This window comes from Pseudomonas sp. PH1b (assembly GCF_000633395.1).
Lineage (GTDB): Bacteria > Pseudomonadota > Gammaproteobacteria > Pseudomonadales > Pseudomonadaceae > Aquipseudomonas.
Map to the genome: position 1 here is coordinate 115,344 of NZ_AYMU01000013.1, position 48,026 is coordinate 163,369.

Genomic DNA, 48,026 nt, shown 5'->3' on the forward strand with positions numbered 1-48,026 from the left:
GCCAACAGCTGTACCTGTTGCTGGCTGGCCTGCTCACGGCTGTGGCTCAGCAGTTCGGCCACTTGCAGCGGCAGTTGCATGTCGAAGGCGTTGCCGCCGGTGCGGGCCCGCAGCAGCACCCAGTGCTGGCCGTCGGCCTCGGCCACCAGGGCGCCGCTGCCGATGTCCAGCTGTACCGCGCCGTGTTGCGGCTGGCTGTTCTGGATGCGCCCGGTCAGGCCCAGCCAGTCATCCTGGCTGGGCACCAGGGTAAAGCCGGCGAAGGGGTCGAACAGGCTCTGCACCCGTTGCTGGATAAACGCCTGGGGCTGCTGGACCAGTTGCTCGCGGTCCTTGGCCCCAAGCATCGCCAGGCGGCCTTGCAGCAGTTGCTTGCGCAGGGCCGGCAGGTCGGCCTGGAGGTTCCACTGGACCTTCTCGAACAGCCCGCTGGCCTGCCATTGCTCGGCCAGTTGGCGAGCCATGGCCACCGCCTGCTGGCGCTCGGCATGGCCCACCAGCACCAGGATTTCCCGGTTCAGCGGTTCCTGCATGCGTTGCTCGGCCTGCAGCTCCAGGGCATCCGGCGCGGTGCCGGGCACCAGTTCCATGAGGTTGGCCGACAACGGTGCGCCATGGCGCCATTGCCAGGCACCCAGGGCCAGGACCAGGGCCAGCAGGATCAGGAACAACCGCGGCAGCCAGCGTTCACTCGGCAAAGTCATGTTGCTCCGTCTCGCTGAGCGGCTGGGCGCTGCTGCTGTCCTGCATGCTCAGCACGGTGCGGTCGCCCTGGGCTTCCAGCAGTTCGATGCGTTGCACCAGCTCGCCGCCGTCGATATTGATCTGGGTGAAGATCTGTTGCAGCAGCAGGGACCGGGGCAGCAGTTGCAACTGCCAGTGCTGCGCACTGCCTTGCAGCTTGAGTTCGAAGTCCCGCTGCAGGCCGCTGCTGTCGCCCTGCAGCACGGCGAGGAACAGGCGGTTCTGTTCGGCCCCGGCGCTCTTGCCCGGGAGCATCTGCCAGCCGCCGCCATCGCGCCGGGCGATGCCCTGGGCGGTGATGCGGTAGTCCTGTTGCAGCGGGGTCTGCAGCAGCCACAGCAGGCCGTGGTTTTTCGCCAGCACGAAGTGGCCCTTGCTGGTCAGCGGCTGGGGCAGGGCCCGCAGGTGTTTTTCCTGGATGAAACGGCCGTGGATCACCTCCGGCCGCGACAGCTGCTCGCTCAACTGCTGCAGATCGAATGCCTGGGCCAGCCCCGGCACCAGCAGCAACACCAATACCCTAGGAGCGAGCTTGCTCGCGAACCGCCGCACCACCGTGCTCAGCGCCGTGTACAGGGCAGCCAGACCGACCCTCTTCGCGAGCAAGCTCGCTCCTACGGTCATGGCAAGGCCCTCGCGACGGCATCGGTGAAGACCTTGGGCGAGGCCAGTTGCATCTCGCGGCTGGCGATCTCCACCGCCACTTGCACCGAGCTGGCGCGGGTCATGCGCTCGCCCGTGGCCTGGTCGGTGATCAGGTAGTTGATCTTCAGCCGGCTTTCCCACTCCACCAGGCTGGCGCGCACGTTCAGGGTCTGGCCGAACACCGCGCCGCGCACGTAGCGCAGTTGCAGGTCGATCACCGGCCAGGCGTAGCCGGATTCGAGCATCTGGTTGTAGTTGTGGCCGAGCTTGTCCAGCAGGGCGCAGCGGGCGACCTCCAGGTACTTGACGTAATGCCCGTGCCAGACGACGTGCATGGTGTCGACGTCGAAGAACGGCACCTGGACCTGGGTGTCGGCGTGAATCACTCCCTTGCTACGCATGCAGCCTCCAGTGTTGTTCGCCGATGCGCTGCAGGCACAGGCGCAGTTCGCGCTCCAGGGCGCGGTCTTCGATCACCGGCGCAAAATCCTCGGCCAGTTGCCGGTGCATGGCATCCAGGGCCGGTGGCAGTGGCCGGGCATCGGCCTCCTGGCTGCGCAGCCAGACGCCCTGGTTGGCGGCGAGCAAGGTGGCCGCGGCCACTTGCTCGGTAAGCTCGAGCACGCGGATGGCGTCGCGGGCGGCGATGGTGCCCATGCTTACCTTGTCCTGGTTGTGGCACTCGGTGGAGCGCGAGAACACGCTGGCCGGCATGGTGTTCTTCAGGGCTTCGGCGGTCCAGGCGCTGGCGCCGATCTGCACCGCCTTGAAGCCGTGGTTGAGCATGGCGCGCTCGGCGCTGGCGCCGGACAGGTTGCTCGGCAGGCCGTGGTTGTAGCGCACGTCCACCAGCAGCGCCAGCTGCCGGTCCAGCAGGTCGGCGACGTTGGCCACCAGGTTCTTCAGGCTGTCCATGGCGAAGGCGATGTGCCCACCGTAGAAGTGCCCGCCGTGCAGCACGCGCTCGGCCTCGGCGTCGATGATCGGGTTGTCGTTGGCACTGTTGAGTTCGGTTTCGATAAAGCTGCGCAGCCAGTTCAGGCTGTCGGCCAGCACCCCCAGCACATGGGGCGCGCAGCGCAGCGAGTAGCGGTCCTGCAGGCGGTGCAGGGGCGCGGTGGGGGCGTCGATCGCCAGGTCCTGGCGCAGCCAGGCGGCCACTTGCATCTGCCCGGGGTGCGGCTTGGCGGCGAACAGGCGCTCGTCGAAGTGCTCCGGGTTGCCTTGCAGGGCCACCACGTTGAGGGCAGTGATGCGGGTCGCCAGGCGCAGCAGGTAGTCGGCCCGGGCAAAGGCCAGGCAGGCCAGCCCGGTCATCACCGCGGTGCCGTTCATCAGCGCCAGGGCTTCCTTGGGCCGCAGCACCAGGGGTTCCCAGCCCAGCTCACGGTGTACGTCGGCGGCTTCACGGCGCTCGCCACGGAACATCACCTCACGCTCGCCGGACAGGGTCGCGGCCACATAGGACAGTGGCGTCAGGTCGCCGCTGGCGCCCACCGAGCCTTCCTCGGGGATCAGCGGCAGGATGTCCTGGTCGAGGAACGCCTGCAGGCGCTCCAGCAGTTCCACGCGGACCCCGGAAACCCCGTGGCACAGCGACTGCAAGCGCGCCGCCAGCACCGCGCGGGTGGCCTGGGCGTCCAGCAGCTTGCCCAGGCCGCAACCGTGGAAGGTGTACAGATGGCGCGGCAGGGCCTCGACGTGCTGCAGTGGTACCGCCACCACGCAGGAGTCGCCGTAGCCGGTGGTCACGCCGTAGATCACCCCTTCCTTGTCCAGCAGGGAGTCGAGGAACTGCGCGCCCTTGGCAATCCGCTGGCGCCAGGCGGCGTCGCCTTGCAGGCGCGTCGGCACCTGGCGGTTGGCCAGGGCCAGCACGTCTTCGATGTGCAGGGGGTGTTCGCCGAAGGTTACCGGCTCATGGGTCGAGGTCGTCATCGGTCTTCCAGAATGGGTAAAAGTTGAACCATTGTTGCGGGGCTTGCAGGCAGTACTGGCCCAGGCGCTCGGCGTAGCGGGCGGTCCACTGGGCGATCACCTGCTGGCGGTCGCTGCGCTTCCACTGCACGGCCTCGGCGAAGGGTTCGAGGATCACCTGGTAGCGGCCCTGCTGTTTCAGGCACAGCAGCAGGTTGACCGGGCACTTGAGCAGCCCGGCCAGCAGCCAGGGGCCCTGGGGGAAGGCCGCCTGGTGGCCGAGAAAGTCCACCCGCACGTTGCGCCCGCCGTGCAGCGGCACGCGGTCGCCGGCAATCGCCAGCCACTCGCCGCGATCCAGGCGCTGGCTCAGTTGCAGCATGATCGCCGGGTCCAGCTCGCTGACCTGGATCAGCCGCAGGTGGCTGGCTCCGGCTTCGCCCAGCAGGCGGTTGAAGCGTTCGGCGTGCTTGGTGTGCACCAGCACGTTCATGGTCACCTGCTCCCCCAGCTCGGCCAGGGCCCGGCACACTTCCAGGTTGCCCAGGTGCGCACCCACCAGCATCTGCCCGCGTTCGCCGCGCAGCTGATGGCGCAGCTGCGCCGGGTCGACGATCTCGATCTGCTCGATGCGCAGCTTGCCGTTCCACACGTCGAGCTTGTCCAGCAGAGCATCGGCGAAGGCCATGAACTGGCCGAACACCCGCCCCTGGCTGGGGCGCAACTCATCGCGCCCGCTCCAGGTCGCCAGGCGCTCCTGGTACTGCCAGATGCTGCGCCGGGCGCGGCGGCCGAACAGGAAGAAGTAGAACACGATGGCGTACAGCACCGGGCTCAGCAGCCGGCGCCCCAGCACCCGCACGCCGAAGGCGGTGAGCTTCATCAGCCAGAAGCTGCCGCGCTCCTGATGGCTGGCCCAGTGTTCGTTGCCGGGCTCCTTGGGTTGCTCCTGGCTCATGGACGCCACCGCCGCCAGAGGATCAGCGGCAGGCGCGCCAACATGCCGAAGAACAGCTTGGCGTGCATCTTCGAGATCAGGGCGTTGTCGTGGAACAGGCGAAAATGCGACAGGCCGTCCTGGGGATAGTGCACCCGGGTCGGCAGCCAGTGCATGGCCTGATTGCGCCAGGACAGGCGCACCAGGATCTCCGGGTCGAAATCCATGCGCCGGCCCAGTTGCACCGAATCGATCAGGGCCAGGGTCGCCGGCAGCGGATAGACCCGGAAGCCGCACATGGAATCCGGGATCTGCAGCGACAGGCTGTTGATCCAGACCCAGACATGGGTCAGGTAGCGTGCATACAGGCGGCCCTTGGGCACGCTGGCGTCGTACTGTGGATAACCGCAGATCAGCGCCTCGGGGCGGGCCTGGGAGTGGTGGATGAAGTTATCCACATCCGCCAGGTCATGCTGGCCGTCGGCGTCCACTTGCAAGGCATGGCTGAAACCCAGCTGCACCGCTTCGCGCAGGCCGGCCATGACCGCGCCGCCCTTGCCCTGGTTGAGGGCCAGGCGGATCAGGAACACCTGCTCCAGCTCGGCCATCTGTTCCAGCACCGCCGCGCAGGCGGGGCTGCTGGCGTCGTCCACCAGCACGCAGGGCAGGCCCCGGGCCAGGAGCGCGTCGACCACGGCGGGCACGGCGGTTTCGTGGTTGTAGACCGGGATGACGGCGCAGGGCCTGTGGCTCGGGGTTGGCCCCTTCGCTGGCAAGCCAGCTCCTACAGCCGTGAAGCCGGAAGAGTTATCCACAGCTGGCCTCCAGGACGATCCGCCCGCTGGAGCAGGGGGCGCCATCGTTGAGGTAGGCGAAATACAGTTTCTGGCGCTGGGCATCGAAGCGCAGATTGAACTGGATCCGGTCGCCGGGGCGTACCAGTTGCTGGAACTTCAGCACTTCCATGCCGGCGAAGCGGCCCGGCAGCTGGAGCAGTTGCTGGCCCAGGGCCAGGGCCCAGTCCACTTGCACCACCCCCGGCAGCACCGGGGTGGCGGGGAAGTGCCCGCTGAAATACGCCAGGTCTGGCGGGATCGCCAGTCGCAGCTGCCACTCTTCCTCGTGCTGCACCTGCTCCAGCACCTCTGGCGCTTGCGGGCGCGGCGCCAGGAGCAGGGCCTGGACCTCGGCCTGGGGCAGTTTGCCCTGGTTGTTCAGGGGCATTTGCCGCAGCAGGCGCCAGCGCCGGGGCAGGGCCAGGGCTTCGCAGTGCCGGGACAGGTGCTGGCGCAGGGCCTGGGTCAGGTGGCGTCGGCCCTGGTTGCGCAGGGCATGCAGGCCGGACTCGCTGAGCACCAGCAGGGCACCAAGGTAGGCGCGGTTGTCTTCGATCACCCCCAGGCGTGCTTCCGCCACCCAGTCGTGCTGCTCCAGGGCCTGTTCCAGCATGGGCAGGGAAATGCGCTTTTCTTCCAGCTTGACGATGCGGTCCAGGCGGCCCAGCAGTTCGAAGCGCCCGTCGGCGGCAATCCGTGCGGCGTCGGCGCTGTGTTCCACATGCCCGGCGGGCAGATAGGGTGAGGCGATCAACAGCGCGCCGTCGGCATCCTGGCTCAGCCGTACATCGGCGAAGGGCTGCCACAGGGTCGGGCCCTGGCGCCAGGCGATACCGCCGGTTTCCGAGCTGCCGAGGATTTCCGTCGGCCATTGCTGCAGGCGCTGTTGCAGCCCGCTGGCGGCCTCGGCAGGCAAGGCGCCACCGGAGGAGAACACCCGTCGCACCGGGCTCAGGGCCGACCAGTCGAGGTTGTCACCCATGCGCTTGAGCAGTGCGGGGCTGGCCACCCAGGCGAATACCGGGCATTCGCGGCTGGCCCGTTGCAGGTCTTCGGGGAAGGGCAATTGTCGGCGCACGAACGGGCGTGCGGCGCACAGTGGCCAGAGCACGCGGAACAGCAGGCCATAGATATGCTGGGTGGCGACGCTGCCGATGATCCAGGCCGGGCCCAGGTCTGCGCCCCACAGCTGCTCCAGGGCCTGGACCTCATTGGCCAGCTGGCGCAGGTTTTTTTCGATGCGTTTGGGTTCGCCGCTGGAGCCTGAGGTGCACAGGCTCAGCCGGCAGGCGTCCAGGTCCAGTTCGGCCGGCTCCAGAGGCGCAGCCGGCAGCGGCTGCAAGGGCGGGTCCTGGTCGGTCAGCCACAGGTCGACGTCCGCCGCCCAGCGCTGGCGGGTCTGGGCCTGCAGGTCGGCGGGGAGCAACACGCTGACCCCGGCGCGCCAGGCGCCCAGCAGCGCCACGGCCAGTTCGACGGCGTCCTCCAGGTGCACGGCCAGGCGCTGCACGCCCCGGGCCTGCAGCGCCGCGGCCAGGCTCAGGGCCTGTTGCTGCAGCTGTTCCAGGTCGATGCCGGGATGGGCGCTGACCACCCGTGATGCGTGCGTCTTGAGCAACAACCGCTCAAGGGGAATCCAGTTCATCTACGGCCTCGTACCCTTTGTCGTAAAAGCCATTCAATGGCAAACAGCAAACCCATCAGCCCGTAGGCGATCAGGCCGTTGTACAACGTCCACCAGCTCAGCGGCGCCCACAGGGTCAGGGCTGCGGCGAGCACTCCGTTACAGAGGAAAAACACACTCCAGGCAATGGTCACCTGGCGGGTATAACGTATGGCCTTTTCCGGCAGGTCCGGCTCGCTGATGCGGGCCAGGCGCTCGGCCACCGGCGGGCCGTACTTCAGGCTCAGGCCGAACAGACCGAGCATGCAGCTGCTGATCAGCACCGGGTACCAGCGCAGCAGCGCCGGCTGGTCGAACCAGGCCAGCAGCAGGCAGAAGACGATCGCCGCCGCGGCCATCCACAGGCTGCCGGGCCGGCGCTCGCCGGTCAGCGCCCGGGCCAGCCACAGGCCGCCCAGCAGCAGGCCGAACTGCCACGGCGCGAAGTGCTCCATGCCGAAGTACACCGCAAAGGGGTAAAGCAGGCCGGCCAGCAACAGGCCGAGGCCGATCAGTCGGCTCATGCGGCCGGCTGGACCAGGCGGTAGACCGCCTCGACCACGTCATTGACGGTGCGCACCGACTTGAACTCTTCGGCGGCGATCTTCTTGCCGGTCTGACGTTTGATGTGGTCGATCAGGTCGACCGCATCGATGCTGTCGATTTCCAGGTCCTGATACAGGTTGGCGTCCAGGCTGATGCGCTCGGGCTCCAGCTCGAAGAGTTCGACCAGGGCATTGCGCAGGGTGTTGAAGATATCGTCACGGGTTTGCATGGTCGGGTCTCAAGCTGCCTTTTTTGCAATGACGAACGCCGCAAGGCTCGCCACGTTACTGAAGTGGTTGCGGGTGTCCTTGGCGTCGGCGTCGATCTTGATGCCGTATTTTTTCTGGATCGCCAGGCCCAGTTCCAGGGCGTCTACCGAATCCAGGCCGAGGCCGTCACCAAACAGTGTCTGATCGTTGCCGATGTCCTGGGCACTGATGTCTTCGAGGCCCAGGGCGTCGATGATCAGCAGCTTGATCTCAAGAATCAGGTCCGGGTGTGTATCGCTCATCTCTGGCGAGCTCCTTGATGAAATAGTGGTGCAAGTGCTCATTGAGCTTGCGCGAAGCCTGGGGCGCCGGGCCCTGGGCTGCAAAGGTTTGTGGGTCTATATCGGCACCGACGTGAAAACTGAAGTGCACACGGCGTTGCGGGATGCGGTACCAGGGCTCGGCCTTGGTCAGGGTAGTGGGGCTGACCTTGATCACCACCGGGGTGATGATCTTCGCACCGCGCAGGGCGATTGCCGCGGCCCCCCGATGAAAGGCGGGCGCACTGCCGGGTTGGGTGCGCGTGCCTTCGGGGAAGACGATCAGCGTCTGGCCTTCCTGCAGCGCCTGGGACGCGGCATCGAGCATGTCCAGGCTGCCGTCGTTGCTGATGTACTGGGTAGCGCGCACCGGCCCACGGGTGAAGGGGTTGTCCCACAGGCTGCGTTTCACCACGCAGTTGGCGTCGCGCACCAGGCCGATCAGGAACACCACGTCGATCAGCGACGGGTGATTGGCGATGATCATCTGCCCCGGGCGCCCGAGCCGCTCGCTGCCCTGGACTTCGTAGGTGAGCACGCCGCTGCGGGCCATGAAGCGGATGAACCGCCAGAACAATCGGCTGACGGTCTGGCGTGCCCGCAGGCGCCGGCTCCGGGCATCGCCCGGCAGGCAGGCGAGCAGGGGGAAGACCACCAGGCGCAGGCACAAACCACCTATTCCGAACAGTGCAAAGCTCAGGGCGGTGGCCAGCAGGCGCCAATAGTAGGCATGGCGGCCCTTGGCGTTCAGGGGTTGCGTTGCCAGGTCCATAGGCGATTCATCCAGGCATGTTGGCAAAAGGGCTGAGCGCCGAGCAGGCTACGCAACAGGTTCAGGGCATGGGGCCACTGGGGCTTGGGAACTTCGCCAGCATGGCTGTCCAGGGTCAGTTGCCAGTCGTCGCCAGGGGTCAGCAGCAGGCCCAGGGCATAGGGGAAGGGCACGTCGTCGATCCAGCTGGCGTAGGCCTCGGGTGGCTGTTCTTCGGTGATCACCAGGAGTACGTGGGGGGCGCCGTCGGCCAGCAGGGTAGCGGCCTCCAGCAGGCCATGCTCCAGGCCGTCGCCGGCAGCGGCCAGGGCGGTCATTTCACTGGTTTCGCCACGCATGATCGACCACAGGCCGATCACCGCATTGTGCACCGAGAGGCTGAACTGAGTGGGCGACAGCGGCTGTTCGGCGGCCAGGTCGCTGAGGATGTCGAAGGTGCGTGGGGTTTCGCCGTGACGGGAGATGAACACCAGCGGCAGGTGCTCAAGGCCTTCGGCCAAGGGCCAGCCAACGCTGAAGGCCATGCGTGCCAGGCGACTGAGGCGACGGCGCTGCATGGCGGGAAGGAAGGACACATCGGGGACGGCATCGCAGCTTTCAGGCAGGGCCGGCCGTTGGCTCCAGGCCTGCCAGGCGTCCACGCTTTCGAGCCCAGGGGCCCACGCACGCCATTGAGCGATGTTGAACTTGATCACTTGGTTTCATCCCGCCCCTGCGGGCTTCCTTGACGCGGCATATCGCTTCGATCGGCGACTGGCCTGGGTGACGCAAAGGCGTCAGTGGCGCGCATTATCCCGGTGCGACTGGCTTGTAGCAAATGCTGGTTGGGCTGTTGGTCGCAAAAGCGACGATTCTGACGGGATTTTGGATGTCTAGTTGCCACTATCGGTTTTGCCTGCCTGGATTCCTTTCCGCCGCGCCGTTGCGAGGTGGCCTGCCCAGCGGCGCGGCCGCGCAAACTCGTGCACGCCCGAGGTAGCTAAGAAACGGGGCGGGCTACTACACTCGGTGATCTTTGATACACGGAGGTTTAGACATGCGGCGCGTGGTGTTCAATCAGAAAGGTGGCGTTGGCAAGTCCAGCATTGCCTGCAACCTGGCGGCGGTCAGCGCCAGCGAGGGCTATCGCACCTTGCTGGTGGACCTGGATGCCCAGGCCAACTCGACCCAGTACCTCACCGGCCTGACCGGCGAGGACATTCCCATGGGCATCGCCGACTTCTTCAAGCAGACCCTGTCATCCGGCCCGTTCTCGAAAAAGAATCAGGTGGATATCTACGAGACCCCGTTCGACAACCTGCACGTGGTCACGGCCACCGCCGAGCTGGCGGATCTGCAGCCCAAGCTTGAGGCCAAGCACAAGATCAACAAGCTGCGTAAGTTGCTGGACGAGCTGGCCGAGGATTATGACCGGATCTACCTGGATACGCCGCCGGCCTTGAATTTCTATGCGGTATCGGCGCTGATCGCCGCTGATCGCGTGTTGATCCCCTTCGACTGCGACAGCTTTTCCCGCCAGGCGCTGTACGGCCTGCTGGCGGAGATCGAAGAGTTGAAGGAGGACCACAACGAAGGCCTGCAGGTCGAGGGCATCGTGGTCAACCAGTTCCAGGCCCGGGCCAGCCTGCCGCAACAGATGCTCGACGAGCTGATCAGCGAAGGCTTGCCGGTGCTGCCGGTGTACCTGGGCAGCTCGGTGCGCATGCGTGAATCCCACCAGGCCAGCATGCCGCTGATCCATCTCGACCCACGGCACAAGCTGACCCAGCAATTCGTCGACCTGCACAACCTGCTGGAAAACGCCTGACCCTCAAGCTGCCGTGAGCGCAGGTTATGCCTGCGGCTCATGGCGGCGGGTCAAATCCCCTGGCTGCGCAACCAGCTCAACAGCTGCGGCAGCGGCAAGGCGCCGCTTTGCCGGGCCACTTCCCGACCGTTCCTGAACAGGATCAGGCTGGGAATCGAGCGAATGCCCAATTGCCCCGACAACTGCGGGTTGGCTTCGCTGTCCAGCTTGGCCAGGCGGCATTTGCCACTCAATTGCGCGGCGGCCTGCGCAAAGACCGGTGCAAAGGATTTGCACGGCCCGCACCAGTCGGCCCAGACATCCACCAGCAACGGCAGGTCGCCCTTGATCTGGCTGGCGTAGTTGCCCTGTTTCAAGTCAAAGGGTTTGTTCAGCAACACCTCGGCCTTGCAGCGCCCGCACTTGGGGTGGTCCCCCAGGCGTTCGGCGGGGATGCGGTTGAGGCCGTTGCAGTGCGGGCAGGGGATCAGCAGTGGCTCGGTCATGGTTGGGTTCCGCAAACAGGGTAGAGCGCCTTAAATGGCGGTGCCCGGGGTGAATATCAAGTCGCCGCTGCCGGGCGGGCGTCGCCCTGGCTTCAGCTGCTGGGCGGGGCCTGTTCGACGCTGACCAGGCGGTCCATGGAGCGGCCGATGTAAAAGGTAAAGGGGCGGCCCAGGTCCATGGCCATACCCTCGCACCGGCCCATGAAGCCTATGTGTTGCAACGGAGAAATCTCCCCATCCTCGTGGTACTGCAAGCCGAGGGAACCGACACTGAAGCCGACGCGGTCGGCCCGGCGATCCGCTCGCGTGCCCCAGGAGGTCTTGATCGCGGACAGTTGGATGCGGTTGTCGAACAGCATCTGGTTGAGCGTGGGGTTGGCGAACCTGATGTTGCCGAACAAGAACTGCGCCGGTTCGCGCTTGTTGTCCTTCCATTCCAGGTAAACGTTGTAATCCCCAGCTCCGCTCCCGGCCTTGCTGCCCATCTGGCTGAACGGCATGCCCGGCGCCTGGAGGGTGGCCTGGTATTGGCAAAACGCCTCGTTGGGCGTGCCGGTGGCCGAGAGCTTGCCGCTGATCAACTCCTCCATCGAGTAATGAAACAGCACATCGGCGTATTTCACCGGCTCCAGTGCCAGCGAGATACGCCGCGGCAAGGCCATGGCCCTCTTGCGGTACTCGGGGCTGGTGTATTTCCCGGTTTCCGGGGCGATCTCCAGCACCGCCTCGAAGGTGCCGGCTGCGCGAGCCTCGACTATTTCGCTGAACAGTTGCCGCAGACGTTGGCGCTGGGTTTCCGGCACGCTGCTGTCCAGGCTGAGGTGCAGGGTCCTGTCGTCCTTGCGGTCCATCTCCAGGCCGATGTGGTCAGGCTCGATGCCGATCCCCACGGCCATCTGAGTGATGGTTTCTGCAAAGTACGGCACGATCCGGGCCTGTTTGGGGTCACCCACTTCTTCCTGGAAATGCAGGGTGAGGTAGGTCTGCTTGCAGCCGCAGAGCAGCATCAGCAGCAGGGCGGTGGCGTAGAGGCGGCGGTTCAATGGCAATCCTTGGCGTGCACGGGGTGTTAGCGGTAGTCGACGCTGGTCAAGCGATCCAGGGTCCGACCCATTTGAAAGGTAAAGGGCCGACCCAGGGTCTGCATCTTCTGCTCGCACAGCGCTTGCAGTTCGTCCTTGCGGGTGTCGAAGGGCAGGGCTGCGGTCAGGGTCTGGACGCCGATGGAGCCGATGACGATGGCGAACTCATCAAGGGGCACCGGGGCGGGGTGGGTGATTTGCGAACTCGATGGCCAGGCCTGGATGGTTTTCTGTTGCAGGTGCCGGTTCAGGTCCGGGTCGGCGAAATGCACCTTGAGCGCCACCTTGGCAATGTTGCCGCTGCGGGTCAGCAAGGAGATCAGGCCACGCTCGCTGTTGTCCTGTTCCAGGGCTTCGTAGGCGATCAGTTTCAAGCGCGCGGGCATTGCCAGGTGCGCGGTGATCTTGCAACTGACCGGGCCTTCGATTTCGCTCTCGTTGACAATGGCGCGCATGCTGTCGTCGTAGCTGCGGTCCAGCAGCATGCCGAACTCCGGGTCGAACTCCAGGGTGGCGTCAATGCTGTCCGGCAAGTCGCTGGTGCCGGACGGGGTGACCTTGGCATGGGCATTGTCCAGCTCCAGGTGCAGGTTCATCGAGCTGGCCTGGCGTGCAGCGGTGACCTGTTCGAAGAGGGCCTTGAGGCTGCCCCGCTGTTCCGGGCTCAGGGAGTAGTCCACCAGGCGCAGGTGGATCACCTTGTCATCCTCCTTGTCGCGCTCCAGGGCAATGGCGTCCGGGTCCAGGCCCTGGGCAGCGATTGCGGTGTAGATGCTCTGCTTGTACGCCTCGTGCACCAACTGGTCGGAGTATTGCGGGCCGGCCTTGGGGTCGGAACGCACCGAGTCCTGGAAGTGCAGGGTGGCGAAATCTTCCTTGCACCCGGTCAGGGCAAGCAGCAGGGGCAACAGCGATAGGTAGCGAGGTTTCATGATGGACTCTTGCTGGGGGCGACGAGGGCAGGGTTGGCGACAGGGGCGGGCGGTGAGGATGGCTGCCGCTGCGTCACTGGGCCAGGCGATGCCCGTTGAGGCCGATGACTACGGCGAACTTCTTGGCGATGACCACTTCGGCCAGGTTGCTGGCGGCCAGGAAGCTTTCCATCGGGTAGGGGAATTCCACCGGGATGTCGCCGATCGACAGGTGCTGCAGCGCCTGGGCCGGCAGTTCCAGCCCGTCGCTCGCGCTGCCGCCACGAATCAGATAGACGCTCTCGCTGAGCGGCTGGTAGGACATGCCGCCGCTGCCCTGGATGCGTTGCAGGCTGGCGGTCTGCTGGGCAAGCGCGTCCAGTTCGGCCTGGGTGATGGTGCGGTGCGGTTGCCCGTGCAGGCGCAGGTCCTGCAGGTTCATCCGGTACTTGGCGCGCCGGCTCAGGTAGATGACCGCCGACACCAGGCTGATGACGCCGCAAGCCAGGGTGACGAGGTTGAGGAACAGGTTCATGCGCATCCTTGCAGGTACTGGACATCAGGGGCGCGCATTATCCCTGTCCGTCAGTGGCGGGTCCATGTGCAATCGCAGCTCGCGCCAGTGCCGAGTGGCAAGCAGGCGTTCAACCTGCGGCACGTCCGCAGGCTGGCCGAGGGCTTCCTGGGCTCGATGGATAGCGCCGTCCGGCTCAGGACGAACAGCTGATTTCCAGGTGCTTGCCCCACTCCGGTGGGCGCTCGGCATAGCTGCCCATGCCGGCCTGTTCCTCGAAAGGCCGGCTCAGCACCTGATGCAGGCGGCGCACTTCGCTGTAGTCCCCCGCTTCTGCGGCATCGATGGCTTTCTGCGCCAAATAGTTGCGTAGGATGTACAGCGGATTGACCGCGTGCATGCGTTCCCGGCGCAGGTCCTGGCCCTGGATCGGATCCCGGGCGACCCGGGCCTGGTACAGCCCGGCCCAGGCATCGAAACCGTCGCGGTCGACGAAGTCGTCCCGCAGCCGGGCCAGCGCCTGTTCTGGAGCCTCTTCCCCCAGGCGGCGGAAGAACAGGCTGTAGTCGACGCCGCTGTTCTGCATCAGTTGCAGCAGGCGTTCCACCAGCTTCTGGTCGTCGTCCTCGGCCTGGGTGAGGCCCAGGCGCCGGCGCATCAGGTCCAGGTAGTGGGCCTGGTACAGCGGCAGGAACAGGCCCAGGGTTTCGCGCAGCGCCTCGACACTGATGAACGGCGTCAGGGCCTGGGCCAGGGCGCTGAGGTTCCACTGGCCGATGGGCACCTGGTTGCTGAAGGAGTAGCGGCCCTGGTCATCGGAATGGTTGCAGATGAAGTGGGCGTCGAAGTCGTCGAGGAAGGCGAAGGGCCCGAAGTCGAAGGTGATGCCCAGGATCGACATGTTGTCGGTGTTCATCACCCCGTGGCAGAAGCCATAGGCCTGCCATTTGGCGATCAGCTCGGCGTTGCGCTCGACGATCTCGCGAAACATCGCCAGGTAGGGCTCGGGTTGTTCCAGGCACTCGGGGAAGTGCAGGGCCAGCACGTGCTCGCCCAGTTGTTTCTGCTGCTCGGGTTTCTTGGTGTAGTAGAAATATTCGAAATGGCCGAAGCGGATATGGCTGGGTGCCAGGCGCAGGACCATCGCCCCGCGTTCCTGCTTCTCGCGCCAGACCGGGGTGTCCGAGCCGATCACGCACAGCGCCCGGGAGCTGGGGATGCCCAGGGCGTGCAGGGCCTCGGAGGCGAGGAACTCGCGGATCGACGAGCGCAGCACCGCGCGGCCGTCGCCCATGCGCGAGTAGGGTGTCTGCCCTGCGCCCTTGAGGTGCAGGTCCCAATGTTCACCCGCCTGGTTGTAGACCTCGCCCAGCAATAGCCCGCGGCCGTCGCCCAGTTGCGGGTTGTAGGAACCGAACTGATGCCCGGAATAGACCATTGCCCGGGGCTCGGCCTCGGCCCACAGCTTGTGTCCGCCGAACAGTTCGGCGAATACCGGGCTTTGCGCCACGGCCGGGTCCAGGTCCAGCAGCGCCATGGCGGCGGGGCTGGCCGCCACCAGCCTGGGGTGGTCGAGGGGTTCGGGCAGTACGTGGGTCGAGAAGGCGTCGCCCAGGCGGGCGAAGCGGTTGTCGAAGGTCAGTTCGTCGAGGGCTTTCAACGGCCATCTCCCAGCAGAATGTCCGAGCATTCTGCTAGGGATAGAGGCCTTAGTCGAGTTTGCTCGGCGGCGGTTCCTGCAGCGGCTTGCCCTCGGGCGCCGGGACTATGGTCTTGGCCTCCGGCTCGATGGGCACCATCTTGTACTCCTGGCCGTGGAGGTTTTTCAGGTAGACCTCCATCTGCCGGAACGAGATGTTGATGTGCTGCTTCTTGAACTCGCGGTTGATGAAGCGGTTGACCTCGTCCACCACCGGGTTACGGTCCCCCAGTTCGCGCACGTGCATGCGCAGCTCGTGGTCCAGGGTGCTTTCGCCGAAGTTCAGGAAGTACACATGGGGCTCGGGTTCCTTGAGTACCCGCGGGTTGTCCCGGGCGGCCTTGAGCAGCAGCTCCTTCACCAGGTCCAGGTCCGAGCCGTAGTCGACGCCGAGCTTCAGGGTGACCCGGGTGATGGTGTCGGTCAGCGACCAGTTGATCAACTGCCCGGTGATGAAGGTCTGGTTGGGGACGATGATGTCCTTGCGGTCGAAGTCGGTGATGGTGGTGGCGCGGATGCGGATCTTGCTCACCGTGCCCGAGAGGTTGCCGATGGTGATGGTGTCGCCGATGCGCACCGGTCGCTCGAACAGGATGATGATGCCGGAGATGAAGTTGGCGAAGATCGCCTGCATGCCGAAACCCAGGCCCACCGACAAGGCGGCGACCAGCCATTGCAGCTTGTCCCAACTGACCCCGAGGGTCGACAGGGTGGCCACGAAGCCGATCCCGGCGATGGCGTAGGACAGCAGGGTGGTGGTGGCGTAGGCGCTGCCCTGAGCCAGGTCGAGCTTGGACAGCACCAGCACTTCCAGGAGCCCCGGCAGGTTGCGCGCCAGGGCGAAGGTGATGCCGACGATGATCAGCGCGCCGAGCATGTCGCCGATGCTGATGGGCACCATGCTCATGTTGGCGCCGGTGCCGCTGGTGTATTCGTACAGGGTCACGTTGTCGAGGTAGGAGAACACCGTGATCAGGTCCGACCAGACCCAGTACAGCGCGGCCATGAAGCCGCCCAGCAGCGCCAGGCGGATCAGGCGCAGGGACTGCTCGTTGACCTTCTCGATGTCCATGGTCGGTTCTTCGACCACGGCCTCGCCGCTTTCCCCGGCTTCCTTGGCGGCCTGGCGCTTGCTCAGCGCTCGCTGATAGGCCAGGCGCCGCGCGGCGACGCTGAGGCCGCGCACGAAGGTGGCCTCGATCACCAGCCAGAACATCAGCAGGTACAGGGTGTTGATCAGGCGGTCGCTGAGTTTCAGGGCGGTGTAGTAGTAGCCGAAGCACACTGCGATGAACAAGGCGATCGGCAGCAGGGTGAACAGCAATCCCACCGCCTTGCGAAACAACGAGGCGTTCTCGTGGGTCGGGCTGCTCAGCAGCAGGCGGCTCAGCAACCAGGCCATCAGCCCGTAGCAGGTCAGCACCACGGCGATGCCCAGGACGTCATCGGCCAGGGCTGCCGGCTGGTGCTCGGCCACCGCCACCACGGCCACCAGTGCCAGGACCACCAGCCCGAGCCGACGGACCCAGCCCTGGAGGAATTCGACCTGGGGTTTCTCCCAGCGAAAATGCAGCTCGGCCACACCGCCTGGGGCGAGGATCCGGTAGGCGGTGTAGAACACCAGCCAGGCCTGGGCGATCTGCAGCAGCGCCGCGCCGAGGTTGACGTTCTGCCCCCGGGCGTCGGTCTGCAGGGCATAACCGCACAGGGCCAGGGCCAGGCTCACCGGCATCGCCAGCAGAATGTTCACCAGGATCGCCAGCGGTGTGTGCCACTGGCTGTCGCGTTTGAAGTGACCGATGTCCTTGTGCACCTTGTTCAGGCGCGAATAGAGGTTCTTGCGCCGCCACAGCAGGGCACCGAGCAACAGCAGCAGCGGCAGGAACAGCAGCGGCCTTTGCGCCAGGCCATCGGTCAGCTCGCTGAGGCTGGAGGCCCAGGGCAGCGTGGTGATCTGTTTCTGCAGGCGCTCGGGGACTTCCTGCAGCCATTCGGCGTCCAGGGGCTTGTTGCTGGGGATCCAGAACATCTGCTCGTCGAGGGTTGCCCGCAGGTTCTGCGAGGTGCTCAGCAGTTGCTTCTGGTTCAGTTGCAGGGTGATGGATTCGTTGAGCAGCGCGCTCAGCTCGCGGTTCAGGCGTTCCAGCAGGTCGGCGCGGGTGAGTGCCAGGTCGATCAGGGTCCGGCGCAGCTGTGGCGTGACCTGCTCCGGTGGCTGGGTCTTGAGCAGGTTGTCGACGTAGCCGCTGGGGCTGCTGAGCAGTTCGCGCTGCTGGTTGATCTCGAACTGGTAGAGGCGGATGTCGGCGATTTCGTCCGCCAGGTCCCGGTCCAGTTTCAGGCGCGGCAGGGCCTGCTTCTGCTTGTAGAGGATCTTCGACAGCAGCAGGCTGCCCTTGAGCACGTTGATCTGTTCGTCCAGGGCGGCGTCGCTCTGGCTCACGCTGTCCAGTTGCTGCTTGGTCTGCAGGTTCTGCTGGGTCAGCTCGTTGAGGCGGTCGGTGCACACCAGCAGGTAGTCGGAGAGCTTGAGGTTGGTGGCGCTCTCGGTGGCCAGCAGGCTGCTGCCCCCGGCCTTCTGCGCCTCGATGGACTGCTGGGTCACGGTCTCCTGGGACTGGGCCAGGCGTTTCTGGTTGATCAGGGTCTGCAGGTCCTGGATCTCATGTTCCAGGCGCGCGGTCTTTTCCATCAACAGGTCATGCTGGCTGTTGCCCAGGTCCTGCAGCTGGCTGTTGCCCGCCAGTTCCTGGCGGCGCAGGGGAATCAGGGCGTTGATCGCCGCCAGCTCGGCATTGAGCAGGTTGCGCTGGTCGGCACTGAGCAGCTTGCCGCTGTCCTTGCCGGTCTTGAGGGCGGCGTTGATCTGCAGGATCCGCGCCTGGCTGCCGCTGATCTCGGCCTGGGCGCGCTCGGGGCGGGTCTGGGCGGTGATGGTCATGCTGTTGGCGTCCGCCAGAGCCTTCTGCAACTCGCCCTGGGTGGTGGTGCGCTCGGCCAGCAATTGCTCCAGCTGGGCCACTGACAGCGAGGCATAGCGCTGGGCTACCGGCACCACCTTGGTGGCCTTGAGGCGCGCCAGTTCCCGCTGGTTGTCGGCGGTCAGGCGCGGGGCATTGCTCAGTTGCTGCTTCAGGTCCGCCAGGCGGCGTTCGTAGTCCTGCTTGGTATTGAGCTGGCCAAGGGTGTTCTGCAGCAGCGTCTGCAGGGCCTTCTGATCGGCCTCGGGCAGCTTGCGCTCGGCGATCTTATCCAGGTTCTGCTGGACCGACTCGGCACTGGGCGGATCACCGCCCTGTGCGGCGCCGACAGAGAGACTCAGGCCCAGCAGGGCGATAGCGAAAAAGTGGCGCAGGGTAGGCATAGAAGTCGGTCAAGCAAGTAGGGATAGGGGGAACGTGGCGGCGGGGCCGGACGCGTTCCCGAGTTTAGAGGAAGAGTCCGGGGCCTGGGCGACTTCCTTCGGGGAATCTGACGCCGACTTTGCCGATCTTGTTCCCGTCCATCACCGCCACGGTCCAGATGGTGTTGTTCCACTCCACCTGGTCGCCGACCACCGGCGCGCCGCCAACCTTCTGGGCAATGAAGGCCCCCAGGGGCATGTCGGCGTCCTGGCCGTCGAGCTTGAGCCCGTAGAGCGCCGAGACCGCGCCCAGCTGGGCGTCGCCCTCCAGCACGAAGTCGCCGAAGAAACGCAGGTCCAGGCCCCGCTCCGGTGCCTGGCTGAAGAGTTTGCCGAGGGCCGCCAGGTTGTGTTCATGGCCGATCACGCACAGCAGGTCATCGGCTTCGAGCACGGTACTACCCGACGGATGGAGCAGTTGCTGGCCGCGGAACAGTGCCGCGATCCGCGTGCCTTCGGGCATCTTCAGCTCCCGCAGGGCGGCACCGATGCACCACTTCTCGGCGCCCAGGCGGTAGACGAACAGCTCCCACTCGCTGGTGACGTGGACTTCCAGGGCCGCCCGGGAAATCGGCGCCGGTTCCGGCGGCACCGTGACTTTGAGCCACTTGGCCACCCACGGCAGGCTGGTGCCCTGCACCAGCAGCGAGATCAGCACGATGAAGAACGCCAGGTTGAAATACAGCTGGGCGTCGGGCAGCCCGGCCATCAACGGGAACACCGCGAGAATGATCGGCACCGCGCCTCGCAGCCCGACCCAGGAAATGAAGGCCTTTTCCCGGCCGTGGAAGGCCTTGAACGGGGCCAGGCCCACCAGCACCGACAACGGCCGGGCGAACAGGATCATCCACAGCGCCAGGCCCAGGGCCGGCAGGGCGATGGGCAGCAGGTCATGGGGGGTGACCAGCAGCCCGAGCACCAGGAACATGCCGATCTGCGCCAGCCAGGCCATGCCGTCGAGCATGTGCAGGATGCCGTGACGGCTGCGTACCGGACGGTTGCCGATGACCAGGCCGCACAGGTACACCGCCAGGAAGCCGCTGCCGTGCAGGGCGTTGGTCAGGGCGAAGACCACCAGGCCGCCGGCGACCACCAGGATCGGGTACAGGCCGTTGGCCAGGTGGATGCGGTTGACCAGTTGCAGCATCAGCCAGCCGCCGCCCAGGCCAATGATGCCGCCGATGCCGAATTCGCGGATCAGATGCCCCAGCAGGCTCCAGTGCAGGCCGGTCTGGCCGCTGGCGAGCATGTCGATCAGGGTCACGGTGAGGAACACCGCCATCGGATCGTTGCTGCCGGATTCGATCTCCAGGCTGGCACTGACCCGTTCGTTGAGGCCCTTGCCCCCCAGCAGGGAAAACACTGCGGCGGCATCGGTGGAGCCGACGATCGCACCAATCAGCAGGCCCTGGATCGGGTTGAGGTCGAACAGCCAGGCGGCGGCCATGCCGGTCAGCCCGGTGGTGATCAGCACCCCGACCGTGGCCAGAGACAGCGCCGGCCACAGCGCCACCCGAAAACTCGCGACCCGGGTGCGCAGGCCGCCGTCGAGCAGGATCACCGCCAGCGCCAGGTTGCCCACCAGGTAGGCGGTCGGGTAGTTGTTGAAAATGATGCCACCGCCATCGACCCCGGCGGTCATGCCCACGGCGAGGATGATCACCAGGATCGGGATCCCGAGACGGGAGGACAGTGAACTCACCAGAATGCTTGCACCCACCAGCAACGCGCCGATCAAGAACAGGCTGTTGATGGTCGTCGCATTCAAAGGCAGTACTCCAGGGCGAAATGAGGCAGGCGCAAACTGACCATGCAGTCTGCGTGCCAGCGATTCTAACCTGTTGAATTGTGCCGCTGTCAAAAAGCTTTTCGTGACCGCGGCATGCGCCCCGCAGGCAGTCTCCGACGGGGCGTTGCCAAGGCCCCGATGGCGCTGGCCGGGGGCTTTAGAGGTTGAAGCGCGCGACCATGCTGTTGAGGTCCACGGCCAGGCGCGACAGCTCGTTGCTGGCTGCACTGGTCTGGTTGGCGCCGGTGGCCGACTGCACCGACAAGTCGCGGATGTTCACCAGGTTGCGGTCCACCTCCCGGGCGACCTGGGCCTGTTCCTCGGCGGCGCTGGCGATCACCAGGTTGCGTTCGTTGATCTCGATGATGGCGCTGTTGATGGTGTCCAGGGACAGGCCGGCGCCACGGGCGATGTTCAGGGTCGACTCGGCGCGCTCGGTGCTGTTGCGCATGGAGTCCACGGCGTGCTCGGTGCCGCTCTGGATGCTGCCGATCATGCGTTCGATTTCACTGGTGGACTGCTGGGTGCGGTGGGCCAGGGCACGGACTTCGTCGGCGACCACGGCGAAGCCGCGACCGGCTTCACCGGCACGCGCTGCTTCGATGGCGGCATTGAGGGCCAGCAGGTTGGTCTGGTCGGCCAGGCCGCGGATCACATCCAGCACCTTGCCGATGTCCCGGGATTCGTTGGCCAGGTCGCCGATCAGGCTGGCGGTGCCTTGCACGTCGGAGCTCATGCGCTCGATGGCCGAGACGGTCTCCTGCACCAGGTCGCGACCGTCGCCGGCCGAGGTGGTGGCGTTCTTCGAGGCTTCCGAGGTGCTCACGGCGTTGCGCGCCACTTCTTCCACGGCGCTGGTCATTTCATTGACTGCGGTGGCGGCCTGTTCGATTTCGTTGTTTTGCTGGGTCAGGCCACGGGCACTTTCTTCGGTGACGCTGTTGAGCTCTTCGGCAGCCGAGGCCAGCTGGGTGGCGGAGCCGGAAATGCGCTGCAGGGTGTCCCGCAGTTTCTCCTGCATCTTGGCCATGGCCTGCAACAGGCGCCCGGCTTCGTCGCTGCCGTCGACCGTGATCGGTCGGCTCAGGTTGCCTTCGGCGATTTCTTCGGCGGCGCTCAGGGCATTGGCGATCGGGTGGGTGATGCTGCGGGTCAGCAGCCAGGCGAACAGCAAGGTCAGGCCGGTGGCCAGCACCAGCAGTGCCACCACCAGGTTGAAGGCCGAGGAATACTGCTCTGCTGCTTTCTGGTTGGTGTCCACGGTCTGCTGGGTGTTGATCTCCAGCAGGCGGTTGAGCACCGTGTTCATCGCTTCGGAGTTGTTCAGCAGTTCGGTGTTGAGCAGGTTGCGCAGGTCATCCACCTGATTGTTGCGCGACAGCGATTTCATCCGCTCCTCGATCTGCCGGTACTGGCCCAGCAACTGGACGTACTGGTCATAGGCGTTTTTTTCCGCCGGGCTGGTGATGAGTTGTTCGTAGGTGGTCTGGGCGGTGCGGATCTGCTGGTTGCGCATGTCCAGCAGCTCGATGGTCTTTTGCTGGATGTCCGGTTCACGGTTGACCAGCAAGCGATAGGACAGCACCCGCAGGCGCAGGGTCAGCTGGGTAAACTCGTCGAGGCTCTTGATGCTCGGCACGCTGCTCAGGGTGATGTCCTCGGCGGCGCCGCGGATCTTGCTCATCTGGTTCAGGGCGAATACACCGAGGATCAGCATCAAGCCGCCGATCATGGCAAAGCCGAGGAAGGCCCGTGGTGCGATGTTCATATTACGAAGGGACATGGTAAGTACCAAAAAGGGCGCATCCGTGCGGGGGCTTGAGACTGATCTACCGTGACTTATCGGTCGTACGACTAAAGTCTTGAGCCCCGCCGTGGATTTAGCCTTTTGGGTACGCACCCTGCCGGGAGCGTCGCTGGCCGAACGCATCGGCTCCAGGCCCGTAATAGAGCCCTGGAGCCGGAAAAAAGTACTTTTACAGCTGGAATCGGTTCACCAGGTTGTTCAGGTCAACGGCCAGGATCGACAGTTCACTGCTGGCGGAGCGGGTCTGGTTGGCGCCCGTGGTGGACTGTGCCGACAGGTCGCGGATGTTCACCAGATTGCGGTCTACTTCCCGGGCGACCTGGGCCTGTTCTTCGGCGGCGCTGGCAATCACCAGGTTGCGCTCGTTGATCTCGTTGATGGCACTGTTGATGGTGTCCAGGGACAGGCCGGCGCTGCGGGCGATATCCAAGGTCGACTCGGCGCGTTCGGTGCTGTTGCGCATGGAGTCCACGGCGTGCTCGGTGCCGCTCTGGATGCTGCCGACCATGCGTTCGATTTCACTGGTCGATTGCTGGGTGCGGTGCGCCAGCGCGCGGACTTCGTCGGCGACCACGGCAAAGCCACGGCCCGCCTCGCCGGCACGCGCCGCCTCGATGGCGGCATTGAGGGCCAGCAGGTTGGTCTGGTCGGCCAGGCCACGGATCACGTCCAGTACCTTGCCGATGTCCCGGGATTCGTTGGCCAGGTCGCCGATCAGGTTGGCAGTGCTTTGCACGTCACCGGTCATGCGTTCGATGGCCGAGACGGTTTCCTGCACCCTGTCCCGTCCGGCCCCGGCGGAGGTGGTGGCGCTCTGGGAGGCTTCGGAGGTGCTGACCGCGTTGCGCGCGACTTCTTCCACGGCGCTGGTCATTTCATTGACGGCGGTGGCCGCCTGTTCGATTTCATTGTTCTGCTGGCTCAGGCCCCGGGCGCTTTCGTCGGTGACGCTGTTGAGCTCCTCGGCTGCCGAGGCCAGTTGGCTGGCGGAGCCGGAAATGCGCTGCAGGGTATCTCGCAGCTTCTCCTGCATCGTGACCATGGCCTGCAACAGGCGGCCGGCCTCGTCACTGCTGTCGACCGTGATCGGCCGGGTCAGGTTGCCTTCGGCAATCTCTTCGGCCGCGCTTAGGGCATAGGCGATGGGCTGGGTGATGCTGCGGGTCAGCCGCCAGGCAAACAGCAGAGTCAGGGCCGTGGCCAGCACCAGTAGCCCCACCACCAGATTGAAGGCTGTGTTGTATTGATTGGCGGATTCCTGGTCGGCGACGGTGGAGTAGTGGGTGTTGATTTCCACCAATTGATTGAGGGTCGCGTTGATCTTCTCGGCATTGTCCATCAGCTCGGTGTTCAACAGCGTTTGCATCTCGTCGAGCCGGTTGTTGCGTGACAGTTCGATCAGTTGGCCTTCCAGCTCGCGGTGGTGGGTCAGCAGGGTGCTGTACTCATCGTAGGCCGCGCGCTCTTCGGGACTGCTGATGAGTGTCTGGTAGCGCTTCTGGGCTTCATCGATCTGCAGGTTGCGCTGGCTGATGGACTCCAGGGTCCGTTGTTGTGCCTGGGGGTCGCGGTTGAGCAGTAGTCGATAGGCCTGGATTCGCAGGCGCAGGCTTAATTGGGTGAACTCATCGACGCTCTTGATGCTGGGAATGGTGTCCTGGGTGATTCTTTCGGTCGCTGCGCGGATCTTGCTCATCTGATTCAGGGCGAAGACCCCAAGAAACAGCATCAGGCAGCCGATCAGGGCGAATCCGAGGAATGCCCTCGGAGCGATGTTCATGGTGCGCAGGGACATGGAGACTACCTCGAGTGAGCGCTGTTTGCGCCTTATGGGTCAGGGACGTAACCGGGCTATCGCGCTGCGAAAAGGCTTCTTGAATGGTCAGGAGCGAATTCAGAAAAGTCCGACGCCATTAAAGAAAAATCCGAGAAAATGGCATGTCCGACGGAGCGTCAGGAACCGTCGCGGAGAATGGCAGTCTCTAGCAGCTCTCGCGGAAGGGTCATCGCCTGTAAAATCAAGGCTTTGCGCCTGGATAGCCCTGGCATCCACGGTGACTTTTCTTTATCGTACGCGCCCTTTGCAAAAAGCCCGGAAGATCAAAATGTTGGAAGCATCCCTCAGCCAATTGGAACAGCTGGTCAGTGACCTGGTGCTACAGAACCAGGAACTGCTCGGCACGAACGAAACCCTCAAGGACCAACTGGCCCAGGCCAAGGACGAGAACGAAAGCCTGCAGCTGAGCCTGATGGAGCAGGAAGAGAAACAAGGCGCCACGGCCGCGCGCATCCAGGCCCTGGTTGAGCGCGTCAGTGCGGGCCCTGCCAACCCATGAAGCATCACATCGATGGGGTAAAGGTCGTTTCGATCCTCGGCGAGGACTACTCGATCAAGGCGCCGGCCGGTCAGGAACAGACCCTGATGGACGCCGCGCTGATGCTCAAGGCGGCCCTGGCCGACACCAAGAAGAAATACCCGACCCTGATTGGCGAGCGCCTGCTGGTACTGGCGGCGATGAACCTGTGCTCGCAACAGATCGAGATGCGCCAGCGGCATGAGCAGGAACTGGAGCGTTACCAGGAGCAGGTCAGTGCCACCGTCGAGGTGATTGCCAAGACCATTCAACAGAATTGATCAAGATGCACACAGTCAGCGGGTAATAGGTTGGACAAACATTATCAATGTTTGTATACAACTTTCCGCGGCTGGCGCGGTATCTCAGCCTCTTATACCAATAAGAAAGAGGTGGTCCATGCAATTCTGGCGACGCAGTATTCAATGGCAGCTGATCCTCAGCATGGGGTCGGCCCTGCTGGTCAGCCTGCTGGTGGTAGTAGCCCTCTACACCGTGCTGATCAATCACCTGACCCAGAACTACCTGGTGGACAGGGCGCTGCCTTCGAGCATCGAAGCCATGCGCAACGATATCGAACGCATCCTCACCCAGCCGCTGACGGTCGCCCGGGACATCGCCAGCAACGGCATGTTGCGCGACTGGCTGGCGGCCGGCGAGGACCCGGCCCAGGCCCAGGTGTTTGTCGACTACCTGGAAGGCATTCGCGCTGAGAGCCAGGCGTTCACCACCCTGATGGTGGGCACCGCGAGCAACCACTACTACAACGAGAAAGGCCTGGATCGTACCCTCAGCCGAGCCAATCCCAAGGATTCCTGGTTCTACAACTTCATCGACAGTGACAAGCCGCGCCTGCTGAATATCGACACCGACGTGGCGACCGGCGAACTGGCGATGTTCATCGACCTGCGGGTCAAGAAGGACGGCAAGCTGGTGGGCGTCGCCGGGCTTGGGCTGAAGATGAAGGAGTTGTCCGAACTGATCCACAACTTCAGCTTCGGCGAGCGAGGCAAGGTCTATCTGGTGCGCACCGATGGTTTGATCCAGGTCCACCCCCAGGCGCAGTTCAGCGGCAAGCGGCACCTGTCCGAACAGATCGGCACGGCGGCGGCCGAGGCGGTCATGGGGCATGCGGGCCTGGCCAGCAGCCGCTTCGAACGGGACGGCGAAGCCTTCCTGGCCTTGAGCCTGCCGCTGCGCGACATGGGCTGGTCGCTGGTGGCAGAGGTGCCTGAAGCGCAGATTTATGCCGATGCCCGGCAAGTCCTCTGGCTGGCCACTGCTATCGGCCTGGCCATCGCCGTGATCTGCCTGTTGCTGGTGGTGTGGCTGGCCCGGGGGCTGGTGCGGCCCGTGCGCCAGGTGACCGCCGGGCTGGTGGCGATCGGCAGTGGTGGTGGCGACCTGACCCTGCGCCTGGACGCCAGCCGCGCCGATGAACTGGGAGACCTGGCGCGGGGGTTCAATCGTTTTCTCGACAGCCAGCGCGGCATGATCGGTGAAGTGCTGGCCACCACCGAGCGTTTGCGCTCATCGGTCGGCCAAGTGGCGGCGGTGGTGGAGAACACCGCCGAACGCTCCGGTCGGCAGCAGGAGATGACCGACATGGTGGCGACCGCCGTGCATGAGATGGGCCTGACGGTCCAGGACATCGCGCGCAATGCCGGACAGGCAGCAGACGCCTCCCAGGCCGCGCGGGATGAAGCCCTGCAGGCCCGGGACGTGGTGGGCGGGTCGATCCTGCACATCGAAAGCATGTCTGGGGAAATCGCCCGGGCCGCCGGTGCCGTAGGCGAACTGGCGGAGCAAGTGGCCTCCATCGACCAGGTGCTGGCGGTGATCCGCGGGGTTTCCGAACAGACCAACCTGCTGGCGCTCAACGCCGCCATCGAGGCCGCCCGGGCCGGGGAAATGGGCCGCGGCTTTGCCGTGGTGGCCGACGAGGTGCGGACCCTGGCCCAGCGCACCCAGGCTTCCACCGATGAAATCCAGCAGATGATCCAGAGCCTCAAGCTGGGCGCCGAGAATGCGGTGTCCTCGATGCACGCCGGGCGAGCCGCGACCGGCACCGGGGTTCAGTCCAGCCAGCAGACCGGGGCCTCGCTGACGGCAATCACCGGGCAGGTGGAGCACATCAGCGACATGAACCAGCAGGTGGCGGCCGCCACGGAAGAGCAGTCGGCGGTGACCGAAGAGATCAACCGCAATGTCCAGGGCATTTCCGACCTGGCCCGGGCCACGGCGGCTGAAGTGCGGGCCTGCCGTGAAGACTGCCGGACCTTGCAGCGCCTGGCAGAGGACCTCGCCCGCCAGGTCGGCGGGTTCAAGCTGCGCTGAGCGCCCAGCCTGTAGGAGCTGGCTTGCCAGCGAACCGCACACTGCGCAATGTCAGGCCGGACGCTTTCGCCGGCCAGCCGGCTCCTACGAGCGCGGAGCGAAGCCTCATGTAGGAGCTGGCTTGCCAGCGAACCGTGCGCCGCGCAGCGTCAGGCCGGACGCTTGCGCCGGCCAGCCGGCTCCTGCGGCGGTCGCCTCAGAACCAGGCATCCTGCATTTCCAGGCAGGTCGCGTCCCGGGTCTCCAGCAGTGTCAGCTCATGCTGGCATCCCGGCACTTCCCAGGTCAGGAAATACCGCGCGGCCTGCAGCTTGCCCAGGTAGAAGTCCCGATCCCCGGCATCGCCCCGGGCCAGTCCTTCCTCGGCCCGGATGGCCTGCTCCAGCCAGCGCCAGCCGATCACCGCATGGCCGAACGCCTTGAGATACAGCGCCGAATTGGCCAGGGTCGTGCTGACCTTGCCCGTGGCCAGATCCCCCAGCAGACCCAGGGTCACGCTTTGCAGGCGCGTCACCAATTGCTCCAGCGGCAGGCGCAGGGCATCCAGGGAGGCATGGGCCTGGGCCCGCACCCCGGTGTCGGCGATCAGGCGGATCAGGCGCTTGAGCCCGGCGCCGCCGTTCTGCGCCAGCTTGCGGCCCAGCAGGTCCAGGGACTGGATGCCGTGGGTGCCTTCATGGATCGGGTTCAGGCGGTTGTCGCGGTAGTACTGCTCCACCGGGTACTCCCGGGTGTAGCCGTGGCCGCCGAGGATCTGGATCGCCAGCTCGTTGGCCTTGAGGCAGAACTCCGAAGGCCAGGACTTGACGATCGGCGTCAGCAGGTCCAGCAGTTCATGGGCCTGCTGGCGTTCGGCTTCGCCGTCCAGGGTGGTGGTGTCATCGAACAGCCGCGCCGCGTACAACCCCAGGTCGAAGGCACCTTCGACGTAGGCCTTCTGGGTCAGCAGCATGCGCCTGACATCGGCGTGCTGGATGATCGCCACCGGTGCGGTGGTCGGGTCCTTGCTGTCGGGAAGGCGGCCTTGAGGGCGTTCGCGGGCGTAGTCCAGGGAATAGAGATAGCCGGCGTAGCCGAGCATCACCGCGCCCATGCCGACGCCGATCCGCGCCTCGTTCATCATCTGGAACATGTAGCTCAAGCCCTGATGGGGCTTGCCCACCAGGTACCCGACGCACGCCCCGTTATCGCCGAAGTTCAGCGCCGTGGAGGTGGTGCCGCGCCAGCCCATCTTATGGAACAGCCCGGCCAGCAGCACATCGTTGCGCGGCCCCAGGCTGCCGTCGTCATTGACCAGGAACTTGGGCACGATGAACAGCGAGATGCCCTTCACCCCGGGCGGCGCGTCCGGCAGCTTGGCCAGGACCATGTGCACGATGTTTTCCGACAGTGGATGATCGCCGCCGGAGATGAAGATCTTGTTGCCCTTGAGCCGGTAACTGCCGTCGCCAGCGGGCTCGGCGCGGGTGCGCAAGTCCGACAGCGACGAACCGGCGTGGGGCTCGGTGAGGGCCATGGTGCCGAAGAAGCGACCGTCGATCATCGGCTGCAGGAAGCGCCGCTTCTGCTCGTCGGTGCCGAAGCTCTCGATCAGGTTGGCCGCGCCCATGGTCAGGAACGGGTACGACGTGGTGGCCGCGTTGGCCGACTGGAAGTGGGCGAAACAGGCTTGGGACAACAGCGTCGGCAACTGCATGCCACCGGCCTCGAAACTGCGGGCCGCATTGAGAAAGCCGGCTTCGAGAAAGGCATCCACTGCCGGCTTCACTTCCGGGATCAGGATCGCCTGGCCGTTTTCATAGCGCGGCTCGTTCTCATCGCCCTTGCGGTTGTGCGGGGCGAAGAACTTCTCGGCGATATTGCGGGCGGTGCTCAGGGCGGCATCGAAGGTTTCCCGGTTGTGCTCGGCGAACCGCTCGCGCTGGGTCAGGCCTTCGGCATCGAGGACTTCATACAGCTCGAAAGCCAGATTGCGGGAACTGAGCAGCGTCTCGGACATGGCGGCGCACCTTTGAAAGGGGGGAGTGGGCCGAGTCTAGGCGCGTGAATAAAGGCTGGATAGCAAGATTGATCGCGGTGATGCAAAGCCCAAACAGCGGTTGTAGGCGCTGGCTTGTGTAGGAGCTGGCTTGCCAGCGAAGGCGTCATGGAGGGCGATGCAGAGCTCAAGGCCCTTTCGCCGGCAACAGCACAATAGACGGCTGTGATGAAGTCGCCAAACCAGGTGTCAGGCGGCGCCTTGCTCCGCTGCGGCGGTCTCCAGCAGCCACTGGCGAAACAGCAGGACCGAAGGGCTGGGGCGATTTCGGCCTTCGGGCAGCAGCAGGTAATGGCACTGCTCGATGGCCAGTTCGCCGGCAAAGGGCGAGACCAGCCGGCCGCTGTCCAGATAGGGCTTGGCGAAGCTTTGCAGCACCAGGGCGAAGCCCGAGCCTGCACTGGCCAGTTCCAGCGCTGTCAGGGACGTGTCGACCTGAAGCCCCTGGGTGCTTCGGTAGTCCTCGCAGCCGGCAGCGCGAAACCAGCGAGTCCAGAGGTCTTCGCAGCCCATGATATGGATCAGGTTGTCCTGCGCCATCGAGATCAGGGCTGGTTCGTCCTGTGCCTTGTGCAGCCAGTGGGCGCTGCAGACCGGGACCGAGGCTTCCCTCTGGATCAGTTCGACTTCGAAGCCTTCCCAGCGGCCATCGCCGAAGCGGATGTCGATGGCGCTGTCGTCGGCCCCCATGGCGTCCGCCCAGATATCGGCCAGCAGGCGCACGTCGATCCCCGGATAGGCCGCCATGAACCGATGCAGTCGCGGGGCCAGCCAGAGCACCGCAAAGGCAGCGCTGGAACGCACGGTCAGTGACTGATCACCACGGCTGCCGAACAGACCGGCCGTGGACATGGCCAGCCCATCAAAGGCTTTGCGCACCGAAGGCAGATAGGCCTGGCCCATGTCGGTCAGGCGTACGCCGCGCGGCAGCCGCTCGAACAACTGGAACCCCAGGTACTGCTCCAGCGAGCGGATCTGCAGGCTGATGGCGGCCGGCGTCATGTGCAGTTCGTTGGCGGCGGTGGAGAAGCTGAGGTTGCGCGCCGCCGCTTCGAAAGAGCGCAGCCAGGGAAGGTTGGGAAGCTGGTAGCCCATGTTCGAGACCTAAATTTTTTGACCCCAAAGGTGTGTTTTTTCTCGTTTGTCTTGAAGAAGAATTACCTAAATCATGAGGCCATACAAGGGAGGCGCAACGCACCCGGCTCAAAGGTTGATGCGCTTGGGCCACGAATCATTCACACATGGGGCATAGAACATGGAGGTAGCGCAGGAGTTCGATTACATCATCGTCGGCAGCGGCTCGGCGGGGTCGGTGCTGGCGGAACGACTCTCTGCCGATGGTCGTAACCGGGTGCTGGTGCTGGAAGCCGGCGGCAGCGACCGGCGCTTCTTCATCAAGATGCCCATAGGTTACGGGCGCACCTTCTATGACGAGCGAGTCAACTGGAAGTATGAAACCGAGCCCGAGTTGGCCATTGATGCGCGACGTAGCTACTGGCCGCGCGGACGGGTGCTCGGAGGCTCGAGCTCGATCAACGCCATGGTCTACTGCCGCGGCTTGCCAGCAGATTTCGACGCCTGGAAAAATATGGGCAATGTCGGTTGGGGCTGGGAGGATGTGCTGCCCTATTTCCAGCGCTCCGAATGCCAGGTCGATGCCCAGGGCAATGCCGGTCCCGGTGGGCCGTTGTACGTTTCCGATGTCACCTCGCAATTGCACCCCTTGAGACGGCACTTCTTTGCCGCCGCCAAGGAAATGGGATTGCCCTACACCCAGGACTTCAATGGGCCTCACCCGGAAGGCGTGGGGGTCTACAGGATCAATACCCGCAAGGGCATGCGCTGTTCCGCCGCCGATGCGTTCCTGCGCCCGGCCATGCAGCGTCCCAACTTGCACCTGGAAACTCGGGCACTGGTGCGTCGTGTGCTGTTCCAGGGGCGCCGGGCCGTTGGGATCGAGTTCGAGAAAGACGCCAGGATCGTTTCGGTCCGGGCCCGCCGTGAAGTCATCCTCAGTGCCGGCGCGGTGAACTCGCCGCAGTTGCTCCAGCTTTCGGGAGTGGGGCCGGCCCAGTTGCTGCGCCAGCATGGGATCGACCTGGTGCTGGACAATGAGGCCGTGGGAGGGCAACTGCAGGATCACCTGGGGATCAACTACTACTACCAGTGCACCGAGCCGACCCTGAACAACCAACTGTACCCCCTGCACGGCAAGCTGCTGGCCGGGCTGCGCTATGTACTGACGCGCAAGGGCCCGTTGAGCGTCAGCGTCAACCAGTCAGGTGGTTTTGTCCGCTCCAGTGCGGGCATGAGCGCGCCGGACACCCAGCTGTATTTCAACCCCGTGACCTATTCCACGGCACCGGAGGGCAAGCGCCCGCTGATGAATCCGGATCCTTTCCCGGGGTTCATCATTTCCTTTCAGCCTTGCCGCCCCTTGAGCCGTGGCCGAATCGATATCTGTTCGGCCGATCCCAAGGTCGCGCCGACCATCCGGCCGAACTACCTGTCGGTGCAGGCCGATGTTGATGCCGTCATCGCCGGTGGCCGCCTGGTCCAGCAGATGATGCGCACTCGAGCCCTGCAAGGCCTGGTCAAGGAAGCCATTGCGCCGGTGCTGGACAGCATGTCGGACGCGCAGATCCTCAGTGATTTTCGCCAGCGCTGCGGCTCGGTGTTTCATCCCGTGGGCACTTGCGGCATGGGCCCCGACCCCGAGCATTCGGTGGTTGACCTGCGCTTGCGGGTGCATGGCTTGGAGGCGCTGCGGGTAGTGGATGCGTCGATCTTCCCGAGCATCACTTCAGGCAATACCAACGCGCCGACCATCATGGTCGCGCAAAAGGCGGCGGACATGATTCTGGCGGACAACGAAAAGGTGAGGCGACATGCGGATCAAACAGCTTGAGACGTTTTGCGACAGGTACGTGGGTTTTGTCCGTGTAACCAGCGAGTGCGGCGCCGTGGGCTGGGGGCAGTTGTCCACCTACAACGCCGATATCACCGCGCAGATCTTCCATCGCCAGGTCGCCCCATGGGCCCTGGGCGCCGACGGGCAGGAGATCGACAGCCTGATGACCACGATCACCGAGCGCGAGCACAAGTTTCCCGGCTCTTATCTGCTGCGCGCCATGGCCGGCCTGGACACCGCCCTGTGGGATCTGCAGGGCAAGTTGCAGCAAAAACCGGTGGTCGAACTGCTCGGGGGGACGCCGGGGAAGCTGCGCTGCTATGCCTCTTCGATGCAGCGTGAGATCACCCCGGATCAGGAAGCCGAGCGCTTTCTACGTCTACAGGACCGGCACGGCTTCGATGCCTTCAAGTTTCGCGTCGGAGCCGAATGCGGTCATGACCGCGATGAGTGGCCGGGGCGTACTGAAAGCATCGTTCCGACCATTCGCAAGGCCCTGGGCGACCAGGTGTCGTTGCTGGTCGACGGCAACTCCGGTTTTTCTCCGGCACGGGCCATCGAAGTGGGGCGGTTGCTCGAACAGCATGGCATCGAGCATTTCGAGGAGCCCTGCCCTTATTGGGAGCTGGAGCAGACCAGGCAAGTGACCGCTGCGCTGGATCTGGATGTTACCGGAGGCGAGCAGGACTGCGACCTTGCCACCTGGCGGCGAATGATCGAGATGCGCGCGGTGGATATCGTGCAACCGGACGTGCTGTACCTGGGAGGCATCGCCCGCTCAATGAAGGTCGCCCGCATGGCCGAGGAGGCTGGCCTGCCCTGCACCCCCCACAGTGCCAACCTGTCGCTGGTGACCTTGTTCACCATGCATTTTCTCAAGGCCCTGCCCAACGCCGGCAAATACCTGGAGCTGTCCATTGAGGGCGCCGACTACTACCCCTGGCAGGAGGGGCTGTTCGTCGAGTCGCCGTATCGCGTTGAAGACGGCTGCGTGACGGTGTCCGATGCCCCCGGCTGGGGTATCGAGATCGCCCCGCAATGGCTGGAAAAATCCACCTACCAACTGAGCGAGGTGTCGAAATGAGCCGGGTGGCAGAGGCATTGATTGGCGAGTATTTCGCCAGCGGCACCCTGGCGCAGTTGCCCAGCCGTCATTTCATCAACGGCCAGTGGTGTTCGCCGGCCTCGGGGCGTCAGCTGGAGACCTTCGATCCGGGTACCGGGCGTGCTTTTGCCGCAGTTGCCGCAGGTGATGCTGAAGATGTCGAACTGGCGGTGGCTGCGGCAGACAAGGCGATGAATGAGACCTGGCGCAAGGTCTTGCCGGTCGAGCGCAGCCGTATACTGCAGCGTGCGGCCGAAGGCATTCGCACCAACGCCGAGCGCCTGGCGATCGTCGAATGCCTGGACAACGGCAAAACCCTGGACGAAGCGCGGGGCGATGTACGCTCGGCCGCGCGGTTGTTCGAGTACTACGCCGGCGCCGCCGACAAGCTGCAGGGCGACAGCATCCCCCTGGGGCCTGACTATGTGTCATTCACTCACCTGGAGCCGGTGGGTGTCACGGCGCATATCATCCCCTGGAACTATCCCTTCTCCACCGCTGCCCGCGGGCTGGCGCCGGCCTTGGCCGCCGGTTGCACGGCGGTGCTCAAACCGGCGGAGCAGACGCCGCTCAGCGCCTTGCTGCTGGCCGAGATCCTCCACCAGGCCGGTTTGCCGGCCGGGGTGTGCAATGTGTTGACTGGCACCGGCGCCGAGGCGGGAGCACCGCTGGTGGCCAACCCCAAGGTGTGCCATGTGACCTTCACCGGCTCGGTGGGTACCGGCAGCCTGGTGATGCAGGCCGCAGCCCGCAACATCACCAGTGTCACCCTGGAGCTGGGGGGCAAGTCGCCAGCAGTGGTGCTTGCCGATTGCGACCTCGAAGCGGCGGTCGAGGATGTGCTCTGGGGGATATTCTCCAATGCCGGGCAGATCTGTTCGGCGGGCTCGCGGCTGATCATCGAGCGCTCGATTCATGGCGAGTTCGTCGAACGCCTGGCCCTCAGGGCGGCGCAACTGACGCTTGGCCATGGCCTGAAAAACCCGCACATCGGCGCGATTACCTCACTGGAGCAACTCAACAAGATCAGCGCTTATGTCGACGAGGCGAAAAAGCGCGGAGTTAACGTTGTGGTGGGTGGCGCTCGCGGCGTTGATCCGCAAAGCGGCGAGGGCTGGTTCTTCCAGCCCACGGTGCTGGACAACCTGGGCCCGATGGACCGGTTGGTGCAGGAAGAAATCTTCGGCCCGGTGCTTGCAGTGCAGGTAGCCGACTCAGTCGAAGAGGCGTTGCTGCTGGCCAATGCCACGCCCTTTGGCCTGGCGGCCGGGATCTACACCCGGGACATCACCAAGGCCCTGCGTCTGGCACGGGACATCGACGCCGGTCAGGTGTACATCAATGAATACTTTGCCGGAGGAGTGGAAACGCCATTCGGCGGTAACAAACTGTCCGGGTTCGGCCGGGAGAAAGGGCTGGAAGGCCTAGGGAGCTACTGCCGGTCGAAGTCCGTCACGGCACGGATCTGAGGCCACAAGGGACGAAAGAGTGGGCAGCCTGACTGCCGGTTTTGCTGCTGTTTGAGACACATCCTAAAAAATACAATTAATAAAGGAGTCAACTCATGAGCGAACTCATCGACGATCTCACCAGGCGCCTGGTTCAGGGGCGCATCGATCGACGCACTTTCATGTTGAGCATGCTGGCAGCCGGTGCCGGAGTGGCCATGGCCAGCGCCATGCCCGGTATCGCCCTGGCCCAGGGCAAGGGCGCGGTGCCCAAGCGCGGCGGCAATTTCAAGCTGGGCATCAGCACGGGCTCGACCACCGACTCTTTCGATCCGGGTACCTACGGTGACAACTACATGCAATCGGTGGGTCACTCGATCCATAACTACCTGACCGAGATCACCAACAGCGGCGAGCTGGTCGGTGAACTGGCGCAGAGCTGGGAGGCCTCTCCCGATGCAAAGGTCTGGAGCTTCAAACTGCGCCAGGGGGTCGAGTTCCACAATGGCAAGACTGTCGAGGCGCAGGATGTGGCGGCCTCCCTCGAGCACCACCGCGGCGTCGACTCGAAATCCGCCGCCAACAGCTTGCTGGAGCCGGTGGCGAGCATTCAGGTCGACGGCAAGGACCGGGTGATCATCACCCTGAAAAGCGGTAACGCCGACTTTCCCTACCTGATGTCCGACTACCACCTGCCGGTGATGCCCGCCAAGGACGGCAAGGCCGATGCGCTGTCGGGCATCGGCTGTGGCGCCTATGTACTGGAGAGCTTCAACCCCGGGGTGAAGACCGTGGTCAAGCGCAACCCCAATTACTGGAAGAGCGATCGGGGCTGGTTCGATTCCGTGGAGTTCCTGGTCATCGGCGATGTGGGCGCACGCACCAATGCCATGATCACCGGTGAAATCCATGCGATGAACCAGTGTGACCTGAAGACCCTGCACCTGCTGCAGCGTAATCCGGCCATCGAGATCGCCTCCATCAATGGTGGCCAGCACTACAGCTTGCCGATGAACACCACGGCCGCGCCCTTTACCGACAACAACGTGCGCATGGCACTCAAGCATGCGATCGATCGCAAGGCGTTGTTGCAGACCATCCTGCGGGGCCATGGCGAAGTCGCCAACGACCATCCGATCAGCTCCGGTTATCGCTATTTTTCCAGCGACATCCCTCAGCGCGAATACGACCCGGAGAAGGCCCGGTTCTACCTCAAGCAAGCCGGACTCAGCAGCCTCAAGGTTGATCTCAGCGCTGCCGATGCGGCGTTTCCCGGCTCGGTCGATACCGCGGTGCTGTTCAAGGAGCATGCCGCCAAGGCCGGCATCGATATCAACGTGGTGCGCGAGCCGAATGATGGCTACTGGAAAAACGTCTGGATGAAAAAGCCCTGGAGCATGGACTACTGGGGAGGCAAGCCCACGGCGGATTGGGCGTTCTCCCTGGTGTACGGCAAGGGGGCGAGCTGGAACGAAACGTTCTGGGACAACGCCCAGTTCAACAGCTTGCTGCTCAGCGCCCGCTCGGAACTGGACGACAGCAAGCGCCGTGAAATGTATGCCCAGATGCAGCGGCTGCTGCGTGACGAGGGCGGGGCGCTGATTCCGCTGTTCGCCAATTACGTCGATGGCATCTCGAAGAACATCGGCCATGAAACACTGGCCAACAACTGGGATCTGGATGGCTTGCGCGCGGCCGAGCGCTGGTGGTTTGCCTGAGGCGTGTCTTTCGCTCCTGAAGTAGGGCCCGGATCATGAACAACATTGCAAAGATTCTCGCCCAGCGTTTCGCACTGGGTTTGCTCAGCCTGTGGGTGGTCTCGGTGATCATCCTGGTGGGGGTTGAATTCCTGCCCGGGGACATCGCCACGGAGATTCTCGGCCAGGCGGCGACCCCCGAATCCGTCGCCGCCTTTCGTCGCAGCCTGGGGCTCGACCTGCCGCTGTACCTGCGCTACGGCCAATGGCTTGGCGCGCTGCTACAGGGCGACTTCGGGCATTCGCTGGCCAACGGTCGCGAGATCGGTGAGCTGCTGGGTGGCCGATTGCTCAATACCCTGTTCCTGGCGCTGGTCTCGGCCTGCATTGCGGTGCCCCTGGCCCTGGGCCTGGGGTTTCTCGCCGCGATCTACCGCAACAGCATTTTCGATCGGTTCATCAACGGCTTCACCCTGACCTGCATCTCGTTTCCCGAGTTCTTCCTGGCTTACCTGCTGATCCTGGTGTTCTCGGTGAAAGCCGGCTGGTTGCCGAGCCTGGCCAATATCGACCCGTCGCAGCCGCTGCTGGAGCAGCTTTATCGAGTGACCCTGCCAGCCCTCACCCTGACCCTGGTAGTGCTGGCGCACATGATGCGCATGACCCGTGCCGCGATCATCAACCTGCTGGCCAGCCCCTATATCGAAATGGCCAACCTCAAGGGCCTGTCGCGATGGCGGATCATCCTGGTACACGCCTTGCCCAATGCGCTGGCGCCGATCATCAACGTGATCGTGCTCAACCTGGCCTACCTGGTGGTGGGCGTGGTGGTGGTCGAGGTGGTGTTTGTCTATCCAGGAATGGGGCAGTTGATGGTGGACTCGGTGAAGAAGCGCGATCTGCCGGTGGTCCAGGCGTGCAGCCTGGTGTTTGCGGCGACCTACATCCTCCTTAATCTGAGTGCCGATGTGCTCAGTGTGGTCACCAACCCCAGGTTGAGGCACCCACGATGAACGAGCAAGGGATGAACCCCGAACAGGTAGAAAACACGGTGGGCCTGGCGCCTGCCACAACCCGTGCTGGTGTGAAGCAAAGGCTGTGGCGTGGGCTGTGCAAGGCGCCCTGGAGTGCCCGATTCGGCCTGCTGGTGATTGTGCTGTATGTCCTGGCCGCGGTGTTCGCCCCGTTGCTGACGCCTTATGGCGAGAATCAGATTGTCGGCGTCGAGTTCGATGCCTGGGGCCGTGAGTTCCTGCTAGGAACCGACAACCTCGGGCGCGACATGCTTACCCGCCTGCTGTACGGCGGCCGCAATACCATCGGCATTGTGGTGCTTGCGACCTGCCTGGCGTTCCTGGTCGGCGGCGTGGCGGGGTTGCTGGCGGCGACACGGGGTGGCTGGGTCGACCAGTTGCTGTCACGGTTGGTGGACGTGCTGATGGCGATCCCGCAACTGATCTTCGCCTTGCTGTTGCTGACGCTCTTTGGCACGGCGATTCCGGTGCTGATCGTGATCATCGCGTTGCTCGACTCCACGCGGGTGTTCCGCTTGACCCGGGCCGTGGCAACCAACATCGCGGTGCTGGATTTTGTCGAGGCCGCCCGGCTGCGTGGCGAGAGCCGCAGCTGGATCATGTTCCGCGAGATCCTGCCGAACATCCTGCCGCCCCTGGTGGCGGAGTTCGGGTTGCGTTTCTGTTTCACCTTTCTCTTCATTTCCGCCTTGAGCTTCCTCGGGCTGGGTATCCAGCCGCCGACGGCGGACTGGGGCTCGATGGTGCGCGACAACGCGACCTTGATTACCTACGGCGACATCACCCCGCTGCTCCCGGCACTGGCCATTGCCGTGCTGACCATCGGGGTGAACTTCGTGGTGGATTGGTTCCTGCACATGACCAGTGGGCTGCGCGATGAACATTGAAAACAACGGCAAAGCGTTCGACCAAACCCTGTTGAAGATCTCCGGGCTGTGCATCGAGGCCAATCGCGGTGACGCCTGGCACTCCATCGTCAAGGGCATCGACCTGGAATTGCACCGCGGTGAAGTCCTGGGATTGATCGGCGAGTCGGGTGCCGGCAAATCCACCCTGGGCCTGGCGGCCATGGGCTACGAGAAACCGGGTTGCCGGATCACTGCGGGCTCGATCCTGTTCGACGGTGTCGACCTGGCCAGGCTCCCGCGCGAACGCAAGCGCCAGCTGTGGGGCTCGCGCATCGCCTATGTGGCGCAGTCGGCGGCGGCCTCATTCAACCCGGCGCATCGCTTGATCGATCAGTATGTGGAAACCGCGGTGCAGCACCGCGTGTTGCCAGAGTGCAAGGCCCAGGGGGATGCCGTGGAGATGTACCGGCGCATGCGCCTGCCCGATCCGGAGCAGATCGGCTTGCGTTATCCGCACCAGGTCTCCGGTGGTCAGTTGCAGCGGGCGATGACCGCCATGGCCATGGCCTGCCGGCCGGACCTGATCATCTTCGACGAGCCCACCACGGCCCTTGATGTGACGACTCAGATCGAGGTACTGGCAGCCATTCGCGATCTGGTGCAGCAATTCGGCACTGCCGCCATCTATGTCACGCACGATTTGGCGGTGGTGGCACAAATGGCCGACCGGATCATGGTGCTGCGTAACGGTGAAACCGTGGAGCAGGCCGACACCCGGACCATGCTGGCGGCGCCACGCGAGCCCTATACCCGGAGCCTGTGGGCAGTGCGTTCGATGCAGCGAGAGACCAAGCCCCGGTCCACCGAGGCAGCGCTGGTCAAGGTCGAGGGCGTGCATGCGATGTACGGCCAGACCCGGGTGCTGGAGGACGTCTCCCTGGAAATACCCAGGGGCGCTACGTTGGCCGTGGTCGGCGAGTCCGGCTCGGGCAAGTCAACCCTGGCCCGGGTGCTGACTGGCCTGCTACCGCCCACCCAGGGCCGGGTGTTGTTCCAGGGCCAGGCATTGCCGGGCGCCTGTCACCAGCGCAGTAAAACCGTATTGCGGCACATGCAGATGGTCTACCAGATGCCGGACACCGCACTCAATCCCCGGCAGCGGGTGCGGGACATCATCGGCAGGCCGCTCGAGCTTTACCTGGGGCTCAAGGGAAGGGCCAGGGAAGAGCGCATCAGTGAGTTGCTGGAACAGATCGAACTGCCGTCGAGCCGCTTCATCGACTGCTTTCCCGGCGAGCTGTCCGGCGGTCAGAAACAGCGTATCTGCATTGCCCGGGCGCTGGCCGCCGAACCCGAGTTCATCATTTGCGACGAGGTGACTTCAGCGCTGGACCAGGTGGTGGCCAAGGGCATCCTGCAATTGCTCGACCGGCTGCAGGAGCAATTGGGTCTTTCCTATCTGTTCATAACCCATGACCTGGCGACGGTGCGCAGCATCGCCGACGAGGTGGTGGTGATGCTGCAGGGCAAGGTTGTCGAGCAAGGCTCCATCCGGGAAGTGTTCACTCCGCCCCATCATGCCTACACCGAACGGTTGCTGGCCTCCGTTCCGGAGATGGACCCGGGCTGGCTGACCCGGCGTCTGGCCCAGGCACCACAGCAGGCATTGATCAATGGTTGAAGCCCGCAACCCTTCAATCCCACAGGCACTGTTTCACCGGAGAGCGTCATGCATAGCAAACCTGTACTGGATGGGCTCGAGGTGAGCCGGATCCTGGCCGCCGCGCGGCGCGAAGCGCAGCACAACGACTGGGCGGTATCCATTGCCGTGGTCGATGACGGGGGCCACCCGCTGGGCCTGGAACGCCTGGATGGCGCCGCGCCGATCAGCGCCTATATCGCCCTTGAAAAGGCACGAACAGCGGCCCTGGGACGACGGGAAAGCAAGGCTTATGAAGACATGGTCAATGGAGGGCGAACAGCCTTTCTGTCAGCGCCGTTGCTGACGTCCCTGGAAGGTGGCGTACCGCTGGTCGTGGCAGGGCAGGTCGTGGGAGCGATCGGTGTATCGGGGGTACAAGCCGGGCAAGATGCCCAAGTGGCCAAGGTCGGCGGTAAACCGCTGAACCAAGCGGCAGGCTAGGACTGCAAGCGGCAAGCAAAGGCGTTGCACCCTTGCTTGCCGCTTGAAGCTTACCGCTTGCCGCTGCTCTTAACCGATGGTCATCAGGCTGGCATTACCGCCGGCTGCTGCAGTGTTGACGCTCAGGGCGCGCTCGATCACCAGGCGCTCCAGGGCAATCGTGGTCTCGCCCTGGGACAGGCCCTGGACGCCTACGATCGCACCGGCGCGCTGGGCCACTTGCTGGCAGACGCTGCGCAGCTGGTCGGAGTCGCCGTGGTGCAGGACGGCGTCGAACACCACCTCGTCCTTGGTCCAGTCGGCCACGCGCTGGATGCGCGCCTGGACTTCCTTGGGCAGACGGGCAAACAGTGCCTTGCCGATCTCGCTCTCTGGCCACACTGCCGAGCCGCCAACCGCCAGGACGGCAGCCAGTTGCGTCAGCAGGTCGCCTTCGATTTCCGCCAGGCACAGCACGTGCTCGCGCGGCAGGATGGCGTAGCTGTTGCGCTCGCCGGTCGGGCCGGCCAGCGGGCGGGTGATGCCGCTCTGGGATTGCTCGGCGAACTGTTTGCACAGGGCTCCCAGCTCCGTCAGCTTGCTGCTCTCGGCCCAGGCTTGCAGGGCGTTCAGCGGCTTGAGCAGCACTTCGCGCAGGCGCAGGTCCGGGGTGGCTGCGGCATCGGCACGGGCGAAGGACTGTTCGATGGCATCCACCGGGCGGGTCGACAGCAGGCGGTACAGGTACAGCGGGCCACCGGCTTTCGGGCCGGTGCCCGACAGGCCTTCGCCGCCGAACGGTTGTACGCCGACCACGGCACCGACGATGTTGCGGTTGACGTAGACGTTGCCGGCATGGACGTTGTCCACCACCTTGGCGATGGTTTCGTCGATGCGGGTGTGCACGCCCAGGGTCAGGCCGTAGCCGGACGCGTTGATCTGGGCGATCAACTGGTCGATTTCCTTGCGCTTGTAGCGCACCACGTGCAGCACCGGGCCGAAGATTTCGCGCTGCAGCTCATCGAAGCTTTCCAGCTCGATCAGGGTTGGCATCACGAAGGTGCCACGCTTGCATTCTTCGCTGTCGGCGATGGCCATCTGGTACACGTTGCGGCCTTTGTCGCGCATGGCCTGGATGTGCTTCTCGATGCCGGCCTTGGCTTCGGCGTCGATCACCGGGCCGATGTCCACCGACAGGCGCTCCGGGTTGCCCAGGCGGTTTTCAGCCATGGCGCCCTTGAGCATTTCGATCACGCGGTCTGCGGAATCTTCCTGCAGGCACAGTACGCGCAGGGCCGAGCAACGCTGGCCGGCACTGTCGAAGGCCGAGGACACCACGTCGATCACCACTTGTTCGGTCAGCGCCGAGGAGTCGACGATCATCGCGTTCTGGCCACCGGTTTCGGCGATCAGCGGGATCGGCCGGCCCTGGTTGTCCAGGCGCCCGGCGATGTTGCGTTGCAGCAGGCGTGCAACTTCGGTGGAGCCGGTGAACATCACGCCCTTGACGCGCTCGTCACCCACCAGGCGGGCACCGACGCTTTCGCCCTGGCCCGGCAGCAGTTGCAGCACGCCTTCGGGAATCCCGGCTTCGAGCAGCAGGCGCACGGCCTGGGCCGCCACCAGTGGGGTCTGTTCGGCCGGCTTGGCCAGTACCGGGTTACCGGCAGCCAGGGCCGCGGCGACCTGGCCACTGAAGATCGCCAGCGGGAAGTTCCACGGGCTGATGCACACTACCGGGCCCAATGGACGGTGGGCGTCGTTGCTGAAGTCGTTGCGCGCCTGCACCGCGTAGTAGCGCAGGAAATCCACGGCTTCACGCACTTCGGCGATGGCGTTGGCGAAGGTCTTGCCGGCCTCGCGGGCCAGCAGGCCCATCAGCGGCTGGATCTCGCCTTCCATCAGGTCGGCGGCGCGCTCGAGGATCGCGGCGCGCTCGGCCGGCGGCGTGGCCTGCCAGATCGGCGCGGCATTCAGGGCGCACTGGATCGCATTGTCGACGTCTTCGACCGTGGCTTCCTGGACGTGGCCCACCACATCGCGATGGTCGGACGGGTTGAGTACCGGCGCCGGGGTTTCGCTGCTGGCGGCGCAACCGAGCATCGGTGCGGCCTTCCAGTGGTTGTGGGCGCTGGCCAGCAGGGCGCAGGACAGGGACGCCAGGCGGTGTTCGTTGGCCATGTCGATGCCGGCCGAGTTGGCGCGTTCGGCGCCATACAGGTCACGCGGCAGGGCAATGCGCGGGTGCGGCAGGCCGAGGCCGCCTTCCAGGGTGGCCATCTGCTCGATCTGCGCGACCGGATCGGCCACCAGTTCCTGGATCGAGATCGACTGGTCGGCAATGCGGTTGACGAACGAGGTGTTGGCGCCGTTTTCCAGCAGCCGGCGTACCAGGTAGGCCAGCAGGGTTTCGTGGGTGCCCACCGGTGCGTAAACGCGGCACGGACGGTTCAGCTTGCCCTCGGCAACCTTGCCCACCACTTGTTCGTACAGCGGTTCGCCCATGCCGTGCAGGCACTGGAACTCGTACTGGCCGGGGTAATAGTTCTGACCGGCAATGTGGTAGATGGCCGACAGGGTGTGGGCGTTGTGGGTAGCGAACTGCGGGTAGATGACTTCCGGCACCGACAGCAGCTTGCGTGCGCAGGCGATGTAGGAAACGTCGGTGTACACCTTGCGGGTATAGACCGGATAGCCTTCCAGGCCCTCGACCTGAGCGCGCTTGATCTCGCTGTCCCAGTAGGCGCCTTTCACCAGGCGGATCATCAGGCGGTGACGGCTGCGGCGGGCCAGGTCGATCACGTAGTCGATCACGTACGGGCAACGCTTCTGGTAGGCCTGGATCACGAAGCCGATGCCGTTCCAGCCGGTCAGTTGCGGTTCGAAGCACAGGCGCTCGAGCAGGTCCAGGGACAGCTCCAGGCGGTCGGCTTCCTCGGCGTCGATGTTCAGGCCGATGTCGTACTGCTTGGCCAGCAGGGTCAGGGACAGCAGGCGCGGGTACAGCTCGTCCATCACGCGCTCGTACTGGGCGCGGCTGTAGCGTGGGTGCAGGGCCGAGAGCTTGATCGAGATGCCCGGGCCTTCATAGATGCCGCGACCGTGGGAGGCCTTGCCGATCGAGTGGATGGCCTGCTCGTAGGAGGCGAGGTATTTCTGCGCATCGTGCTCGGTCAGTGCGGCTTCGCCGAGCATGTCGTAGGAGTAGCGGAAGCCTTTGGCTTCGAACTTGCTGGCGTTGGCCAGGGCTTCGGCGATGGTTTCGCCGGTGACGAACTGCTCGCCCATCAGGCGCATGGCCATGTCCACGCCCTTGCGGATCATCGGCTCGCCGCTCTTGCCGATGATGCGGCTCAGGGAGGAGGTCAGGCCGGCCTCGTTGTGGGTCGACACCAGCTTGCCGGTGAGCAGCAGGCCCCAGGTGGCGGCGTTGACGAACAGCGACGGGCTGTTGCCCAGGTGCGGGTGCCAGTTGCCGGTGCTGATCTTGTCGCGGATCAGCGCGTCACGGGTGCCCTTGTCGGGGATGCGCAGCAGGGCCTCGGCCAGGCACATCAGCGCCACGCCTTCCTGGGACGACAGGGAGAACTCCTGCAGCAGGCCCTGGACGATACCGGCACGGCCGCCGGCGCTCTTCTGGTTGCGCAGTTTCTCGGCGATCGAGGAGGCCAGCTTGTTGGTGGCTTCGGCGGTGTCGGCCGGCAGGCGCGCCTGCTCCAGCAGCATCGGCACCACTTCCGGTTCCGGGCGACGGTAGGCGGCGGTGATCGAGGCGCGCAGCACCGATTGCGGCAGGATGCTTTCAGCGAACTCGAGGAAGCACTGGTGGGCGTGGTCGGTCTGGACCTCGCCGGCTTCCTCGGTGTCCCGGCTGGCGGTAGCGCTCAGCTCGGTCAGGGTTGCACCACCCTCGAGTTTTTCCAGGTAATTGAAAATCGCCTGCTTGATCAGCCAGTGCGGCGTACGATCAATCGAGGCCGCGGCGGCCTTGAGGCGCTCGCGGGTAGGGTCGTCGAGTTTGACCCCGAGGGTGGTGGTAGCCATATTTTTATCCTCATGTTTGCCACGCACGTGTGGCATCAGCTGGCGGCAAGATTATCCGCGCACTGCAATAGGTGCAACCGGGTGCAACCCATTTTTAGCTGGAAAAAGAAGCAGCTTGTCAGGAATAAAATTCCTGCATGGAGTGGCTTGCCTCCTACTGGTGCCTTTGCTTCTGAAAACGCCATTTCTTGCTCCAAAAAGGAGCAAAAGCGTCGTCAACGACCAGTTTTTGGACAAGGTGCAACTGATTCGACGCAAATTGGTTGCACCTTGTTCGTCTTGTTGCATAGGATTCGCGGCCAAGGTGCAACCGTCCTACAAGACTGGTTCATCGGCTGATGGCTTTCCTGGGGAAACATCAGTCATAAATGCGCGGCCCGCCTGATCGTTTCCCAAGTGTCATCGTTTGGCGGCGGGTGGCAGTGGCCGCCGCACCATAAAAACAAAGCCAGGGCGTAACTCAATGAGTGCAAGCAATCCAACCCTGATCACCTTCGTGATCTACATCGCGGCAATGGTGCTGATCGGCTTCATGGCCTATCGCTCCACCAACAACCTTTCCGACTACATCCTTGGCGGCCGCAGCCTGGGCAGCGTGGTGACCGCGCTTTCCGCCGGTGCTTCCGACATGAGTGGCTGGCTGCTGATGGGCCTGCCGGGCGCCATCTACATGTCCGGCCTGTCCGAGAGCTGGATCGCCATCGGCCTGATCGTCGGTGCCTACCTGAACTGGCTGTTCGTTGCCGGTCGCCTGCGGGTGCAGACCGAGCACAACGGTGATGCACTGACCCTGCCGGACTACTTCTCCAGCCGTTTTGAAGACAAGAGCGGCCTGCTGCGGATCATCTCCGCGGTGGTGATCCTGGTGTTCTTCACCATCTACTGCGCCTCCGGCATCGTCGCCGGTGCCCGCCTGTTCGAAAGCACCTTCGGCATGTCCTACGAGACCGCGCTGTGGGCCGGTGCGGCGGCAACCATTGCCTACACCTTCGTCGGTGGTTTCCTGGCAGTGAGCTGGACCGATACCGTTCAGGCCACGCTGATGATTTTCGCCCTGATCCTGACGCCGATCATCGTCCTGCTGGCCACCGGTGGCGTCGACACCACCTTCCTGGCGATCGAAGCCCAGGACCCGAGCAACTTCAACATGCTCAAGAACACCACCTTCATCGGCGTGATCTCGCTGCTGGGCTGGGGCCTGGGCTACTTCGGCCAGCCGCACATCCTGGCGCGCTTCATGGCCGCCGATTCGGTGAAATCGATTGCCAATGCCCGGCGCATCTCCATGACCTGGATGATCCTGTGCCTGGGCGGCACCGTGGCCGTGGGCTTCTTCGGCATCGCCTACTTCTCGGCGCACCCTGAAGTGGCCGGTCCCGTGACCGAGAACCATGAGCGGGTGTTCATCGAGCTGGCCAAGCTGCTGTTCAACCCATGGATCGCCGGTGTGCTGCTGTCGGCCATCCTGGCCGCCGTCATGAGCACCCTGAGCTGCCAGCTGCTGGTGTGCTCCAGTGCCCTGACCGAGGACTTCTACAAGGCCTTCCTGCGCAAGCACGCCTCCCAGCTGGAACTGGTGTGGGTCGGTCGCGCCATGGTGCTGGTGGTGGCCCTGATCGCCATCGCCATGGCTGCCAACCCCGAGAACCGCGTACTGGGCCTGGTGAGCTACGCCTGGGCCGGCTTCGGCGCAGCCTTCGGTCCGGTGGTGCTGATTTCGGTGATGTGGAAAGGCATGACCCGCGACGGCGCGCTGGCCGGGATCATCGTCGGTGCCGTCACCGTGATCCTGTGGAAGCACTTCGCCCTGTTGGGTCTGTACGAAATCATCCCGGGCTTCATCTTCGCCAGCCTGGCGATTGTGCTGGTGAGCAAGATGGGGGCTCCGAGCGCCGGCATGGTCCAGCGTTTCGAAGCTGCCGAGAAGGATTTCAAGCTCAATCAGTGAGTGTTGAACCCCGGCCCTGATTCCCCAGGGCAATGAAAACGGCCCGCTGCGTCATCGCAGCGGGCCGTTTTTTTATGCCTGACGGGCCGGGAGCGGGGTCTTGGCTCAGTGCAGCTCGGCGTCGGGCTGGTTGAGGAAGATCAGCACCCCGAGGATCGCCATGTAGAACTTGAACGCAGCGTCCTGGCCGTTCCAGGTCGGTGACTGCCACATCATGAACCACTCGCCGCCGACCACCATGAAGCCGAAGAACCAGACGCAGAAGCCCAGGCAGAAACCGGCGATGGCCCAGCGTTTGGAGCGGTTGAAGTCGCTGGCCACGCCGTGGCGCGCCCGCCACAGGCCTACGGCGCCGAAGGTCAGGAGCAGCCCGGTCAGGGCTTCACCGGCGATGATCAGCCAGTATCCGGCGTTCCACAGCAGCGGCAGGGTCACGGCCCGGTCGGTGGCGCTGTTGCCGGCGAATACGCTGTCCATGCTCAGCACGTGCTGGACGAAGGCGAAGTTGGAGCCGTAGTCGCTGATGTTGTTGTAGGCCACCAGCAAGGCGAAGGCGGCAACGGCCAGGGTCATGATGATCTTTACGTAACGCACAGTCATGTTGGAGTCCTTTGCGGGTGAGAAATGATCCTGCGGGCTGAGGGCTGGGTAAGGCATTGCTGCCAACGCGGGTTCGGCGAGCCCCGGCGCGATGGCCGGGGCAGGGTGGCAAGGGGCCTGCCGGTGCCGGCTGGCGGGCCCGCTCCGATCAGGCCTGCTTCAACGCCTGGTCGAGGTCTTCGAGCAAGTCTTCGATGGCTTCGATGCCCACCGAGAGACGGATCATTTCCGGCTTGACCCCGGCCTTGGCCTGTTCTTCTTCGTTCATCTGCCGGTGGGTGGTGGAAGCCGGATGGCAGGCCAGGGACTTGGCGTCGCCGATGTTCACCAGGCGCTTGAAGATCTGCAGCGCATCGTAGAAGCGCACGCCCGCGGCGTAACCGCCCTTGAGGCCGAAGGAGAGGATTGCCGAGGGCTTGCCCTGCATGTACTTGCGCGCCAGTTCGTGGTGCGGGTGGTTCGCCAGGCCGGCGTAGCTGACCCAGGCCACCAGTGGGTGGTTCTCGAGGAACTGCGCCACCTTGAGGGCGTTGTCGGTGTGGCGCTCCATGCGCAGGGCCAGGGTTTCCAGGCCTTGCAGCAGGAGGAAGGCGTTCATCGGTGCCAGCGCCGCGCCGGTGTTGCGCAGGGGCACGGTGCGGGCCCGGGCGATGAAGGCCGCGGGGCCGAATTTCTCGGTGTAGACCACGCCGTGGTAGGCCGGCTCCGGGGTGTTGAGGCTGGCGAACTTCTGCGGGTGGTCGGTCCAGGGGAAGTTGCCGCTGTCGACGATCACCCCGCCCAGGGAGTTGCCGTGGCCACCGACGTACTTGGTCACCGAGTGCACGACGATGTCGGCGCCGAACTGGATCGGCTTGCACAGGATCGGCGTGGCCACGGTGTTGTCCACCATCAGCGGCACGCCGCGGGCGTGAGCGGCCTGGGCCAGGCCTTCGATATCGACGATGTTGCCGGCCGGGTTGCCGATGCTTTCGCAGTACACCAGCTTGGTCTGGTCGTCGATCAGCTCGGCGATGGCCTCGGGGGAATCGTCCCGGGCAAAGCGTACTTCGACGCCGAAGCTCGGCAGCAGGTGGGCGAACAGGGTGTAGGTGCCGCCGTACAGCTGCGGAGTGGAGACGATATTGTCGCCGGCCTGGGTCAGGGTCTGGATCGCGTAGTGGATGGCAGCGCTGCCGGCCGCCACTGCCAGCCCGGCGATCCCGCCTTCCAGGGCGGCCATGCGCTGTTCCAGCACATCGTTGGTGGGGTTCATGATGCGGGTGTAGATGTTGCCGGGCACATCGAGGTTGAACAGGTCGGCCCCGTGCTGGGCGTTGTCGAACTCGAAGGCGACGTTCTGGTAGATGGGCACGGCCACGGCCTTGGTGGTCGGGTCCGACTTGAATCCATGGTGCAGCGCAATCGTTGCGTCTTTCATAGTTCCTCGACTTAGGGTCCGTTACCGCTTGGTG

40 protein-coding genes and 3 pseudogenes (1 of these 43 only partly in view) are annotated in these 48,026 nt (G+C 64.5%); 15 read left to right on the top strand and 28 right to left on the bottom strand.

The window, feature by feature from the left end; genetic code table 11:
- The 12 genes in view from U873_RS0122175 to U873_RS0122230 are tightly spaced (at most 31 nt apart) and all read right to left on the bottom strand, a layout consistent with a single transcriptional unit that may run on beyond the window.
- Positions 1–704, bottom strand: the beginning of a protein-coding gene (locus U873_RS0122175) for an MMPL family transporter (protein ID WP_025130319.1). The gene continues 1,639 nt to the left of window position 1, outside the view; 704 of the gene's 2,343 nt are visible here — the first part of the coding sequence; its start codon is at positions 702–704; its stop codon lies beyond the left edge, outside the window.
- A complete protein-coding gene (locus tag U873_RS0122180) occupies positions 688–1,368 on the bottom strand; it encodes an outer membrane lipoprotein carrier protein LolA (protein WP_025130320.1) in 681 nt (226 codons plus the stop codon). The genes U873_RS0122175 and U873_RS0122180 overlap by 17 nt, the downstream gene beginning before the upstream one ends.
- On the bottom strand, positions 1,365–1,790 hold the full coding sequence (locus U873_RS0122185) for a thioesterase family protein (RefSeq protein WP_025130321.1): 426 nt from the start codon (positions 1,788–1,790) through the stop codon (positions 1,365–1,367). The genes U873_RS0122180 and U873_RS0122185 overlap by 4 nt, the downstream gene beginning before the upstream one ends.
- Positions 1,783–3,327 (bottom strand): histidine ammonia-lyase, encoded by a 1,545-nt coding sequence (gene hutH / locus U873_RS0122190; RefSeq protein WP_025130322.1) that lies wholly within the window; start codon positions 3,325–3,327, stop codon positions 1,783–1,785. The genes U873_RS0122185 and hutH overlap by 8 nt, the downstream gene beginning before the upstream one ends.
- Positions 3,308–4,264, bottom strand: coding sequence for a glycosyl transferase (locus tag U873_RS0122195; RefSeq protein ID WP_025130323.1), 957 nt, complete (start codon positions 4,262–4,264; stop codon positions 3,308–3,310). The genes hutH and U873_RS0122195 overlap by 20 nt, the downstream gene beginning before the upstream one ends.
- Positions 4,261–5,019 (bottom strand): glycosyltransferase family 2 protein, encoded by a 759-nt coding sequence (locus tag U873_RS0122200; protein WP_025130324.1) that lies wholly within the window; start codon positions 5,017–5,019, stop codon positions 4,261–4,263. The genes U873_RS0122195 and U873_RS0122200 overlap by 4 nt, the downstream gene beginning before the upstream one ends.
- 31 nt (positions 5,020–5,050) lie before the next feature.
- Positions 5,051–6,724: an acyl-CoA synthetase family protein gene (locus tag U873_RS0122205; RefSeq protein WP_025130325.1), complete on the bottom strand. Its 1,674-nt coding sequence runs from the start codon at positions 6,722–6,724 to the stop codon at positions 5,051–5,053.
- A complete protein-coding gene (locus U873_RS0122210) occupies positions 6,721–7,266 on the bottom strand; it encodes a membrane protein (RefSeq protein WP_025130326.1) in 546 nt (181 codons plus the stop codon). The genes U873_RS0122205 and U873_RS0122210 overlap by 4 nt, the downstream gene beginning before the upstream one ends.
- Positions 7,263–7,517 (bottom strand): acyl carrier protein, encoded by a 255-nt coding sequence (locus tag U873_RS0122215; protein WP_025130327.1) that lies wholly within the window; start codon positions 7,515–7,517, stop codon positions 7,263–7,265. Before U873_RS0122215 ends, U873_RS0122210 begins: the two co-directional genes overlap by 4 nt.
- A gap of 9 nt (positions 7,518–7,526) precedes the next feature.
- Positions 7,527–7,799: a phosphopantetheine-binding protein gene (locus U873_RS0122220; RefSeq protein ID WP_025130328.1), complete on the bottom strand. Its 273-nt coding sequence runs from the start codon at positions 7,797–7,799 to the stop codon at positions 7,527–7,529.
- Positions 7,768–8,589, bottom strand: a complete 822-nt coding sequence (locus U873_RS0122225; protein WP_025130329.1) for a 1-acyl-sn-glycerol-3-phosphate acyltransferase — start codon at positions 8,587–8,589, stop codon at positions 7,768–7,770. The genes U873_RS0122220 and U873_RS0122225 overlap by 32 nt, the downstream gene beginning before the upstream one ends.
- Positions 8,565–9,284 (bottom strand): beta-ketoacyl synthase chain length factor, encoded by a 720-nt coding sequence (locus U873_RS0122230; protein ID WP_025130330.1) that lies wholly within the window; start codon positions 9,282–9,284, stop codon positions 8,565–8,567. The genes U873_RS0122225 and U873_RS0122230 overlap by 25 nt, the downstream gene beginning before the upstream one ends.
- A gap of 341 nt (positions 9,285–9,625) precedes the next feature.
- Here U873_RS0122230 and U873_RS0122235 point away from each other — a divergent pair, with 341 nt between their 5' ends.
- Positions 9,626–10,396, top strand: coding sequence for a ParA family protein (locus tag U873_RS0122235; RefSeq protein ID WP_025130331.1), 771 nt, complete (start codon positions 9,626–9,628; stop codon positions 10,394–10,396).
- Between the two features lie 50 nt (positions 10,397–10,446).
- On the opposite strand, the gene trxC is transcribed toward U873_RS0122235, so the two are convergent.
- From trxC to U873_RS37665, 11 genes and pseudogenes are all read right to left on the bottom strand, one after another.
- Positions 10,447–10,881 carry a thioredoxin TrxC gene (gene trxC, locus U873_RS0122240; protein WP_025130332.1) on the bottom strand — a complete coding sequence of 145 codons (435 nt, stop codon included), beginning with the start codon at positions 10,879–10,881 and terminating at the stop codon, positions 10,447–10,449.
- A 92-nt stretch (positions 10,882–10,973) separates the two neighbouring features.
- A complete protein-coding gene (locus tag U873_RS0122245) occupies positions 10,974–11,924 on the bottom strand; it encodes a hypothetical protein (protein ID WP_025130333.1) in 951 nt (316 codons plus the stop codon).
- A 26-nt stretch (positions 11,925–11,950) separates the two neighbouring features.
- Positions 11,951–12,895, bottom strand: a complete 945-nt coding sequence (locus tag U873_RS0122250) for a hypothetical protein (RefSeq protein WP_025130334.1) — start codon at positions 12,893–12,895, stop codon at positions 11,951–11,953.
- A gap of 73 nt (positions 12,896–12,968) precedes the next feature.
- Positions 12,969–13,409: an intracellular growth attenuator family protein gene (locus U873_RS0122255; RefSeq protein WP_025130335.1), complete on the bottom strand. Its 441-nt coding sequence runs from the start codon at positions 13,407–13,409 to the stop codon at positions 12,969–12,971.
- Between the two features lie 175 nt (positions 13,410–13,584).
- On the bottom strand, positions 13,585–15,048 hold the full coding sequence (gene selO / locus U873_RS0122260; protein WP_025130336.1) for a protein adenylyltransferase SelO: 1,464 nt from the start codon (positions 15,046–15,048) through the stop codon (positions 13,585–13,587).
- A gap of 49 nt (positions 15,049–15,097) precedes the next feature.
- On the bottom strand, positions 15,098–18,451 hold the full coding sequence (gene mscK / locus U873_RS0122265) for a mechanosensitive channel MscK (RefSeq protein WP_025130337.1): 3,354 nt from the start codon (positions 18,449–18,451) through the stop codon (positions 15,098–15,100).
- A gap of 64 nt (positions 18,452–18,515) precedes the next feature.
- Positions 18,516–20,258 carry a potassium/proton antiporter gene (locus tag U873_RS0122270; RefSeq protein ID WP_025130338.1) on the bottom strand — a complete coding sequence of 581 codons (1,743 nt, stop codon included), beginning with the start codon at positions 20,256–20,258 and terminating at the stop codon, positions 18,516–18,518.
- Between the two features lie 178 nt (positions 20,259–20,436).
- On the bottom strand, positions 20,437–21,309 hold the full coding sequence (locus U873_RS37650; protein WP_371261334.1) for a methyl-accepting chemotaxis protein: 873 nt from the start codon (positions 21,307–21,309) through the stop codon (positions 20,437–20,439).
- 30 nt (positions 21,310–21,339) lie between these two features.
- Positions 21,340–22,209: pseudogene (locus U873_RS37655) on the bottom strand (MCP four helix bundle domain-containing protein); the annotation flags it as partial.
- A 46-nt stretch (positions 22,210–22,255) separates the two neighbouring features.
- On the bottom strand, positions 22,256–23,128 hold the full coding sequence (locus tag U873_RS37660; protein ID WP_371261335.1) for a methyl-accepting chemotaxis protein: 873 nt from the start codon (positions 23,126–23,128) through the stop codon (positions 22,256–22,258).
- Positions 23,111–23,881 (bottom strand): annotated as a pseudogene (locus U873_RS37665) (MCP four helix bundle domain-containing protein); the annotation flags it as partial. The gene U873_RS37660 and the pseudogene U873_RS37665, both read right to left, overlap by 18 nt.
- Positions 23,882–24,191: 310 nt before the next feature.
- Here U873_RS37665 and U873_RS0122285 point away from each other — a divergent pair.
- The 4 genes and pseudogenes from U873_RS0122285 to U873_RS37675 all read left to right on the top strand — a co-directional run bounded on the left by U873_RS0122285 (position 24,192) and on the right by U873_RS37675 (position 26,777).
- Positions 24,192–24,422 carry a hypothetical protein gene (locus U873_RS0122285; RefSeq protein WP_025130341.1) on the top strand — a complete coding sequence of 77 codons (231 nt, stop codon included), beginning with the start codon at positions 24,192–24,194 and terminating at the stop codon, positions 24,420–24,422.
- Complete coding sequence (locus U873_RS0122290; protein ID WP_025130342.1) at positions 24,419–24,721, top strand: cell division protein ZapA; 303 nt, start codon at positions 24,419–24,421, stop codon at positions 24,719–24,721. The genes U873_RS0122285 and U873_RS0122290 overlap by 4 nt, the downstream gene beginning before the upstream one ends.
- 163 nt (positions 24,722–24,884) lie before the next feature.
- Positions 24,885–25,910 (top strand): annotated as a pseudogene (locus U873_RS37670) (cache domain-containing protein); the annotation flags it as partial.
- Between the two features lie 135 nt (positions 25,911–26,045).
- The gene (locus U873_RS37675) at positions 26,046–26,777 is read left to right on the top strand and encodes a methyl-accepting chemotaxis protein (RefSeq protein WP_371261336.1); all 732 of its coding nucleotides are present in this window, start codon (positions 26,046–26,048) and stop codon (positions 26,775–26,777) included.
- 196 nt (positions 26,778–26,973) lie between these two features.
- Here the strand turns inward: U873_RS37675 and U873_RS0122300 are convergent, their stop codons facing one another.
- Both U873_RS0122300 and U873_RS0122305 read right to left on the bottom strand, forming a co-directional pair.
- Positions 26,974–28,776: an acyl-CoA dehydrogenase gene (locus U873_RS0122300; protein ID WP_025130344.1), complete on the bottom strand. Its 1,803-nt coding sequence runs from the start codon at positions 28,774–28,776 to the stop codon at positions 26,974–26,976.
- A gap of 228 nt (positions 28,777–29,004) precedes the next feature.
- On the bottom strand, positions 29,005–29,910 hold the full coding sequence (locus U873_RS0122305) for a LysR substrate-binding domain-containing protein (protein WP_025130345.1): 906 nt from the start codon (positions 29,908–29,910) through the stop codon (positions 29,005–29,007).
- 160 nt (positions 29,911–30,070) lie between these two features.
- Between U873_RS0122305 and U873_RS0122310 the strand changes: the two genes are divergently transcribed.
- From U873_RS0122310 to U873_RS0122345, 8 genes are all read left to right on the top strand, one after another.
- A complete protein-coding gene (locus U873_RS0122310; RefSeq protein WP_025130346.1) occupies positions 30,071–31,723 on the top strand; it encodes a GMC family oxidoreductase in 1,653 nt (550 codons plus the stop codon).
- Complete coding sequence (locus tag U873_RS0122315) at positions 31,704–32,810, top strand: mandelate racemase/muconate lactonizing enzyme family protein (protein ID WP_025130347.1); 1,107 nt, start codon at positions 31,704–31,706, stop codon at positions 32,808–32,810. The genes U873_RS0122310 and U873_RS0122315 overlap by 20 nt, the downstream gene beginning before the upstream one ends.
- Entirely contained in the window at positions 32,807–34,300 is a 1,494-nt protein-coding gene (locus U873_RS0122320) for an aldehyde dehydrogenase family protein (RefSeq protein WP_025130348.1), read from the top strand. The genes U873_RS0122315 and U873_RS0122320 overlap by 4 nt, the downstream gene beginning before the upstream one ends.
- A 95-nt stretch (positions 34,301–34,395) precedes the next feature.
- A complete protein-coding gene (locus U873_RS0122325) occupies positions 34,396–35,997 on the top strand; it encodes an ABC transporter substrate-binding protein (RefSeq protein ID WP_025130349.1) in 1,602 nt (533 codons plus the stop codon).
- 35 nt (positions 35,998–36,032) lie between these two features.
- Entirely contained in the window at positions 36,033–36,989 is a 957-nt protein-coding gene (locus tag U873_RS0122330) for an ABC transporter permease (protein WP_025130350.1), read from the top strand.
- An 11-nt stretch (positions 36,990–37,000) separates the two neighbouring features.
- Positions 37,001–37,897 carry an ABC transporter permease gene (locus tag U873_RS0122335; RefSeq protein ID WP_081818700.1) on the top strand — a complete coding sequence of 299 codons (897 nt, stop codon included), beginning with the start codon at positions 37,001–37,003 and terminating at the stop codon, positions 37,895–37,897.
- Positions 37,887–39,539 carry an ABC transporter ATP-binding protein gene (locus U873_RS0122340; RefSeq protein WP_025130352.1) on the top strand — a complete coding sequence of 551 codons (1,653 nt, stop codon included), beginning with the start codon at positions 37,887–37,889 and terminating at the stop codon, positions 39,537–39,539. The genes U873_RS0122335 and U873_RS0122340 overlap by 11 nt, the downstream gene beginning before the upstream one ends.
- 48 nt (positions 39,540–39,587) lie before the next feature.
- Positions 39,588–40,001 (top strand): heme-binding protein, encoded by a 414-nt coding sequence (locus U873_RS0122345; RefSeq protein WP_025130353.1) that lies wholly within the window; start codon positions 39,588–39,590, stop codon positions 39,999–40,001.
- A gap of 69 nt (positions 40,002–40,070) precedes the next feature.
- Here the strand turns inward: U873_RS0122345 and putA are convergent, their stop codons facing one another.
- Positions 40,071–44,024, bottom strand: coding sequence for a trifunctional transcriptional regulator/proline dehydrogenase/L-glutamate gamma-semialdehyde dehydrogenase (putA, locus tag U873_RS0122350; RefSeq protein ID WP_025130354.1), 3,954 nt, complete (start codon positions 44,022–44,024; stop codon positions 40,071–40,073).
- Between the two features lie 81 nt (positions 44,025–44,105).
- On the opposite strand from putA, the gene U873_RS36760 reads away from it, so the two are divergent.
- Together U873_RS36760 and putP are read left to right on the top strand one after the other, a co-directional pair.
- Complete coding sequence (locus U873_RS36760) at positions 44,106–44,363, top strand: hypothetical protein (RefSeq protein ID WP_157838117.1); 258 nt, start codon at positions 44,106–44,108, stop codon at positions 44,361–44,363.
- A gap of 124 nt (positions 44,364–44,487) precedes the next feature.
- On the top strand, positions 44,488–45,972 hold the full coding sequence (gene putP, locus U873_RS0122355) for a sodium/proline symporter PutP (protein WP_025130355.1): 1,485 nt from the start codon (positions 44,488–44,490) through the stop codon (positions 45,970–45,972).
- A 105-nt stretch (positions 45,973–46,077) separates the two neighbouring features.
- Here putP and U873_RS0122360 read toward each other — a convergent pair whose 3' ends face one another.
- Both U873_RS0122360 and U873_RS0122365 read right to left on the bottom strand, forming a co-directional pair.
- Positions 46,078–46,572 (bottom strand): DUF2165 family protein, encoded by a 495-nt coding sequence (locus tag U873_RS0122360; protein WP_025130356.1) that lies wholly within the window; start codon positions 46,570–46,572, stop codon positions 46,078–46,080.
- A 148-nt stretch (positions 46,573–46,720) separates the two neighbouring features.
- A complete protein-coding gene (locus tag U873_RS0122365; RefSeq protein WP_025130357.1) occupies positions 46,721–47,992 on the bottom strand; it encodes an O-acetylhomoserine aminocarboxypropyltransferase/cysteine synthase family protein in 1,272 nt (423 codons plus the stop codon).
- Between the last annotated feature and the right edge of the window lie 34 nt (positions 47,993–48,026).

Coding starts and splice junctions, on each gene's coding strand:
- U873_RS0122305 (WP_025130345.1), bottom strand. CDS start 29,910: ATGGGCTACCAGCTTCCCAACCTTCCCTGGCTGCGCTCTTTCGAAGCG.
- U873_RS0122335 (WP_081818700.1), top strand. CDS start 37,001: ATGAACCCCGAACAGGTAGAAAACACGGTGGGCCTGGCGCCTGCCACA.
- U873_RS0122195 (WP_025130323.1), bottom strand. CDS start 4,264: ATGAGCCAGGAGCAACCCAAGGAGCCCGGCAACGAACACTGGGCCAGC.
- U873_RS0122315 (WP_025130347.1), top strand. CDS start 31,704: ATGCGGATCAAACAGCTTGAGACGTTTTGCGACAGGTACGTGGGTTTT.
- mscK (WP_025130337.1), bottom strand. CDS start 18,451: ATGCCTACCCTGCGCCACTTTTTCGCTATCGCCCTGCTGGGCCTGAGT.
- U873_RS0122255 (WP_025130335.1), bottom strand. CDS start 13,409: ATGAACCTGTTCCTCAACCTCGTCACCCTGGCTTGCGGCGTCATCAGC.
- U873_RS0122220 (WP_025130328.1), bottom strand. CDS start 7,799: ATGAGCGATACACACCCGGACCTGATTCTTGAGATCAAGCTGCTGATC.
- trxC (WP_025130332.1), bottom strand. CDS start 10,881: ATGACCGAGCCACTGCTGATCCCCTGCCCGCACTGCAACGGCCTCAAC.
- U873_RS0122285 (WP_025130341.1), top strand. CDS start 24,192: ATGTTGGAAGCATCCCTCAGCCAATTGGAACAGCTGGTCAGTGACCTG.
- hutH (WP_025130322.1), bottom strand. CDS start 3,327: ATGACGACCTCGACCCATGAGCCGGTAACCTTCGGCGAACACCCCCTG.
- putA (WP_025130354.1), bottom strand. CDS start 44,024: ATGGCTACCACCACCCTCGGGGTCAAACTCGACGACCCTACCCGCGAG.
- U873_RS0122210 (WP_025130326.1), bottom strand. CDS start 7,266: ATGAGCCGACTGATCGGCCTCGGCCTGTTGCTGGCCGGCCTGCTTTAC.
- U873_RS0122225 (WP_025130329.1), bottom strand. CDS start 8,589: ATGGACCTGGCAACGCAACCCCTGAACGCCAAGGGCCGCCATGCCTAC.
- U873_RS0122345 (WP_025130353.1), top strand. CDS start 39,588: ATGCATAGCAAACCTGTACTGGATGGGCTCGAGGTGAGCCGGATCCTG.
- U873_RS0122365 (WP_025130357.1), bottom strand. CDS start 47,992: ATGAAAGACGCAACGATTGCGCTGCACCATGGATTCAAGTCGGACCCG.
- U873_RS37660 (WP_371261335.1), bottom strand. CDS start 23,128: ATGGTCACGATGCAGGAGAAGCTGCGAGATACCCTGCAGCGCATTTCC.
- U873_RS0122180 (WP_025130320.1), bottom strand. CDS start 1,368: ATGACCGTAGGAGCGAGCTTGCTCGCGAAGAGGGTCGGTCTGGCTGCC.
- U873_RS0122185 (WP_025130321.1), bottom strand. CDS start 1,790: ATGCGTAGCAAGGGAGTGATTCACGCCGACACCCAGGTCCAGGTGCCG.
- U873_RS0122250 (WP_025130334.1), bottom strand. CDS start 12,895: ATGAAACCTCGCTACCTATCGCTGTTGCCCCTGCTGCTTGCCCTGACC.
- U873_RS0122320 (WP_025130348.1), top strand. CDS start 32,807: ATGAGCCGGGTGGCAGAGGCATTGATTGGCGAGTATTTCGCCAGCGGC.
- U873_RS0122325 (WP_025130349.1), top strand. CDS start 34,396: ATGAGCGAACTCATCGACGATCTCACCAGGCGCCTGGTTCAGGGGCGC.
- U873_RS0122235 (WP_025130331.1), top strand. CDS start 9,626: ATGCGGCGCGTGGTGTTCAATCAGAAAGGTGGCGTTGGCAAGTCCAGC.
- U873_RS0122300 (WP_025130344.1), bottom strand. CDS start 28,776: ATGTCCGAGACGCTGCTCAGTTCCCGCAATCTGGCTTTCGAGCTGTAT.
- putP (WP_025130355.1), top strand. CDS start 44,488: ATGAGTGCAAGCAATCCAACCCTGATCACCTTCGTGATCTACATCGCG.
- U873_RS0122205 (WP_025130325.1), bottom strand. CDS start 6,724: ATGAACTGGATTCCCCTTGAGCGGTTGTTGCTCAAGACGCACGCATCA.
- U873_RS0122340 (WP_025130352.1), top strand. CDS start 37,887: ATGAACATTGAAAACAACGGCAAAGCGTTCGACCAAACCCTGTTGAAG.
- U873_RS0122330 (WP_025130350.1), top strand. CDS start 36,033: ATGAACAACATTGCAAAGATTCTCGCCCAGCGTTTCGCACTGGGTTTG.
- U873_RS0122310 (WP_025130346.1), top strand. CDS start 30,071: ATGGAGGTAGCGCAGGAGTTCGATTACATCATCGTCGGCAGCGGCTCG.
- U873_RS37650 (WP_371261334.1), bottom strand. CDS start 21,309: ATGGCCAAGATGCAGGAGAAACTGCGGGACACCCTGCAGCGCATTTCC.
- U873_RS0122290 (WP_025130342.1), top strand. CDS start 24,419: ATGAAGCATCACATCGATGGGGTAAAGGTCGTTTCGATCCTCGGCGAG.
- U873_RS0122360 (WP_025130356.1), bottom strand. CDS start 46,572: ATGACTGTGCGTTACGTAAAGATCATCATGACCCTGGCCGTTGCCGCC.
- U873_RS37675 (WP_371261336.1), top strand. CDS start 26,046: ATGGTGGCGACCGCCGTGCATGAGATGGGCCTGACGGTCCAGGACATC.
- U873_RS0122215 (WP_025130327.1), bottom strand. CDS start 7,517: ATGCAAACCCGTGACGATATCTTCAACACCCTGCGCAATGCCCTGGTC.